The organism is Bacillus sp. NMTD17, from assembly GCF_002998735.1.
In the GTDB taxonomy this organism is placed as follows: Bacteria; Bacillota; Bacilli; order Bacillales; family Bacillaceae; genus Bacillus.
On sequence record NZ_PVRH01000001.1, the window covers coordinates 861,351 to 919,021 of the forward strand.

General features: G+C 41.3%; 60 protein-coding genes (2 of these 60 cut by a window edge). 33 read left to right on the forward strand and 27 right to left on the reverse strand.

Going from position 1 to position 57,671, the window contains the following annotated elements:
* Window positions 1-91 carry the final stretch of a sporulation protein gene (locus tag C6347_RS04390; protein WP_106036547.1) on the forward strand. Its footprint begins 686 nt before the window's first position, so the window shows 91 of its 777 coding nt (coding positions 687-777); its start codon lies off the left edge, out of view; the stop codon is at window positions 89-91.
* Window positions 92-157: 66 nt separating this feature from the next.
* On the opposite strand, the gene C6347_RS04395 is transcribed toward C6347_RS04390, so the two are convergent.
* The 3 genes from C6347_RS04395 to C6347_RS04405 form a co-directional block, all read right to left on the reverse strand.
* Window positions 158-754, reverse strand: coding sequence for a biotin transporter BioY (locus C6347_RS04395; RefSeq protein ID WP_106048242.1), 597 nt, complete (start codon window positions 752-754; stop codon window positions 158-160).
* Between the two features lie 115 nt (window positions 755-869).
* Window positions 870-2,006, reverse strand: a complete 1,137-nt coding sequence (ald, locus tag C6347_RS04400; RefSeq protein ID WP_060597226.1) for an alanine dehydrogenase — start codon at window positions 2,004-2,006, stop codon at window positions 870-872.
* A gap of 110 nt (window positions 2,007-2,116) precedes the next feature.
* Complete coding sequence (locus C6347_RS04405) at window positions 2,117-3,346, reverse strand: sporulation transcriptional activator AdeR (RefSeq protein WP_034659848.1); 1,230 nt, start codon at window positions 3,344-3,346, stop codon at window positions 2,117-2,119.
* Between the two features lie 405 nt (window positions 3,347-3,751).
* Between C6347_RS04405 and C6347_RS04410 the strand changes: the two genes are divergently transcribed.
* From C6347_RS04410 to C6347_RS04445, 8 genes are all read left to right on the forward strand, one after another.
* Window positions 3,752-4,045, forward strand: coding sequence for a WXG100 family type VII secretion target (locus C6347_RS04410; RefSeq protein ID WP_003213769.1), 294 nt, complete (start codon window positions 3,752-3,754; stop codon window positions 4,043-4,045).
* Between the two features lie 95 nt (window positions 4,046-4,140).
* Window positions 4,141-4,380: an ESX secretion system protein YukD gene (yukD, locus tag C6347_RS04415; protein WP_003213579.1), complete on the forward strand. Its 240-nt coding sequence runs from the start codon at window positions 4,141-4,143 to the stop codon at window positions 4,378-4,380.
* A 14-nt stretch (window positions 4,381-4,394) separates the two neighbouring features.
* Window positions 4,395-5,708, forward strand: coding sequence for a type VII secretion protein EssB (gene essB, locus C6347_RS04420; RefSeq protein ID WP_066030460.1), 1,314 nt, complete (start codon window positions 4,395-4,397; stop codon window positions 5,706-5,708).
* 51 nt (window positions 5,709-5,759) lie between these two features.
* Window positions 5,760-10,235: a type VII secretion protein EssC gene (gene essC / locus C6347_RS04425; RefSeq protein WP_066030461.1), complete on the forward strand. Its 4,476-nt coding sequence runs from the start codon at window positions 5,760-5,762 to the stop codon at window positions 10,233-10,235.
* Window positions 10,232-13,129 carry a type VII secretion protein EsaA gene (gene esaA / locus C6347_RS04430; RefSeq protein ID WP_066030462.1) on the forward strand — a complete coding sequence of 966 codons (2,898 nt, stop codon included), beginning with the start codon at window positions 10,232-10,234 and terminating at the stop codon, window positions 13,127-13,129. Before essC ends, esaA begins: the two co-directional genes overlap by 4 nt.
* Window positions 13,119-13,604, forward strand: coding sequence for a type VII secretion protein EssA (gene essA / locus C6347_RS04435; RefSeq protein ID WP_034659843.1), 486 nt, complete (start codon window positions 13,119-13,121; stop codon window positions 13,602-13,604). Before esaA ends, essA begins: the two co-directional genes overlap by 11 nt.
* Window positions 13,605-13,702: 98 nt before the next feature.
* Window positions 13,703-14,446 carry a (S)-benzoin forming benzil reductase gene (locus C6347_RS04440; protein WP_258182054.1) on the forward strand — a complete coding sequence of 248 codons (744 nt, stop codon included), beginning with the start codon at window positions 13,703-13,705 and terminating at the stop codon, window positions 14,444-14,446.
* A gap of 299 nt (window positions 14,447-14,745) precedes the next feature.
* Window positions 14,746-15,279 (forward strand): HD domain-containing protein, encoded by a 534-nt coding sequence (locus tag C6347_RS04445; RefSeq protein ID WP_060597222.1) that lies wholly within the window; start codon window positions 14,746-14,748, stop codon window positions 15,277-15,279.
* Here the strand turns inward: C6347_RS04445 and C6347_RS04450 are convergent.
* Window positions 15,276-16,760 (reverse strand): esterase/lipase family protein, encoded by a 1,485-nt coding sequence (locus tag C6347_RS04450; protein WP_066030464.1) that lies wholly within the window; start codon window positions 16,758-16,760, stop codon window positions 15,276-15,278. The genes C6347_RS04445 and C6347_RS04450 overlap by 4 nt on opposite strands.
* 182 nt (window positions 16,761-16,942) lie before the next feature.
* On the opposite strand from C6347_RS04450, the gene C6347_RS04455 reads away from it, so the two are divergent.
* From C6347_RS04455 to C6347_RS04495, 9 genes are all read left to right on the forward strand, one after another.
* The gene (locus C6347_RS04455; RefSeq protein WP_003213721.1) at window positions 16,943-17,179 is read left to right on the forward strand and encodes a YuzF family protein; all 237 of its coding nucleotides are present in this window, start codon (window positions 16,943-16,945) and stop codon (window positions 17,177-17,179) included.
* 185 nt (window positions 17,180-17,364) lie between these two features.
* Window positions 17,365-18,468, forward strand: a complete 1,104-nt coding sequence (locus C6347_RS04460) for an AI-2E family transporter (RefSeq protein WP_034659839.1) — start codon at window positions 17,365-17,367, stop codon at window positions 18,466-18,468.
* Between the two features lie 66 nt (window positions 18,469-18,534).
* Complete coding sequence (locus tag C6347_RS04465; RefSeq protein WP_034659837.1) at window positions 18,535-18,756, forward strand: spore germination protein; 222 nt, start codon at window positions 18,535-18,537, stop codon at window positions 18,754-18,756.
* A gap of 99 nt (window positions 18,757-18,855) precedes the next feature.
* The gene (locus tag C6347_RS04470; RefSeq protein ID WP_066030465.1) at window positions 18,856-19,077 is read left to right on the forward strand and encodes a spore germination protein; all 222 of its coding nucleotides are present in this window, start codon (window positions 18,856-18,858) and stop codon (window positions 19,075-19,077) included.
* 96 nt (window positions 19,078-19,173) lie between these two features.
* A complete protein-coding gene (locus tag C6347_RS04475; protein WP_106071482.1) occupies window positions 19,174-19,422 on the forward strand; it encodes a YueH family protein in 249 nt (82 codons plus the stop codon).
* Between the two features lie 27 nt (window positions 19,423-19,449).
* On the forward strand, window positions 19,450-19,857 hold the full coding sequence (locus C6347_RS04480) for a YueI family protein (RefSeq protein WP_060597219.1): 408 nt from the start codon (window positions 19,450-19,452) through the stop codon (window positions 19,855-19,857).
* A gap of 60 nt (window positions 19,858-19,917) precedes the next feature.
* Window positions 19,918-20,469 carry a cysteine hydrolase family protein gene (locus C6347_RS04485; RefSeq protein WP_060597218.1) on the forward strand — a complete coding sequence of 184 codons (552 nt, stop codon included), beginning with the start codon at window positions 19,918-19,920 and terminating at the stop codon, window positions 20,467-20,469.
* A 17-nt stretch (window positions 20,470-20,486) separates the two neighbouring features.
* Window positions 20,487-21,956 (forward strand): nicotinate phosphoribosyltransferase, encoded by a 1,470-nt coding sequence (locus C6347_RS04490; protein ID WP_034659831.1) that lies wholly within the window; start codon window positions 20,487-20,489, stop codon window positions 21,954-21,956.
* A gap of 138 nt (window positions 21,957-22,094) precedes the next feature.
* Window positions 22,095-23,321, forward strand: coding sequence for an EAL and HDOD domain-containing protein (locus tag C6347_RS04495; RefSeq protein WP_060597217.1), 1,227 nt, complete (start codon window positions 22,095-22,097; stop codon window positions 23,319-23,321).
* 33 nt (window positions 23,322-23,354) lie between these two features.
* Here C6347_RS04495 and C6347_RS04500 read toward each other — a convergent pair whose 3' ends face one another.
* On the reverse strand, window positions 23,355-23,708 hold the full coding sequence (locus tag C6347_RS04500; RefSeq protein ID WP_060597216.1) for a YuzC family spore coat inner layer protein: 354 nt from the start codon (window positions 23,706-23,708) through the stop codon (window positions 23,355-23,357).
* Between the two features lie 505 nt (window positions 23,709-24,213).
* On the opposite strand from C6347_RS04500, the gene degQ reads away from it, so the two are divergent.
* From degQ to C6347_RS04530, 6 genes are all read left to right on the forward strand, one after another.
* On the forward strand, window positions 24,214-24,354 hold the full coding sequence (degQ, locus tag C6347_RS04505; protein ID WP_003213123.1) for a degradation enzyme regulation protein DegQ: 141 nt from the start codon (window positions 24,214-24,216) through the stop codon (window positions 24,352-24,354).
* 151 nt (window positions 24,355-24,505) lie between these two features.
* Window positions 24,506-25,429: a polyprenyl synthetase family protein gene (locus tag C6347_RS04510; protein ID WP_106071456.1), complete on the forward strand. Its 924-nt coding sequence runs from the start codon at window positions 24,506-24,508 to the stop codon at window positions 25,427-25,429.
* Window positions 25,407-25,580 carry a competence pheromone ComX gene (comX, locus tag C6347_RS04515; RefSeq protein WP_106071457.1) on the forward strand — a complete coding sequence of 58 codons (174 nt, stop codon included), beginning with the start codon at window positions 25,407-25,409 and terminating at the stop codon, window positions 25,578-25,580. Before C6347_RS04510 ends, comX begins: the two co-directional genes overlap by 23 nt.
* Window positions 25,581-25,593: 13 nt before the next feature.
* Entirely contained in the window at window positions 25,594-27,900 is a 2,307-nt protein-coding gene (locus C6347_RS04520; protein ID WP_106071458.1) for an ATP-binding protein, read from the forward strand.
* A gap of 80 nt (window positions 27,901-27,980) precedes the next feature.
* On the forward strand, window positions 27,981-28,622 hold the full coding sequence (gene comA / locus C6347_RS04525) for a two-component system response regulator ComA (RefSeq protein WP_058013793.1): 642 nt from the start codon (window positions 27,981-27,983) through the stop codon (window positions 28,620-28,622).
* A 23-nt stretch (window positions 28,623-28,645) separates the two neighbouring features.
* Entirely contained in the window at window positions 28,646-29,035 is a 390-nt protein-coding gene (locus C6347_RS04530) for a hotdog fold thioesterase (RefSeq protein WP_106071459.1), read from the forward strand.
* Window positions 29,036-29,142: 107 nt separating this feature from the next.
* On the opposite strand, the gene mnhG is transcribed toward C6347_RS04530, so the two are convergent.
* The 7 genes from mnhG to C6347_RS04565 are packed head-to-tail and all read right to left on the reverse strand — an operon-like array spanning window position 29,143 to window position 34,913.
* On the reverse strand, window positions 29,143-29,517 hold the full coding sequence (mnhG, locus tag C6347_RS04535; protein WP_003213369.1) for a monovalent cation/H(+) antiporter subunit G: 375 nt from the start codon (window positions 29,515-29,517) through the stop codon (window positions 29,143-29,145).
* The gene (locus tag C6347_RS04540; protein ID WP_012011105.1) at window positions 29,501-29,782 is read right to left on the reverse strand and encodes a Na(+)/H(+) antiporter subunit F1; all 282 of its coding nucleotides are present in this window, start codon (window positions 29,780-29,782) and stop codon (window positions 29,501-29,503) included. The genes mnhG and C6347_RS04540 overlap by 17 nt, the downstream gene beginning before the upstream one ends.
* Window positions 29,782-30,261 carry a Na+/H+ antiporter subunit E gene (locus C6347_RS04545; protein ID WP_066030467.1) on the reverse strand — a complete coding sequence of 160 codons (480 nt, stop codon included), beginning with the start codon at window positions 30,259-30,261 and terminating at the stop codon, window positions 29,782-29,784. Before C6347_RS04545 ends, C6347_RS04540 begins: the two co-directional genes overlap by 1 nt.
* A gap of 6 nt (window positions 30,262-30,267) precedes the next feature.
* Window positions 30,268-31,746 carry a Na+/H+ antiporter subunit D gene (locus C6347_RS04550; protein ID WP_066030468.1) on the reverse strand — a complete coding sequence of 493 codons (1,479 nt, stop codon included), beginning with the start codon at window positions 31,744-31,746 and terminating at the stop codon, window positions 30,268-30,270.
* Window positions 31,739-32,080 carry a Na(+)/H(+) antiporter subunit C gene (locus C6347_RS04555; protein WP_106071460.1) on the reverse strand — a complete coding sequence of 114 codons (342 nt, stop codon included), beginning with the start codon at window positions 32,078-32,080 and terminating at the stop codon, window positions 31,739-31,741. The genes C6347_RS04550 and C6347_RS04555 overlap by 8 nt, the downstream gene beginning before the upstream one ends.
* The gene (locus C6347_RS04560; protein WP_106043633.1) at window positions 32,080-32,511 is read right to left on the reverse strand and encodes a Na(+)/H(+) antiporter subunit B; all 432 of its coding nucleotides are present in this window, start codon (window positions 32,509-32,511) and stop codon (window positions 32,080-32,082) included. The genes C6347_RS04555 and C6347_RS04560 overlap by 1 nt, the downstream gene beginning before the upstream one ends.
* On the reverse strand, window positions 32,508-34,913 hold the full coding sequence (locus C6347_RS04565; protein ID WP_106071461.1) for a Na+/H+ antiporter subunit A: 2,406 nt from the start codon (window positions 34,911-34,913) through the stop codon (window positions 32,508-32,510). The genes C6347_RS04560 and C6347_RS04565 overlap by 4 nt, the downstream gene beginning before the upstream one ends.
* Before the next feature lie 219 nt (window positions 34,914-35,132).
* Between C6347_RS04565 and C6347_RS04570 the strand changes: the two genes are divergently transcribed.
* On the forward strand, window positions 35,133-35,342 hold the full coding sequence (locus tag C6347_RS04570; protein WP_012011099.1) for a hypothetical protein: 210 nt from the start codon (window positions 35,133-35,135) through the stop codon (window positions 35,340-35,342).
* Between the two features lie 72 nt (window positions 35,343-35,414).
* Here the strand turns inward: C6347_RS04570 and C6347_RS04575 are convergent, their stop codons facing one another.
* The 7 genes from C6347_RS04575 to malK all read right to left on the reverse strand — a co-directional run bounded on the left by C6347_RS04575 (window position 35,415) and on the right by malK (window position 44,400).
* Window positions 35,415-36,752, reverse strand: coding sequence for a 2-hydroxycarboxylate transporter family protein (locus C6347_RS04575; protein WP_003213451.1), 1,338 nt, complete (start codon window positions 36,750-36,752; stop codon window positions 35,415-35,417).
* 175 nt (window positions 36,753-36,927) lie between these two features.
* A complete protein-coding gene (locus tag C6347_RS04580; protein WP_106061604.1) occupies window positions 36,928-37,887 on the reverse strand; it encodes an ABC transporter permease in 960 nt (319 codons plus the stop codon).
* Window positions 37,888-38,934: an ABC transporter permease gene (locus C6347_RS04585; protein ID WP_003212654.1), complete on the reverse strand. Its 1,047-nt coding sequence runs from the start codon at window positions 38,932-38,934 to the stop codon at window positions 37,888-37,890.
* Window positions 38,927-40,462, reverse strand: coding sequence for an ABC transporter ATP-binding protein (locus C6347_RS04590; protein ID WP_060597206.1), 1,536 nt, complete (start codon window positions 40,460-40,462; stop codon window positions 38,927-38,929). The genes C6347_RS04585 and C6347_RS04590 overlap by 8 nt, the downstream gene beginning before the upstream one ends.
* A gap of 159 nt (window positions 40,463-40,621) precedes the next feature.
* A complete protein-coding gene (locus C6347_RS04595; protein ID WP_034659810.1) occupies window positions 40,622-41,704 on the reverse strand; it encodes a BMP family lipoprotein in 1,083 nt (360 codons plus the stop codon).
* Window positions 41,705-42,098: 394 nt separating this feature from the next.
* Window positions 42,099-42,806, reverse strand: a complete 708-nt coding sequence (locus C6347_RS04600) for a response regulator (RefSeq protein WP_034659808.1) — start codon at window positions 42,804-42,806, stop codon at window positions 42,099-42,101.
* On the reverse strand, window positions 42,799-44,400 hold the full coding sequence (malK, locus tag C6347_RS04605; RefSeq protein WP_106071462.1) for a malate sensor histidine kinase MalK: 1,602 nt from the start codon (window positions 44,398-44,400) through the stop codon (window positions 42,799-42,801). The genes C6347_RS04600 and malK overlap by 8 nt, the downstream gene beginning before the upstream one ends.
* A gap of 185 nt (window positions 44,401-44,585) precedes the next feature.
* Here malK and C6347_RS04610 point away from each other — a divergent pair, with 185 nt between their 5' ends.
* Window positions 44,586-45,143, forward strand: coding sequence for a YufK family protein (locus C6347_RS04610; protein WP_034659805.1), 558 nt, complete (start codon window positions 44,586-44,588; stop codon window positions 45,141-45,143).
* A 243-nt stretch (window positions 45,144-45,386) separates the two neighbouring features.
* On the opposite strand, the gene C6347_RS04620 is transcribed toward C6347_RS04610, so the two are convergent.
* The 3 genes from C6347_RS04620 to C6347_RS04630 form a co-directional block, all read right to left on the reverse strand.
* Window positions 45,387-45,797 carry a thiol-disulfide oxidoreductase DCC family protein gene (locus C6347_RS04620; RefSeq protein ID WP_034659802.1) on the reverse strand — a complete coding sequence of 137 codons (411 nt, stop codon included), beginning with the start codon at window positions 45,795-45,797 and terminating at the stop codon, window positions 45,387-45,389.
* 18 nt (window positions 45,798-45,815) lie between these two features.
* On the reverse strand, window positions 45,816-47,717 hold the full coding sequence (locus C6347_RS04625) for a transglycosylase domain-containing protein (RefSeq protein ID WP_066030475.1): 1,902 nt from the start codon (window positions 47,715-47,717) through the stop codon (window positions 45,816-45,818).
* A gap of 108 nt (window positions 47,718-47,825) precedes the next feature.
* Window positions 47,826-49,004: an MFS transporter gene (locus C6347_RS04630; RefSeq protein ID WP_249117089.1), complete on the reverse strand. Its 1,179-nt coding sequence runs from the start codon at window positions 49,002-49,004 to the stop codon at window positions 47,826-47,828.
* A 217-nt stretch (window positions 49,005-49,221) separates the two neighbouring features.
* Between C6347_RS04630 and kapD the strand changes: the two genes are divergently transcribed.
* Window positions 49,222-49,839 carry a 3'-5' exonuclease KapD gene (gene kapD / locus C6347_RS04635; protein WP_034659799.1) on the forward strand — a complete coding sequence of 206 codons (618 nt, stop codon included), beginning with the start codon at window positions 49,222-49,224 and terminating at the stop codon, window positions 49,837-49,839.
* On the opposite strand, the gene kapB is transcribed toward kapD, so the two are convergent.
* On the reverse strand, window positions 49,836-50,228 hold the full coding sequence (gene kapB / locus C6347_RS04640) for a kinase-associated lipoprotein KapB (RefSeq protein ID WP_106071463.1): 393 nt from the start codon (window positions 50,226-50,228) through the stop codon (window positions 49,836-49,838). The two genes, kapD and kapB, sit on opposite strands and share 4 nt — an antisense overlap.
* Window positions 50,229-50,318: 90 nt before the next feature.
* On the opposite strand from kapB, the gene C6347_RS04645 reads away from it, so the two are divergent.
* Window positions 50,319-50,498 carry a hypothetical protein gene (locus C6347_RS04645; RefSeq protein ID WP_034659795.1) on the forward strand — a complete coding sequence of 60 codons (180 nt, stop codon included), beginning with the start codon at window positions 50,319-50,321 and terminating at the stop codon, window positions 50,496-50,498.
* Here C6347_RS04645 and C6347_RS04650 read toward each other — a convergent pair whose 3' ends face one another.
* Window positions 50,499-51,791 carry an ATP-binding protein gene (locus tag C6347_RS04650; protein ID WP_034659793.1) on the reverse strand — a complete coding sequence of 431 codons (1,293 nt, stop codon included), beginning with the start codon at window positions 51,789-51,791 and terminating at the stop codon, window positions 50,499-50,501.
* A gap of 133 nt (window positions 51,792-51,924) precedes the next feature.
* A complete protein-coding gene (locus C6347_RS04655; protein ID WP_034659792.1) occupies window positions 51,925-53,100 on the reverse strand; it encodes a MalY/PatB family protein in 1,176 nt (391 codons plus the stop codon).
* Window positions 53,101-53,183: 83 nt separating this feature from the next.
* On the opposite strand from C6347_RS04655, the gene C6347_RS04660 reads away from it, so the two are divergent.
* The gene (locus C6347_RS04660) at window positions 53,184-53,444 is read left to right on the forward strand and encodes a YugE family protein (RefSeq protein WP_003213422.1); all 261 of its coding nucleotides are present in this window, start codon (window positions 53,184-53,186) and stop codon (window positions 53,442-53,444) included.
* Here C6347_RS04660 and C6347_RS04665 read toward each other — a convergent pair.
* Window positions 53,441-54,265, reverse strand: coding sequence for an alpha/beta fold hydrolase (locus tag C6347_RS04665; RefSeq protein ID WP_034659788.1), 825 nt, complete (start codon window positions 54,263-54,265; stop codon window positions 53,441-53,443). The genes C6347_RS04660 and C6347_RS04665 overlap by 4 nt on opposite strands.
* Window positions 54,266-54,440: 175 nt before the next feature.
* On the opposite strand from C6347_RS04665, the gene C6347_RS04670 reads away from it, so the two are divergent.
* From C6347_RS04670 to yugI, 3 genes are all read left to right on the forward strand, one after another.
* Entirely contained in the window at window positions 54,441-54,941 is a 501-nt protein-coding gene (locus C6347_RS04670; protein ID WP_003213765.1) for an Lrp/AsnC family transcriptional regulator, read from the forward strand.
* On the forward strand, window positions 54,942-56,135 hold the full coding sequence (locus C6347_RS04675; protein WP_034659785.1) for an aminotransferase: 1,194 nt from the start codon (window positions 54,942-54,944) through the stop codon (window positions 56,133-56,135).
* A 198-nt stretch (window positions 56,136-56,333) separates the two neighbouring features.
* Window positions 56,334-56,726, forward strand: a complete 393-nt coding sequence (gene yugI / locus C6347_RS04680; RefSeq protein WP_034659784.1) for a S1 domain-containing post-transcriptional regulator GSP13 — start codon at window positions 56,334-56,336, stop codon at window positions 56,724-56,726.
* Between the two features lie 67 nt (window positions 56,727-56,793).
* Here the strand turns inward: yugI and C6347_RS04685 are convergent, their stop codons facing one another.
* On the reverse strand, window positions 56,794-57,030 hold the full coding sequence (locus C6347_RS04685) for a DUF378 domain-containing protein (protein ID WP_003212952.1): 237 nt from the start codon (window positions 57,028-57,030) through the stop codon (window positions 56,794-56,796).
* 144 nt (window positions 57,031-57,174) lie between these two features.
* Here C6347_RS04685 and C6347_RS04690 point away from each other — a divergent pair, with 144 nt between their 5' ends.
* A protein-coding gene (locus tag C6347_RS04690) for an iron-containing alcohol dehydrogenase (RefSeq protein ID WP_034659783.1) crosses the window boundary here: on the forward strand, window positions 57,175-57,671 show its 5' end (the start). It continues 667 nt past the right edge of the window; only the first 497 of its 1,164 coding nucleotides appear in the window; its start codon is at window positions 57,175-57,177; its stop codon lies beyond the right edge, outside the window.

Genomic DNA, 57,671 nt, shown 5'->3' on the forward strand with positions numbered 1-57,671 from the left:
GGTACGCTACCGCTTCAGTCCAGCAGATCTTGAAGATGTAGAAGTGCTTGAGGGAATGCTAGAAGGAATCATCGATCAATACGCTGAATAAATGATGGAAAAAGAGCCTGAATGGAGACAGGCTCTTTTCTATGCGACTTGTAGATGATGTCTGCCCTTATGATGCGGCTTGTTGTTTTCGAAAGGACGTAGCTTTTGAAACAGAGCGATAAATTTTAGGTGCCAGCATCGCAAGTAATATCGTCAATGCGTAATCTTTCACCATAAACCAGATCATAAAAAACCACGTGGTTTGATAAGAAATTGGGGCATTTAGCCACACATTTAATGCGAGGTACGTATAAGTCGTTCCGATCACATACATGACGGTCGTACCTGCAATAGCTGCAAGCAAAAAGCGGCCAAAGCCAGGGTTTTTTCTTTTTTCTAAAATGAATCCAGCTAGCCAGGCAGCAGGAATATACGATAAGATAAAACCACCGCTTTTGCCTAAAATCACCCCAAAGCCTGCTGAAAACTGTGCGAATACAGGTGCGCCAGCAATTCCAACCAAGGCATACACAATCATCGCTAATGCGCCAAGCCGTCTGCCAAGCAAAAGACCAGCAAGTACACAAAAAAACGGCTGCATCGTAATTGGAATTCCGCCGACCTGTAAAAACGGTACAATGGATGTGATATTCGCACCAATCGCCATGAGTGCAGCAAACATTCCGACTAACACAAAATCAGCGGTTCTTGTTTTCTGTTGCATGATGTTTCCCCCTGTCTTATCTGTACAAATAGATTAAGGGGATGAGTGTTATTTGTCAACCTGTTTTTGTTATGGGTTAACAATAAAACCCGCCCATCAAATGGGCGGGTCTGTATTAAGCTTCTGTCATAGAAGACGCATCGATCGCTTGATGAACAGGCACATAATCATAGCCGAGATCACGAGCGACGGCTTCATATGTGATATGTCCGTTCATGACATTGACACCTTCTGCGATGGCTTTGTTTTCTTGAATGGCTTTTGCAGCGCCTTTATTAGCAATTTGCAGCGCATATGGAACGGTGACATTCGTTAAAGCAACAGTCGATGTCCGTGGAACGGCTCCAGGCATATTGGCGACAGCATAATGTAAAATACCGTGTTTTTCATAAGTAGGCTGATCATGTGTTGTGATATGATCGATTGTTTCAACAATTCCGCCTTGGTCAATGGCTACGTCTACGATGACGGAACCGGGCTTCATTTGCTTCACCATTTCTTCCGTCACAAGCGTTGGTGCTTTGGCACCTGGGATCAGCACCGCACAAATGAGAAGGTCTGCCTCACTGACTGAATCGGCGATGTTGACAGGGTTAGACATTAACGTTTTCATTTGATGACCAAATTGATCGTCCAGCTGACGTAAGCGTTCTGCGTTTACGTCAATAAGAGTGACATCTGCGCCAAGCCCAATCGCCATTTTCGCTGCGTTTGTTCCAACAACACCGCCGCCTATAATTGTGACTTTCCCTCTTGATACCCCTGGTACGCCTGCGAGCAAGATGCCTTTACCGCCTTTTGGCTTTTCTAAAAATTGTGCACCGATTTGAGCGGCCATTCTGCCTGCCACTTCAGACATTGGTGTTAAGAGAGGGAGTGATGTTCCGTCCGTTACTGTTTCATAAGCAATAGCTGTGACGCCTTTTTGTTTTAAAGCTTCAGCCAAGGAGGGCTCTGCGGCAAGATGCAGGTACGTAAATAAGATGAGTCCTTCTCTGAAATATGAATATTCCTCAGGTAATGGTTCTTTTACCTTCATGATCATATCAGAAGATGCCCACACATCTTTCGCTTGATCAAGAATTTCTGCACCAACAGATACATAATCGTCATCAGTGAATCCGCTTCCAAAACCAGCGTTTGTTTCAATTAAAATCTGATGTCCAGCTGAAAGTAATTGAGAAGCTGCTCCTGGTGTTAATGCCACTCGGTTTTCATTGTTCTTAATCTCTTTCGGAATGCCGATGATCATGTTTATTCCTCCCATGCTTATCTATTCATATTGTATGTCTAGTGTATCCTGAATGTTTAAAAAATGCTTCGGTTGAAATAAAAAATAAAAAAACGCCTCTTTGTGAAATTTCACAAATGGACGTTTTTAAGCTTCATATCAAGGTATATGGTCATTTTCTCATTCATGTTTTTTAAATCTATTTCTGCAATGTCTGTAATACGTTTTAATCTGTAATTCAAGGTATTGATGTGGATGTTTAATTGCTTTGCGGCAATATTGGCATTGCTGTCACAGTCAATAAATCGTTCAAGGGTTTCGACTAGGTTGGAATGATGCCTCAGGTCGTAATCTTCCAGCTTTGATAAAGAGTAACTGGAGTAAGATGAGCCCCTTCGTTTTTCAGCGAGGACATCTAAATATTGATAAATACCAAGTTCAGAAAAACTGTGTAAACGTTCGGTTTCAACAGGAAAGCGCTCTTTTGTTTTTAATACAGCCAGTGCTTCTTTATAGGAAGGCTGAATATAAGAGATGTTATCGTAAATTCCACCAATCGCTGCTTGAACGTGATGGATATGATAACGGTCAGACAGCTGCTGCAGCATGCCGCTTGTGAATTGTTTAATATCGTGCAGCGGGTGTTCCGTTTTGGGTGAGACAAGAATAATGAATTCGTGAAAATCAACAGTTGTTAATAGCACTTGGACTTGCTGCGTTGTTTCAAGCAGGTAAGATAGCTTTTTTTCAGTGTCTTCTGTGAGTTCGTCACGAAGGCGGAAAATGATGATGGCATACGTGTCTGGACATCTGATGCCAAGTCTTAAAAATAGGTCTAGCATCTCATCCTTTTCATGAATATGACCTGTGAGCATCTTCCAGAAAAGCTCCTGATTGCGTTCTTCTGTTTTCGTTTTGCGAATTTGTAAGTTAAGTAATTTGTTTTTAACAGCATGTGCTGCCATCTTCAGAAGGTCCATTTCTTCTTCTGAAAAAGGCTGTGTGGACTCAATCGCCCAGATAAAACCGAGTACTTCTTTGTCCTTCCAGATTGAAATGGCAACCCTGCTAGATAAACCCACCTCTGCAATTTGAGGGACACGAAGCGGTTCGTCTGTTTTAAGGAGTGTAGGAATGATGCCGTCCTTCCAAAGCCGATTAATGACTTTTTCCGGTACCCGGCGGGAGATAATGGTTGAAGTTCTGGCGGGATCAGTAAAATCATTATGTGTGCTATAAGCCAACAATCGATGATGCGTATCTTCTATAGTAATAGGGCAATTGAGCACATCACTAATTTGGTCTGCCACATCCTCTAAACGATCAAGGCTGTACTTAAATGGATCTGTCTTTTTTGTCATAAAAACCCCTGCTTTTTCGAATATTTCACGTACTTACATTATGAAGAGAAAGAGGTACGTAAATCAATAACAAAATGCCATAAATTTAAAAAAGAGATCGCTCTGAGAAGCGAGCGCATCGATGCTAAAAGTAGGCGAAAAAGAAATAGTACAATAATAACGTAGTAATAAATCAATAGGCGGAAAGATTCAGTGAAGTGTGTCTACACTTATTAAGAATATATGACCAAAAAAATGTTAAATACTAGATAAAAAGCGAAAAAACAGTAATTCCATAGACTCATTTTGTAAAATAAAAACAGATTTGTTTGACTGTGTATCATTTCTGTTTTTATAATAATAACGTCAAAAAATAAGTGGATTAGCCCATTATATGGCGGCTATGCACGGGAGGTAATGAGGAATATGTCAGGAATTATTCGCGTAACCCCAGAAGAACTAAGAGCGACCGCTAAGCAATATGGTGTTGAAAGTCAAGAAGTGTTAAACCAAGTTGATCGTCTAAATAGAATGATCTCTGATTTAAAAGGAATGTGGGAAGGTGCTTCTAGTGAAGCATTTGCTGATCAATACGAGCAGTTAAAGCCTTCATTCATCAAAATGTCTGATCTATTAACAGATGTCAGCAATCAGCTTGATCAAACGGCAAATACACTTGAAAGCACTGACCAAGACATCGCAAGCCAAATCCGCGGCTAATCAAAGGGATTTCCTTTCTAAGTGTGAAAAGCAGAAAAAGCGCCGAGTGTGTCAATGGATGCCGGCGCTCTTTCTATTTTGTGAGGTGGAAATTTGTGTATATCGATATTACCATCGACTTAAAAAATTATGATGGCAGTGTGTTTGATTTGAGACTATCAAATTATTTACATATTAAACAAGTCATCCATATCGCCTGGCAGGCAAAACAAATCTCACTTCCTAAGCGAGAAGGCGGCTGGGTGCGAGTAGTCAATAAGAAAGCTGTGTTTTCAGGCGAATATAAGCTGTCAGACTGTGGAATCACCACAGGAGACAGGCTGGAAATACTATGAAAGGACTTTTGTAAATGGCAGATAAAAAGAGTTCCTATTTAGAAGAACAATTAGAAGCAGTGATGAAAAAAGAGGGTGGCACCTACAGCTTCATTTTTCAAAGAGAGACAATTAAACTCTTAGACGGTTTAGAAGCGGCACCGATCAAAGACATCAATCCTTCATTCAAAAAAGAGATTCAATTAACTGAAGATGAGGTCATCATTTCTATTCAACCGCCTCCTGCCTATCAGGAATTTCGTTTCATCCATGCAAAGGATGAAAAAAGCAAATGGATTTTTTCATACCAGCTTGTCGATGCAGTGTGCAAACACGACGTGAAGCGGCTGCATCCTATTGTTTCTCCTGAAAACATTGTTTTTCATCAAGGCTTAGCTCCTGCATTTTTGCATTACGGCGTCAAAGAAAGCATCCCGCCATATGAAACGGATGAACATCGTTTATTAAAAGAAGTCAAAGCCGTCATTCTTCGAGTGGTGGACCATGAATATCAGTTTCAGGAATATGTGGCATACAGTGAGACGCTGAAACTATCTGAACTGGCAAAAGAAATCGTTGAAACGCAGTCGCTGGAAGAATTGTCTGCCCTCACTCAGCAAAAAATCGAAGCGATTGAAACGAAAGAGAAAACGCTATTAACCATTCCGAAAAAGAAATGGAAGATCGAACGATATATCGGACTAGGTCTGCTTGTCCTATTAATCCCGGCATTGGTGTACACCATTTACACCTTCTTTTTTGCGATGCCGAAACAAGAAGCGTATGTCGAGGCAAACAAATATTATCTCAACAAACAGTACAGCCAAGTGGTGGATACGTTAGAAAAATATTCAGCCAATCAAATGCCGGTCTCTCTTCAATATGAACTGGCCATTTCGTATGTACAAACGAATCAAGGCAACCTGTTACTCGATCAGCATAAAAAAGAAATCACAGATACATACACATTACAGACTGATCCGCAATATTTCCTTTTCTGGATTCATATTGGACAAGGCAATAGCAAGGAAGCACTTGATATTGCACGTGTACTTGGAGATGACCGGTACATATTCACGGCACTCGTCGCCTACCGCAATGACATTCAAAACGATGACAGTCTTACTGCAGAAGAAAAACAAAAACAGCTAGACCCGATTATTAAGGAAATGGCGAAATATGAAGAAAAAGAAACAACGGAGACAAGCACCAACGACTCCTCGGGCGCAAGCCAAACAGATGAAACAGCTGAACAAAAAGAGCAGTCAAAAGCCGATCAAGAGAAAAAAGAGAAAGAATCTGAAGCGAAAAAGAAAACCTCTCAGACGAAAAAAGATGAGAAAAAATAATTCTTTCGATACAACTGACAGTTGCTGCTGTCCCATGAGGAGGTGGAGCGTTTGAGTCTTCTTTGGGTTTTTTATGAGGAGGATTATCAAACCGTCCGTTTAGACGAGCAGTTCAATCGAGAAGCTGTGATTGGACCTGAAATAGAGCATACGGTGACAATCCCTACACTTTCGTTTGATGAAGGGGTCATCCGTTTATCTCCCGATGAACCGAATGATGGCTTTTCCATTTATCAGGGTGAAGGGAAGAAAGGCACATTACTTCTACATGAACCATATAAACTTGGATCACTTACACTTATGTTAATGGAAGCACATCATGACCAACACATTTATTACCTAGGAAATAGAGTCGAGCTGTCTTTTTCACGTGAGGAAAAAGATGGTATTGATGTGTGGAAAGAACAAGCGCATTCCATGTTTCAAGATGCGAGCCAGTTTACTTTGGAGAAAATCGAAGGAACTTGGTATGTCATGCCTCAGGACGAGACGATTTATGTGAACGGGAAAAAAATCCATGGTCCAGAGAAGGTTTATACTGGAGATGAACTGTTCTGGAACTTTCTAACGGTGACATTGAAAGATGATGATTTATTGCAGGTGACTGCATATGAACCATTTCAAACACGTTTGGAAAAAACAAAAGCACCAAGCACAGAAACAAAACAAAAATATCCTTTATATAGACGAACACCTCGTTTAATTTATGACCTGCCAGATGACCGGGTATCCTTTAGCTTTCCTTCGCAGGAGAGTGAAAATAACAGCAGAGGGCTTTGGCTTGTTGTCCTTCCGCCGCTTGTGATGCTCCTTGTGATGGGAATTGTCGCTCTTGTCCAGCCGCGCGGGATCTTTATTGTCGTGTCGATGGCGATGTTTATCATGACCTTAATCACATCGTCCGTTCAATACTTTAAAGAGAAATCACAACGCAAAAGACGGGAAGAGAAACGGCAGCGAGTCTATTCTCTATACTTAGAAAATAAACGAAAAGAGCTGCAAGAGCTCTACGACCGCCAGCAATATATTTTGACGTATCATTATCCGTCATTTGAACAAATGAAGTACTTAACGTCAGAAATTAGCGGCCGGATTTGGGAAAAAACACTTGTGAGTGACGATTTCTTGCAGCTGCGTCTTGGGACGGGTGCAGTCCCATCAAGCTATGAATTATCGATGAGCGGTGGCGATATGGCCAATCGTGACATGGATGACTTAATGGAACAAACGCAGCACATGCAACAGGTCTATCGTGAAGTGAAGGATGTACCCATTACATTTGGTCTTGCAGATGGCCCAACAGGCTTGATTGGAAAGCCAGCCATTGTGAAAAAGGAGCTTCATCAACTTGTCGGACAGCTTGCTTTCTCGCACAGCTATCACGATTTGAGATTTGTCTTTATTTTTCATGAGCAGGAGTATGAGAATTGGGAATGGATGAAATGGCTTCCGCATTTCCAGCTGCCTCATACATACGGCAAAGGGTTTATTTACAACGAACAAACACGCGATCAGCTGTTGTCCTCGATTTATGAAATTTTACGTGAGCGTGATTTAGAAGAAGAAAAAGAGAAAAAAATCTTTACGCCTCACTTTGTGTTTATCGTGACAAATCACGAGCTTATTGCTGAACATGTGATTTTAGAATATTTAGAAGGCAGCCGGACTGACCTTGGCATCTCAATTATCTTTGCTGCTGAAACAAAGGAAAGCTTAGCTGAAAATATCTCGACGCTTGTCCGTTATATTAACGAAGAAGAAGGAGATATTCTCATTCAGCACAAGAAAGCCGTCCGAATTCCATTTCAGCTTGATACACATGAGCGCGGGGACAATGAGCTGTTTGCCAGAACACTGAGAACATTAGATCATCAAGTTGGAATGACCAACTCGATTCCTGAAACGGTCTCCTTCCTTGATCTTTTTCATGCCAAACAGGTAGACGACATTGGCATTCGTGAAAAATGGCTCACATCGGAAACGGCCAAATCACTATCTGTGCCAATCGGTTATAAAGGGAAAAATGACATTGTGGATCTGAATCTGCATGAAAAAGCACACGGTCCGCACGGCCTGTTGGCGGGAACAACAGGATCAGGGAAAAGTGAATTTTTACAGACGTACATTTTATCGCTCGCTGTACACTTTCATCCACATGAAGTCGCTTTCCTATTGATTGACTATAAAGGAGGCGGAATGGCGCAGCCGTTCCGAAATATTCCTCATTTACTTGGCACCATCACCAATATTGAAGGCAGCAAAAACTTTAGTGAAAGAGCGCTTGCCTCAATTAAAAGTGAATTGAAGAAAAGACAACGGTTGTTTGATCAATATCATGTGAATCACATCAATGATTATACGAAGCTCTATAAGGAGAAAAAGGCTGAACAGGCAATGCCTCATTTATTCTTAATCTCTGATGAGTTTGCTGAATTAAAAAGTGAAGAGCCGGACTTTATCAGGGAGCTTGTCAGTGCTGCACGTATCGGCCGAAGCCTCGGGGTCCATCTCATTTTGGCTACACAAAAGCCAGGCGGAGTCATCGATGATCAAATTTGGAGTAACTCCCGCTTTAAGGTGGCACTAAAAGTACAAGATGCGTCAGACAGTAAGGAAATTTTGAAAAATAGTGATGCGGCGTCCATTACCGTTACAGGCCGCGGCTACTTACAAGTGGGGAACAATGAAATTTATGAATTGTTCCAATCAGCTTGGAGCGGTGCGCCTTATATGGAAGATGGCTACGGATCAGAAGATGACATTGCCATTGTGACAGATACTGGACTCATTCCGTTATCAGGGGTAAGCACAGAGCCGGCAGTGAAGAAAGAGACAGTATCGGAGATTTCTGCTGTTGTGGATGAAATTGAACGTATGCAGCAGGAGCTTGGGATTGAGAAGCTCCCAAGTCCATGGCTTCCACCGCTTGAAGAACGGATTCCAAAATCACGTTATGCGTCGAGTGAAGAGCATGTCTTCCATTTTGCGCTTGTCGATGAGCCAGATCAGCAAAGCCAGCATCCACTTTCTTATCAAATGATGGAAGATGGGAACATTGGAATCTTCGGTTCCTCCGGCTACGGCAAATCACTTGCTGCGACAACACTGCTCATGAGTTTTGCGGAGAGATATTCACCTGAAGAATGGCATGCGTATATTTATGACTTCGGAAACGGGACATTGCTTCCGTTAGCCAAGCTGCCGCACACGGCGGATTATTTCTTAATGGATCAAATGAGAAAGATTCAAAAGTCGATGACGCGTCTGCGGGAAGAGGTTGAATACCGCAAACGGTTGTTCAGGCAGCAAGAAATGAGTCATATCAAAATGTACAACGCCTTAAATGAGAAAAAGCTCCCGTTCATTTTCATCGTGATCGACAACTTTGACATTGTCAAAGACGAAATGCATGAACTTGAATCTGAATTTATCCAGCTGAGCCGTGATGGACAATCATTAGGAATTTACTTCTTGATTACAGCGACTCGGGTAAACGCAGTCCGCCAATCTCTTATGAACAACTTGAAAACAAAGGTTGTCCATTATTTAATGGATCAAGGAGAGGCGTATTCGATTATTGGCAGACCGAAATTCAGCTTAGAACCGATTCCAGGACGAGTCATTATCAACAAAGAAGAGCTTTACTTTGCGCAAATGTTCCTGCCAGTTGAAGGAGAGAACGATCTCGAACTGTTTGAGCATTTGAAAGAAGAGATACAGTTTCTTCATGATCGCTTTGAAACAGCTGAAAAACCAAAGCCTGTGCCAATGCTTCCTGATAAACTGACCATTTGGGAGCTAGAGAGTCGTTTAGAAGAACAAAAACAGCCGTATGACATTCCAGTCGGACTAGATGAGGAATCTGTTGCACCTGTTTACTTTGACTTGAAAAAGAATAAACACTGCCTCATCATCGGTCAAACGCAGCGAGGGAAAACAAATGTGACAAAACTGATGCTTGATCAGCTTTTAGCAGCAAAACCTGAGAAACTGGCCGTGTTTGATTCGATTGATCGGGGTCTTTCCCATTATGCAAAGGAAGAGAATATCGATTACCTTGAAACAAAGGATGATATTACCGAATGGGCAGAGGAAATAGACCGTTTATTCAAGGTGCGGGAAGAGATGTACGTCGAAGCTGTACGCAGGGGAGAGACCGATCAGTTGTCGTTCCCTCAAATTGTGCTTGTGATTGATGGCATTACGCGTTTTCAGCAGACGATCGATCCGCGTCTTCAAGATCAATTGGCTGATTTCATGAAGTCATATGCACACCTAGGCTTTAGCCTGATCGCATCAGGGAATCATACCGAATTCAGTAAAGGCTATGATGCACTCACAAACGAAATCAAACAAGTTCGTCATGCCATGTTACTCATGAAAAAATCAGAGCAAAACATCATACCGCTTCCATATGCAAGACAAGAACCAGATATTCAGCCAGGGTTCGGGTATTTGGTTGAAAACGGGAAAGAGAAGAAAATCCAGGTTCCTTTATGTGCGGTAGAAAGGAAGAGTGTTCAATGACAGAGCAGCAAAAAAGCTCCATCAAAATCGTATCGACCATGATATTGATTCTTGTTCTGCCGATTTTATTTTTCCACCTCATTGGAGATGACCCGGCAAAACAGAAAAAGAATGCCACACGTAATATTGCTGTGGTCAATGAAGATATGGGAGCGAGCGAAAGTGAAAACACCGCTCGTTTCGGACAGGATGTCGTGGCAGCATTATCAGAGCGTCCAGATTATACATGGACCGTAGTGAATCGCAGTGCGGCGGAAAATGGACTGAAAAACAGAAAGTATGACGCTGTCCTCTATATTCCGTCTGATTTCTCTAAAAATGTGCTCAGCTATGATAAAGACCACCCTGAAAAGGCATCCATTCAATTTTCCATTCAAGATCAGCTCAATTCAGTCAATAAAGAGAAAGTGCAAAGAGAGCTGGAAAATGCGCAAAAGAAAATGAATGAACAGATGTCAACGTTATACTGGAGTTTTGTATCACAGGAAATCGGCAATGTTAGAGAAGAGTTTGAGCATATTGTCGGCAAAGAAGTCGAATTCCAAAACACGATGTATAACTTCTATAAGCCGAACTCAAACAAATTATCAGATGCCGTTCAGCAGCAGAAGAAACAAATAGAAGAATTAAAAAATGCGATGACCGATTCACAGAAACAGTATAAAGACGGTTTGAGTACAACAGAAGAAGCAAAGAACCAGTTAAAGGACTTTGTGAAAGCAGTCGATCAATACCAGCAGTATCAAGACAAACAAAAGGACCTCTTGATCAAAGCGCAATCGACAAGTCAAAAACAAATCCAGCAAGGGCTCAAACAGCTTGCTGATATTCAAAACCAAAATGCCCGCAGCTTTAGTGATCAAATGGGCGGACTAAAAACAGACATCAACGGGGTACAAAGTCAGCTGAACACAACTGACAGCGCCATTCAATCTGTTCAAAAGTCAAGAGAGGACGCCATTCCTAAGCAAGCAACGGGATTAACGGATCTTGTGATGGCGTCTCAAGAAGAACTGATTAAAAAGTATGAAGATCGTTACTTAAAAGACTATCGAAATAAGATATCAGCCTTGCAAACGAAGCTATTGGCTAAACGGCAAGAGTTGATGGATGAGCCTGAGCGTCCAGTTGACTCTGATGATGACGGGCCATCAGATCAAGATAATGAAAAACCAGAAGAGATTGGGATTAACCTAGATGAAGAAACAAATGAGCTCTCGCAAATTTCAACAGAAATGAACAACCTTGCAGATGAATTAGGAGAACAGGAGACGCCGCCTTCTACTGAAGATGGCAAAGAAGGTGAAGGCGATGAAAATCCTGCTCAGCCAGATACCGGCAGCACGAATTCATCTCAGGATGACCTTAAAGCACTCTCTACTCGTTTAGAAGAAGTGAAAAAGAAAATTCAAGAAAAAGCTACCGCTCATAATGACGAATTGAAAGATAAAGTGAGTCAAATGAGTAAAGAGCTTGAGAGCCTTACGAAAAAAGTAGAAAAGTTTGAAAAGATGTTCCTATGGTTACAAGATCGATATAATGTGATTCCAAATGAAATCAAAAATCAGGAATCCTCTATTTTAAGCAAAGTAAAAGAGCTGAAGCGCAGAAACTCACCGATTGGTGAAGCCTTTAATGATAACCTTTTTGAGAAAAAATTTGAAACAAATTCAACAAGAACTAAAAAATTAATGGACTATTCCAATCAACTCTCCCAGCTAGAGCTGATGATTGCAAATGTCTATCAACCATCTAATAACTCTTCTCTACTAGACACAAAAGAAGAGAAAATCCAGTCCATCCTCTCCATCAAAAAAGAGGAAACAGAAAACTGGGATACGCTCAAAAACCAGATGCTGACGTCAAACGATGATGTGTCTACTTTTATTGATGAGATGCAGAAGTTTTCAGATGGCTATGCAGAATACATTTCGACTCAGCAGGCAAGCATGGAACAGGAATTAAATACAATCTCTGAAAGTGCGGACAATGTTGCGGAGCAAATGGCTGATCAAGGAGATGCAGTGTATACGGCAGACCTTGCAGGCAGTTCAATTGTTGTCAGTGCACAGGATTCAATTGGTCAGGAAGTGCTTCGTCTTTCTGAAAATATGAGTTCGTTAACCGACCGCCAAAAAGGGGTGGCGGATTATACGAATAACATTGAAGAGAGTGTGACAACAGTTCAAGAAAAAGCGGATACGCTGAATGAAAACTGGAGCAAGAATGTCAACTCTACGAAGCTTGTTCAGCAAGATTTGAAAGGTATTTTAGGAAACACATTGAGTGATCAAGGCAACAGCAACTATGTGTATAACCACTTAGCCAATCCGCTGAAAATCAGCGGTGATGTGCCAGAAGAAAAAACGCAGACGGTACCGCCAGTGGTCATTTTGGTCATTGTGATGATCAGTAGTTTGTTAATTGGCTTTTTCAGCTCGTATTATGCGGCAGCTCCGATGCTGGTTAAAGGTGCACTGTTTGGCATCTTAAATCTATTAGTCGGACTCATGATCAGCTTGTTTGGACTGAACATTTACAAGCTTGCAGATGATCAAGCGATTCAGTGGTCCATTTTCACGATTTTACTATTAGTGGCTTGTTCCGCCTTTATTCGCACGGCGTTCCTTTTCGGCTCTATTGCCGGATGGATGGCAGCAACGGCGCTTATTTTCTTCTTTGTCGCACCATTAATTGATTTGGTGATGCCGAATTTCTATTTCACAAATCCAGTGACAGACGTGTACCTATCCATCCAATATGGAAATGGAGATCACTTTGGAATGGGTGTTATAGGATTAGTGATTTTAACTGTCCTCTTCATGGCCATCCCGCTTGTGACAAAGCTATGGAAAGATAAAACGGAGGAACGTGATGTGACTCATGAGGCTTAATCTGTTCGTGAAAGGGGTGGCACTTGGTGTCATGTCCCTTTTTCTCCTCATTCCTGCTGCTTTCGCTGCTGGTGAAGATACGGATACAAATGTCAAGCCGAATGAATATCAGGAAAAAGAACTCAATATTAACTCAAGTATATTGAGGGATCAAACGAAATACGAACAAAGCAAAAAGACATCAACAGTCAAAACAGACATTCATTTTGCTGAACCGCCTAAAACTCCGGGAGGGTCTCTTTCTCCGCAGCTTTTCAGTGATCTAAAAGAGAACCCGCCCAAAACATCAGCTCACATGATGGAAGAGATGAATATCTCTTTTCGTGATGCCGCTGTATCAGCACCTTCTGGCGATGATCACAAGAAGCAGACATCAGCACTGCTTCCCATCATCTTTGGTTTCTTAATCGTCTTTGGCATTGTCGTGATGTTCATTCTGATTCCTAAGGTGAATGTGAAGGCTGAAAAGAAATAGCCTGTCTCTTTGAAAAGAGGCAGGCTTTTCTTATGCAGATTGCTTGATGTCATACCGTTCCACTACGTAAAATAGTGTTATCAAGGGAGGAGATTGTCATTCGAATTTCAATCGTTACAGGCGGATCAAAAGGATTTGGTCTAGCACTTGTGAACCGGCTGCTTTCACGCGGGGACCATGTGTATACGGCAGCAAGAAGTGCATCGCCGATTTACCATCCGGAGCTCACACATACACAGGTCGACCTGACAGATGAGAAAGCAGCAGCCAAATGGCTTCAAGATAGTCTCACGCCGCAAACACTGGCAGCTGCTGATGACATCTTATTCGTCAATAATGCAGGCATGGTGACACCTATCAAACGTGTGGGGCAAGGCGGACAGGATACGCTTCATCAGCATTATACGTTGAATCTTGTCATCCCTGTTTTGCTGAGCCATGTTTTTACCAAGCAGACTCAATCATATAGCGGAAAGAAAACGATCGTTCACCTTTCTTCTGGAGCGGCGAAAAACCCTTATAAAGGCTGGAGTGCGTATTGCAGCTCAAAGGCAGGACTTGATATGTTTATGAGGACTTTGCATGAGGAACAGCAGGACGAGGCGTATCCAATCAACACGTTTTCATTTTCCCCCGGCACCATTGATACAGATATGCAGAGGGAGATTCGGAAGTCATCAAAACAGGACTTCGAACAAATTGACCGTTTTCAGCAATTATATGAAACAGGCACGCTGAAGAGTCCAGATGAAGTCGCAGATATTTTGCTCGATCTTTTAGCGGATGATCCAGCTGGCGGATGCGTATACGATGCACGTGAGTATGTGAAAAAGCAGTCATAACGACTGTAGCAGCGTGAAGACAAATCCTCGCATTCGGTGTCTGTCCTGCGTGCCGGTGCTCACGAATCTCAAATTCGCTCCGCGCCAGTACTCGGCCTTCCTAGACTTCAAGGGTTTTCATATCACGCTGTACAAGACGAAAAAAGCAGTCATAACGACTGCTTTTTTCGTCTTGTACAAGCAAAACCAGCTGATTTGACATAAGCTAATCTTGAGACTCATAGAAAATATAACAGAACATTTGAGTTTCTTTTCAGAATATGTTAGGATGCTAAAAATATAGATAAGGAGGGGTTTCCATGAGAAAGGTTACATTAATGGATGTTTACACCCATCCAGTTGCTCAAAAGTATTTAAATCGTTCAGGAAAAGCCCATGCGATTGCTTGTGCTTATCACGCATTCAAGCTGGCGATGCAGGCGGGAATTAACCCAGATCTGGCTGTGAAAGCAGCACTCTTGCATGATATCGGCCACTATGAATGGTATACAGCCGGCGGAGAATGGGATTACGAGACATATAGAAGAAATGACATTCATGCCATTAAAGGTGCAGAGCGGGCACACAAACTGCTCATACGGCTCGGGGAGGAACCAAAAGCAGCCAAAGATATTGCACTTGCGATTCTGCTTCATACGGATTCATATTTGCCAGAGGGCGACCTCCATAAGGACACACTCCAGCAAATTGTGAAGAAAGCAGATGAAATGGATGAAGAGCCTGGCGGACACCACCATTACAGACAAATAGACGAATCATTGGCAATGAAAAAGATTGCCGATTTGGATCAGAAAGTGCAGCAGGCACTCCAGCCCATGAAACGCTCTGTTTAGTATGGAATATCTCCATGAATCGTTCCGTGCTGATCGACATACAACGTGCGAATAACGGTACGGTTAAACGCAGATGTTCCTGACGTAGTGAGTCCGGTGTAATGCACCGTGACGGAATAAGCACCTTCTTTTTTCAATTGAATGGCTGATGAGGTACTTGTTTTCAGTGGATGATCCTTTTGTGCATCTTTAAAGTAATTGGTTTCCACTGATTTGCTTAACCGTTTAATCAGACCGCTTGAATGGGTCGATGCATCCCCTGACTTCGATGCAGCTGCTTTAATTTCTTCATTTAATGGTGAATCAAAGGATACAAGCAGCAGATAAGGAGCCTTTTTGCCTGAATTCGATCGAATCGTCCATTTTCCAGGAACGGGCTTATTGATTTGCACATGGTGTGAATATGCGCCTTCATATGGGAAAGATGCTTCCGATGTCTTAAGGTTTGTTAAGACGTCTCCATTTGGGGCGATGATTTCTGGCCGCGTCTCCTGCCTTTCATTTAACCACTGAATCGATAAGCCATTCGTTCCTTCCTCTACATAGAACGCTTCTGTTTTATCCTTTTCACTTTCTCCACCTTTCACATAAACATCTGTATTCAGCTCAGCAGAAACGGGCTCTTGTTCCTCTTTATTTTCATTTTCAGCGCTTGCGACATTTGCCAGAAGCTGATGCTGGAACACAGGAAACATACTTGTGCCGTTTTTGATTGAATGATGATCCCATTTTCCTGTTAAAATATTGTTTGCATACGATAGTCTTGTGCTGTTTACCGTGACGGCGCCATCATTTGCACCAAAGCTCTTTAAATACATGCCGCCTAAATACAGCACACCGCCAAATGTTCCCCATTCCGAGCCAGAGTAGGTGACATATTTATTGGGAAACGCCTCCAGCTGGTCGGTTTCACTTCGAAAAGCCGCCATCAGACCGGTTTGCAAAGAATAAAGCGCGTCGCTTTTTTGTCCAAGAATTTGCGCGAGCCAGCTTCCGCCCTTGCTATACGCTAGATCCGCAAGCGGTGTCCCGTTATGAGGAGAGCCGAGAGTAATGACCTTTTCCACATAGGGATGTGCTTTGAAATACACCAGTGCGGACTGTGTATCGACCCCGCCTTTACTATGACCAATCACAATGAGTTTTCTACCAAACGCATCATAGATTTCTTTGAGCTTTTCTGCTAATAGTTTGCCGTTCTTTTTCATGTCCTGATCTGGATGCAAATCTATGAATGCGCTTTCGTATCCGTTCAGAACAGCCTGCTTTGCCATATCGTTTCGATCGGACCAAGTGGAGGAGGAGCTGTTAATGCCATGAACAAAAACAAGTGGTGGTTTTGACTCGTCTTTTTGAACGGGCTCTTCTCCTTTAAACCACTTCCCCGGCGTCCCAGGTGGATCTCCAATTGTGCCTGCATACGCATAACTTGCAGAGGATAGAAAGAGCATGACAGCAACAATACAGATGAGTTTTTTCAAGACAATTCACCTCTTCGAATGATTTAAATTGTTGGCAGCACCAATCTATTATACTTCTTAAAAATGTAAAAACGTACTATTTGTAAAAATATGGTATTAATGTTGTGGGTTTGCCCTGAGTGACATTCACATGGGTTCATGCATACGCTGTGGGTAAATACACAAGTAAAGGGGCAGGTAGGATGGCACAACAAGGAAGTCCACAGCTTGTTTCATTAGTTGATCCATATGTTTATCAAACATTGCAGAAAGTGGTCGGTATGAGATTAATTGTGCAAACAGTGAAAGATACGGTGCGTGGGAAATTGAAGGAAGTTATGCCGGATCATATTGTGATTGAAGCGGGGGCGAAATCAGTTTTTTATGTGCGGATCCAGCAAATCGTGTCGGTGATGCCTGATCACAGTGAAAGAGTGTAACAAGCAGACGCATAGATGTCTGCTTTTTTTTCATGCTTATTGAATGTATATCTGGAAAAAGTGCATGATATACCAATTGTTCTTTTTTTTTCAAAAAATGAGGTTCTAAAACAAGAAGCAGTTGACAGAAGGTGGGTTGAATAGTAGTTTTTTAATAAGATCAATACGTAACAGGAGGAGCATCTTTGTTAAAATCTAAAGTTCATTTTTGGACATTCCAAATATTACTTGTTTTACTCATTGTCTATGTATCAACTAAGGTTTCGTTTTTATTTCAACCGATTATTTTATTTGCATCAACACTGTTTGTCCCCATCTTGCTGGCGGGTATTCTCTTTTTCATCTTTAATCCAATTGTTCGATTTTTGTCCAAGAAAATTCCTAGGACACTCGCTATCCTGATCATTTATCTCTTGTTCATTGGACTCATCACGTTCATCGTCAATGCTGCTGGACCGGTGATTGTCTCGCAGGTCGGTGGACTTGTCAAAAGCTTCCCTGGTTATGTGACGGACATGCAGAAGTTTATCAATGACTTTTCGCATTCTAAAACATTTACTTGGATGATGAACCAAGATTATGTGTCTGTCTCAAAATTTGAACAGACGATCGTTTCGACATTAAAAGATTTGCCGGAAAATATCGCTTCAAGTATGTCTGCTGTGTTTGGCGTGATTGCCAATATCGCCTTAGCCGTTATCACAGTTCCGTTCATTTTGTTTTATATGCTGAAAGACGGGCATAAGTTTCCGGACAAGCTCGTTCAATTTTTGCCAATGCCTTACCGTAAGGAAGGGTTGAAAATTTTTAAAGAATTAAACGACACACTTGCGGCTTACATACAGGGGCAGATTGTTGTCTGTTTATTTGTTGGAGTGGCTTGTTTTATCGGATACTTATTAATTGGTGTGAAATATGCGCTTATTCTCGGTATTATCATTGCGGTCACAAATGTGATCCCGTACCTTGGACCATATCTTGGCGCGGCACCAGCTGTGCTGATTGCCTTTCTTGATTCGCCTGGAAAAGCAGTGGTGACAGTGATTGTGATTCTTGTCGTTCAGCAAATTGACGGAAATGTCATTTCTCCATTGATCATTGGGAAACGCCTTAACACACACCCTTTGACCATTATCCTGCTGTTAATTGGTGCAGGAAGCTTTGGGGGAATCCTTGGCATGATCTTTGCAGTCCCTGTCTATGCACTGCTCAAAGCGATCACCTTGAATATTGTCAGATTGGTTCAGCTGCGTCAGCGGTCTCGTAAAGAACAGCATTTAAACGTATAGGGCAGATGCACAACTTTTCCCTTTTTGCATAAGATGATTGACATAAGCAGATAGGGGGAGATTCTGATGCCTGCAATCGTTGGACCTATTCATATCGAGTCATTAGGAGGAAACGGTGCAGCTACTTTCGGTGATGTACTGGCCATTGCCCCTTTGGCTGTAAACCACTCCACTGGCGGGGCGGGAGCCTTTAATTCAGGTGATTATATGTCTCTTACAAGTGATCCTAATGCGACGATGCTTTGGGACTTCACATTGTTTGACCAGCCTCAATCATTTAATGCATAGAAAGACAGCTGGTGATCAAATATCAGCTGTCTTTTTTTATTTGTGATACACGTATTGTTGAGCTGGGCAAATGATGTGGATAGAAAAGGTGGTAGCGCAATGCTAGCGATTGTTGAACCTATTCATATAGATCGTGTGTACGGAAATGGGGCGGCACATTTCGGCGGTGTTTTTCCCATTTCGCCAAAAAGTGTTGATTACTCCGCCGGTGGTTCAGGTACCTATAATGCAGGGGACCTCGTCCAATTTTTTAACAGTCCAAACGTCACATTTGTTTGGGATTTAAATCTTATTAGTCAGCAAAAGAGCTTCAATGCGTAGCCAGCTTTGAAAGGGATTTCCTTTTCAGAAGCTGTCTTTTTTTATGGTACAATGGATATGGATGTAAGAAGAAAAAAGAGGTGTGAACAGAGTCAAATGAAAATTAGAAAAGCACACATCACAAGCCGGCAACCAAAGACCTACAATGTATATTTACATGAAAATAAAAAAGAATATAAAACGCTTGTTGCCGTACCTGACATTGAATGGAGTATATCCATTGCGTACCAGGACGAAAAAGAGCAGCTGGTCCATACGCTCGAGCAATCCTTAATGGAAAGAGCAGAAACAGACGAAGTCCGTGAGCTTGCACTAAAGATTGTGCACTGGGTCACAGAAATGTAAATTTTAAAACCAGGAGTGAAAACAGCGATGAAAGAAGAATCCGTAGACTTTTATTTGCAGCAAGGAATATTTGGACATGCTGAAACAAAGCCCGATGAACGAAGAATGTTTCTCGGTTCATTAAGGGAACGAGCACTTCTCGCCCTGACAAAGGGACAGGTATTACGAAATAAACCGTATCAAGAGGTCGAACAAGTATTAAAGTCCAACCGTCAGGCCACTGTTCTTTTAAATGGTGAGTTGTCCTATGCTTCATATTCTCAATATGTGAAAATGGCTAATGCCGCTGGTTGTTCCTTTAAAGTGGTGAATCATTATGAGGCGCATTCTCCTTTTGGTCTTGTGATAGAGCTGCCGAATGCGGTTAATCAAGAGCACATCTATATAGAAGATGAGCTGCTTCAAAAGGCTTTTTCTCACGAATCTGTTGAATAGGTTTCCCTAGTGAAATGAATAGGCTATAATGAGTCAAAAGAGCATATGGGAGAGATGCGGATGGGCAAAGCATTGATTTGTATTGATTATACCGTTGATTTTGTTGCAGACGATGGAAAATTGACATGCGGAAAGCCTGGACAGGCGATTGAGCCTAAGATCACAGAGATCACTTCTTCGTTTATTGATGAAGGACACTTTGTCGTCTTTGCAGTCGATCATCATGAAGAGCAAGACCCTTTTCATCCAGAGACAAAGTTATTTCCGCCCCATAATATTCGCGGGACAAAGGGAATTGAACTTTATGGCAAACTAAGTTCACTATTTCACACGTCAAAACATTTAAAGCATGTCTACTATATGGAAAAAACAAGATACTCTGCTTTTGCAGGCACTCAATTAGAAATGAAACTGCGCGAACGCGGCATCACTGAACTTCATTTAGCCGGCGTATGTACCGATATTTGTGTACTTCATACAGCTGTTGATGCGTACAATAAAGGCTTCGAACTTGTGATTCACCAGAATGCTGTAGCGAGTTTTAATGAAGCGGGGCACGAGTGGGCACTTTCTCACTTTGAGCAGTCGCTTGGTGCGAAAGTGGTTAAGTAAGGGAAGGAGAATGGAAGTTGGAGCATCGGTTTATTGACGACAGTTTATCACTACATACAGATCTTTATCAAATTAACATGGCAGAAACGTATTGGAGAGACGGCATTCATGAGAAGAAGGCAGTTTTTGAACTCTTCTTCAGAAAGCTTCCATTTGACAATGGCTTCGCTGTATTTGCTGGTTTAGAGAAAGCGATTGAATATTTATCGGACTTCTCCTTCACCGAAAGTGATCTAGCGTATTTAAAAGATGAACTCGGTTATAAAAGCGATTTCATTGATTATTTAAGCGGGTTGTCCTTTACAGGAACACTTCATTCAATGCGTGAAGGCGAAATTGTCTTTGCAAATGAACCGATCATGCGCATCGAGGCAACGCTTGTAGAAGCGCAGCTAATCGAAACAGCCTTGCTGAATATCGTGAATTTCCAAACACTGATCGCAACAAAGGCGGCTCGGATTAAAGGAATCATTGAAGATGAGACAGCACTAGAATTCGGAACAAGACGTGCGCATGAAATGGATGCAGCGATGTGGGGAGCAAGAGCGGCACTCATCGGCGGCTTCCAGGCGACAAGTAATGTTCGTGCTGGGAAGCGCTTCAACATTCCAGTGTCAGGAACTCATGCCCATGCGCTTGTACAAGCATACCGCGATGAATATACGGCATTTAAAAAATACGCTGAAACCCATACAGACTGTGTCTTTTTAGTCGATACGTATGATACCGTGAGATCCGGTATTCCGAATGCCATTAAGGTAGCGAAAGAATTCGGAGACAAAATCAACTTTATTGGTGTCAGACTTGATAGCGGTGACCTTGCATACTTGTCTAAAAAAGCTAGAACGATGCTGGATGATGCAGGATTCCATGATGCAAAAGTCATTGCATCGAGCGATCTTGATGAACATACCATCATGAATTTAAAAGCACAGGGTGCCAAAATTGATGTGTGGGGTGTTGGGACAAAGCTGATCACAGCATTTGATCAGCCAGCCCTCGGTGCAGTGTATAAGCTTGTGTCCATTGAAGAAAACGGCAAAATGAATGATACCATCAAAATTTCATCCAACCCAGAAAAAGTGACAACACCAGGACGTAAACGTGTGTACCGCATCATCAATCAATTGAATCATCATTCTGAGGGTGACTACATTGCCCTTGAAGAGGAAGATGTTCATAGTGAGGATAAACTGAAAATGTTCCACCCTGTGCATACATTTATCAGCAAATTTGTCACAAACTTTGTGGCTAAGGATCTTCATGTCCCTATTTTCGAACAAGGAAAACTTGTATATGACAATCCGGATATTCAAACGATTCAAGCCTATGTGCAGGATAGCCTCGGACTTTTCTGGGAGGAATATAAACGAATCAGCAAACCAGAAGAATACCCAGTCGATTTGAGTCAAAAATGCTGGGATAACAAGATGCAGTTTATCCATGACGTGAAAAATAAAATTAAAAAAGAGCTTTATGAAAGCTAATTGGAAGAAAAGGAGATCATCAAGCCGGGTGATCTCTTTTTTTATTTTTTGACCGATTCAAAGTGAACCATAAGCACAATCATTTGGTATACTGAAAGCACATCTTGTTTGTCATTGCATAAAGGAGGATTGGAGCAGTTGAGGGTGTTTGTTGCGAGACAGCCTATTTTTAACAGAAAAGAACAAGTCGTATCATATGAGCTGCTTTATAGAGATAGTGAAACCAATACATATAGCGCTGAAGACGGTGACCAAGCGACAACGGACCTCATTATAAATAGCTTTTTAAATATAGGTATCGAAACATTGACAGAAGGCAAACGATGCTACATTAATTTCACCGAAAGCTTACTTTCGTCTGATCTGCTCACCTATTTTGATCCGCATCAGCTTGTGATCGAGATATTAGAAAATGTACCGATTACCCCGGCACTTATTATGAGATGTAAGCAGTTAAAAAAATGGGGATATACGATTGCACTTGATGATTTTTTTCTAAACGGAACACATTTTAGTGACAAGTTGCTTGACGAACTCCTCTATTGCATTGATATTTTAAAAATTGACTTTCTGAAGACCAATTCGGAAGAACGAAGAAATATTCTACATACGTATAAAAAATATCGACTTCGCTTCCTTGCAGAAAAGGTGGAAACGCGAAGAGAGTATGAAGAAGCGCTAGAAGCCGGCTTCCATTTGTTTCAAGGGTATTTCTTTAGCGAGCCTCGTGTCATATCAGGACGAGCATTATCGACCAGCTTCCATGCGTACCACCAGCTCTTAAATGAGCTGAGCAAGGAACAGCCGAATATCCAGGTCGTGACCCATTTTATTGAAAGTGACCTTTCGCTGTCATATCAATTATTAAAAATGCTGAATTCAGGCGGCATGAGACGTCTTTATCAAATCAAAAGTATCCGGCAGGCGATTATCCTGCTTGGGTTTAATGAAATTCGGCGCTGGATCTTTATTCTTTCATTTAAAGAACTGAATGTCCAAGCCAACTCAAGCCAAAAAGAAATTATCAAAATGTCATTCATTCGGGCGAAAACGTGTGAACTGATTGCGAGTCGTACTGAACGAGAGCACCCAGCCTCTTATATGCTGACAGGTATGTTTTCTCTCATTGATACGCTTGTCAGGGCAGATATTACAGAACTTGTGAAAGAGCTGCCGCTTTCTGATGAAGTTGGTGAGGCATTGCTTGGCTATGAAAATGATTATTCATTTGTGCTAGATGTAGCCAAACGGATTGAACGAAATGAATGGGATGATGAGATGTTAAATGGGGAACTCCCGAAGCAAGAAGCCTACGGCTGTTATATAGAAGCCATTGAATGGTGTCATAAAATGTTTGAATCTTAAGAAAAGCCGCTCACGTCAGAGCGGCTTTTTTTGTTATGCCCACTGTAAAAGAAGAAAAAGTCTGCTAGAGGCGAGAGACAAGTAGATACGAATGCCTTCTGGACTAAAGCGGATGTCAATGCCACTTTTCACACCGATTTGCTTCAGCATCCGGATGACACTTGTCGAATCAGAGCGCTCAGCAGCCTCCATGATGCGCTGTGCAAATGAAAGCGAGCTGGAAATCTGTTGTGTAATGAGTGAAGCATCAGCAACAAGTCGGGCTGATTCTTTTGCGGCTCGTTGAAACGAGTGGGCATCTACTGGAGGAAAAGTCATAGGTGTGCGCGGGTATGCATGGCTCATTGCGGGGACCTGCAAAGCAGGATAAGGAACATAGTAAAACATATGGTCACCTCTTCTCTCATTGACGTGAAATTGGACGGATATCTGTTCTAAATGTATGTAGAAAATCAGAATAAAGAATCAAAATGATCTTTCTATCTTTATAAATCCAACATAAAAATAGGTACTTTTGCGGTCAATTTCGGTGAATGTCGCCAAAAAATTGCGGTGTCCACAATAGGGTCTGTCGTCTGACCTATAACACGCAAAACCGAGGATATGGAAGGGATCATACGTTCTTATGTGAGAAAAGTGTGACGAATGATGCCTATTCTTGTCGCAAAAATGACGCAGTTCCTTTGAAATTGAGATAAAAGTATGATTTGAAAAGTCAGAAAATGATGAAAAAAGACCTATTGAATTTTGCGGTATCACGCACACATTTTGTGCATACTTTTCGGTGAAAAAATACTCAATTACATTTACACTGTTAGTAACAGATCAAATACTTATGACCCAATCACCATACACAAATACATTGATCTTCCAAAAAAGGAGAGTGGAATCGATGGAAAAGTATGAAATCGAAGAACTTAAACAATTATTATGGAAACTTGAAAACGAAATTAGAGAAACAACGGCTTCTCTTCATAACATTAACAAAAGCATTGATCAATACGACAAATATGAATATGTGAAAATTTCTTAAAGACTTGATAATCATCAAGTCTTTTTTTTATCCAAATACATACAAAAAAAGGATATATTATTATATAATTGTTAAATAGTGATGTCAGTGGACATTTGCTCATGTCTTTTTAGTAAAATAAAAGGCGGAAGGGTGAGGTACAAGACCGAGTATGCTAAACTATCTAGAGAATACAAAAATCAAGCAGAATATGTCTGATTTTATTCAACATGCAGTCAGGCAGAAGGATTTACAACAACTGCTTCTAGAATTTACGGATATAAAGAATGAATTTCCCTTTGGGCAATTGGCTTACAAGCATTATGAGGCATTTGGCGGACAAGACAAGCAAGCGATTACACAATTGGCAGCAGGGATTGAACTTCTCACTTTATCAGCCGATATATTAGATGATATTGAAGATCAGGATAAAGATTCGTATCCTTGGATGAAGTGTCAGAGCGGAATTGCAATTAATGCGGCAAATGTTCTTTTTACATTGAGTTTTGAAGCCTTTTCAAAACTTGAGCATGCAACGGAACTTTTACACAGTGTATATTCTTATGCCATTCAATCAATGCAAGGACAACATGTTGATATGACACTGGAGCCGGAGAATGAGCAGGATTGTTTAAATATCATGAAGTCAAAAGCAGGATCACTATTTGTGTTACCCTGTGTGTTAGGGGTTATTTTGGCAACAGGTTCTTTTGAAAAGAATGTAGAAGAATATGCGTATTATCTTGGAATGGCGGAACAGCTTGAAAATGACTATTTAGGTCTTTTTAATAAAGAGAATATTGATTTTAAAAGAATGCAAACATTACCGCTTGTCTATTTAAAAAATGAATTTAACCCATCCAGTTCAGGCTTGCTCAGTTATTATCAATCAGAGAATAAGAGCATCGGTTCTGAAGAATTCAAGGATAAATTAAAAGAATCTGGTGTTCAACAATATGTATTTATTATGAGAAACCTCCTCAGAAATAAGTTTAAAGAATCATTCAAGAAGCTACATTTAGAGGCTTCTAAAAAGGAAAAGCTGTTACTATTTTTAATTGGAGATGGAGAAGATGAACATTCAGAAACTGGTTAGTTATCTAGTGGGAAACCCCTCGGCGTTAAAGCAAGTTACTAATGGAAATGCATCGTTACTTCACGTTGATCAAGTGACTGCGAGTATTATTGTTGAGGGATTCCAAAAAGAAGACGCCATTAGATCAATCATATGGAAAACTGCTGGATGAGTAGATAAATATTATGAGAAAGTTTTACTCTAAGTTAACAGTTATATTAGTTATTCTTAGCTTCATCTATGTGATTTACATCTCTTATATCAACGTGTTTAATATTTTTGTGGGAGCAGCTGTTAAAGTAAATAGTCACGGTCAACTTGAAGTAGTGGATGTCGATAATTTTACAGACAGCTATCTTGCTGGTGTTAGAAAAGGCGATATCATACTTGAAGTGAACGGTAATGAAAAACCAGTTGAAGAAGTTAGAAGAGGTTTTTTAGCTAATGTTAAAAGTTTAGTCGTTGATAGACACGGTGATAAAATTTCTTTAGAAAATGTAAGGTTATTAAGTCAAGAGAATCTTTTTATTTATCTAATCCCAGTCATTCTTTACTCAATCAGTCTATTTTGTATATTTATGATTTTAAAATTTAATAAAGCTAACAAAAAAACGTCCGCATATATTTTAGCTTTATTTCTTTTGGCAGTTTCTATAGGCTATGTAAGCTCTGGTGGTTCTGGAAAAGGAGAGGCTATTAGTCGCGTTCTCGTAATCGCTACAATGAATAGTGTACCTCCACTATATATGCACTTTATGTATCAATATTTAAAAGAATTAGGAACAAAGATTATTCGTCGGCGAGTTCTTTTTAGTTTGTATCTAGTTCCAGTTACTAACATCTTATTAGATTTATTCTATAAAAATAAAGAAGAGCCAATTAATCTATTAGCATATGTCAATTTACTTTCATTTTTTATTCTGTGTTTCATTTCAATTATTATCACTATAATAGCGGCTAAGAAATTAAAAGACAATGCAGTCAGCAATGTTCTTCGAGCATTTGCACTCATTTTAATCTCATCGTTCAGTCCATTTATGCTGTTTTTTATCATTCCTTATTTTTTTGGTATATATTTTATTTCACCCTATGTTGTTGCATCATTCGTTCTATTAATTCCTTTTTTCTTAGTCTATCAATTTATGTCAAATAAGTTGTATAATGTTGATTTTTTCATGGGAAGGATTAAATACTATGGTCTTTTAGCGATAACACCAACGATACTAGTCGTTATTATTTTTGATTTTATACAAAAGCCAACTGCAAATTTTTATACAGTGAAATTTACGATTATCACGTATATTCTTATGCTAACTGTCTTCTATTTCAAAGAAATCATTGATTTCCGCTTCCGGTTGAAGCGTTTTTCAGAGAAGCATAATTACCAGGACAGCGTGTTTAAATTTACGCAGCTTATTCGTGAGGCGTCATCACTTCATCAAGTGCTGTATCATTTGAAATACACCATTTTAGAAGTGCTTGTTGTTAATAAAGCCTTTGTGCTTGAAGTGAAGCCAGATGGGCAGATTGAAGAGATTGATGAATCTTCAGGTGATAGCAATCTATGGAAAGAGTATGTGGATCAATTTCAGGATATTTTAGGGGAAGTCGGGAAAATCATTGAGCTTGATAAAGGGTTTATGATGAAAATTGGCGAGCGGGGCGGTCACTCGTTTATGATTTGCTGTTTATCCAATTTACAGACACCGAAATTGACGCGTGATGAGATTTCTTGGCTGAAAACATTGGCTTTTTACACAAGTGTCAGTTTAGAAAATGTCGTCAAGATCGAAGAATTGATGGAGCATCTTGAAGATTTGAAGCAGCGTGAAGCGAACCCTGCTTGGCTGAAAAAAGTCATGTTTGCGATGGAAGAAAAGCAGCGCTCCGATTTAGCGAGGGATCTTCATGATTCCGTGCTGCAGGATTTGATATCGCTGAAAAGACAGTCAGAGATGTTTTTAACGAATTTCCAAAACGATCAATGCCCAACGTCTATTGAACAATCGCTTATCTCATGGAATGAACAAATGTCTAAGGTGATTCAAACCACGAGAGAAACATGTCATGAACTTCGGCCGCAGCTGCTGTACGATTTAGGTTTAGTCAAGGCGATGTCGAAGCTGACTTCTCAAATCCAGGAGGAAGCACCGTTTCATATCCGGCTGAATACGACTCGCTTTGATAAGGAGCTGGACATTGATATTGACTCCCAGCTCAATATTTACCGGATTGTTCAGGAGCTGTTATCCAATGCCTTGAAACATTCTCAAGCCAGCCAAGTGCTTGTGATGCTGATTTGTATTAAAGATCAGGTTGTTCTTCACTACGAGGATGATGGAGTCGGTTTTGATGCAAGCCATCTTGATCAGCACACCATGAGCATGGGCCTCTCGGGAATCAGAGAACGAGTCAAGGCGTTAAATGGGAAGTTTCACATTCACACAGCCCCAGAAAAAGGGCTGAAGGTGAAAATTGAAATGGAATTGTAACGATTTATTAAGGAATAAGACTTGGCATCTGCCAAGTCTTTTATATAAAATGGAAGTGAGTGATTTAAAGGGAGGAAGACATGAAGAAGATATTGGTCATTGATGATCATCCGGCTGTCATGGAAGGGACAAAAAGCATATTAGAATCAGATCAGCAGCTATCAGTCGATTGTTTAAGTCCTGATGCAGAAGCCGCCTTTTTAAAGACGCATGACTTTTCCATCTATGATGTGATTTTGATGGATTTAAATCTCGGGGATATCAATGGAATGGACATTGCGAAACAAATTCTAGAAACCAACCAACAAGTGAAAATTATCATTTATACAGGGTATGAAGTAGATGATTATTTTGAAGAGGCCATTCGGGCTGGATTGCACGGTGCAATTAGTAAAACAGAGACAAAAGACAAAATTATTGAATACATACACCGCACATTGCAAGGAGAAGTTGTCATTCAGCTATCCTATTTAAAGAAATTAATTTCACAGCAGCAAGAAAAGCCAGAACAGGCGCAGCAGACCGATCACGAGCTGTTAACAGAGCGAGAGTGTTTGATCCTCAGAGAAGTGGAAAAAGGATACACGAACCAAGAGATTGCCGATGTGCTTCATTTGAGCAAACGCTCGATTGAATACAGCTTGACGTCCATCTTTAATAAGCTGAATGTTGGCTCTCGAACCGAAGCGGTGTTAATTGCAAAATCTGAAAGTGTGCTGTAAACGTGTGAAGGGAGAGAACCCTGATGGAAGTGAGTGGATCAAATACACTGCTTGAGGCACTGGGGATTGAGATTGTAGAGTGTAATGAGTCACGATGCGTAGCGACAATGCCAGTCGATCACAGAACAAAACAGCCATTTGGACTGCTGCACGGAGGAGCATCTGCTGCTCTAGCAGAAACAGTGGCAAGCATGGGGGCTGCGGCTCATTTAGACTTAACTCAGCAAGTTTGCTCAGGGATTGAAATCAATGCCAATCATTTAAAATCTGTACGTGATGGAGTAGTGACAGCGACGGCTGTTCCTGTACATGTAGGGCGCCGTACAATGGTATTTCAAATTGATATTAAAGATGATCGAGATCGGCACATCTGTACGTCAAGATGCACACTTGCTATCATTGATCGCATATAAAAAAGCTCCCGGTGCAGCGGAAGCTTTTTTTAGGTTGGATTGATCCATAAAATGGTTTTTTTATAGAAATAAAAGAAGGACCTCACATGTGAGGCCCTTCTTTCGGTTTATAAGTACGAGTCTTCTTTTCGTTTAATCACGAAGTTACGAAAACCACCATAATCATCTTGTACACTTCGTTTGTCCATCTTGACTCCAGTATTGTAGGCGGCTCTTCCGATCAAGTGTGCGCCGACCGGAGCTGTTAAAAAGATAAAGACAATCCCAAGTAGAATCTTCGCAGAAATAATGCCTGCAAGAAACCATTCGTGAAAGAATACCCCAACTAATATGAGGACAACACCAAGTGTCGATGCTTTTGATGCAGCATGCATACGTGTATAAACATCCGGCAGGCGAAGGACGCCAATGGCTGAAATAAGACAAAGGATGGCGCCAAGCAGAATGAAGAAAATGACAATAGCTTTAGCGATGACGATCATTTTCAATCACTTCCCCTTTCTCAAGGAATTTGGAAAAAGCGACAGTGCCGATAAAGGCAAGGATACCGAGCAGTAAAATAATTTCAAAGAACGTTGTCGTTTTCAGCAAAATGGAAACGATGGCTGTCATCCCAATTAAATTGATTCCTATCGCATCAAGCGCACTTACACGATCAGGAATAGAGGGACCTTTGATAACTCGTATAACAAAAAGAAGGGTGGACAGTGCAAGAATGCCAAGTGAAATTTGTAATATGATCTCCATTACTTACCACTCACCTCCTGAATCGCTTTTTCAAATGAAACCCGGATATCGTGAATGGCTTTTTCCGCATCTTCAATATCCATCGCATGAATGTATAAAATCGAACGATCATCAGAAATATCAATGACTAGTGTACCTGGTGTCAAAGTAATCATGTTAGAAAGTATGGTAATTTCCCAATCCATTTTCAAGTCCGTACGAAAGGCGAAAATACCGGGCTTAATTGTGAGCTTTGGAGATAATACGGTCTTTAGTACACTTAAATTGGCAAGAAGCAGCTCCCGAATAAAAATCAAAACGAGCTTGAAAATGGCATAAAGTGCAAAGCCATAAAAACGTTGCGGGAAGAAACGGCGCAGCATAAAAATGGCGACCATCCCAAGTATAAACCCTGATACAAAGCCTGAGGCCGTGTATGTATCATTCATAAACATCCATGTAAAGGCGAGGAGAGCGTTTAATAATATTTGAAAGGCCATGTTCATCTACTCCTTCAGCACAGCTTGAATATATTTTTCTGGTGTTGAGAGCATTTCCGCTGCTTGATTGATGTAAGGAGCAATGAACTCTGTTCCTAATCCAATCGCAAGCGATAAGACGACAAGCAGTACGCCAGGGTACACCATTCCTTTAATTGACGGTTTTCTTCTTGGCAGATCCTGTTCCTCGCCCCAAAATGCGAGCATAAAAATCCTCATGACACTATAAAGGACAAGAAGGCTGGATAGTAAGACAAGGATAGAAAAAGTCATAAGCCCAGCTGAAAAGCCGCCTTCCACAATTTTCAGTTTTCCTACAAACCCGCTAAGCGGCGGAATTCCTGCAAGGGATAATGCTGATATGAAAAACATCCAGCCAAGAAGTGGCTGTGATTGAATCAGCCCGCCCATCTTTTTCAGATTGTTTGTGCCAGCGTACACAAAGAGTGCACCTGCCAGCATAAATAAAGCCCCTTTGATGACCATATCGTGAATGAGATAATAAATGGCCCCTTGGAGTGATGCAGGAGTATTGGCTGCAATTCCAAATAAAATGACCCCGACCGCTGTCACAATGTTATAAATCACGATCTTTTGCACATCGGAATAGGCAATTGAGCCAATCACACCAAATATCACCGTCAGTGCGGCCAGCCACGCCATAAATGTATGAGTGAACCCTGTATCGTGTATAAAAATTAACGTAAAGACTCTGGCAATCGCATACAAGCCAACCTTTGTCAGCAAAGCGCCAAATAGAGCGGAAATCGCTGCAGGCGGTGCATGATACGACCCTGGAAGCCAGAAATAAAGCGGGAAGATCCCAGCTTTTAAGCCAAATACAATCATGAACAGAATGGAAATGACAGTGATTAATCCTGTTTGCCCTGATTCAGCGATCTTCACACTTAAATCAGCCATATTCAATGTACCAGTGACGGCATATAAACAAGCGACACCGACGATAAATAAAGCCGATGAGATGATGTTAAACACAATGTATTTGAGTGATTCACGAAGCTGCGGTTTTGATCCACCCAGCACAATGAGCATGTATGACGCCATCAGCAGCAATTCAAAGAATACAAACAGGTTGAAGATATCTCCTGTTAAAAAGGCACCGCTCACGCCAGCTAACAAGAACTGTACGCCAGAATAATAGAACAGCCGCTCTCTTTCCTTTCCAATTGTTTGAAAGGAAAAAAGCACTGTGACAAGCCCAACAATGGAAGCGGTCAGTACGAGCAGTGCAGCAAACTGATCGGCCACAAGCGCAATGCCAAATGGTGCTTTCCAGCCGCCCAAATAAAGTGTTTGAATCCCATTTGTGAAAATCGTTTGGACCAAAAATAGATTGCACGCGATCGCTGTAAGAGACGCAAAAACGCTAAAACCTCTAGACAGCATGATATTTTTATTCATAAAAATCAGCAATGTAGCGGATAGAACTGGTATCAAAATAGGTAATATAACGAGATTATTCATGCTGATCATTTCCTCTCATTTGATCCATGTCATCTGTTCGCAGCTCTTGGAAGGCTCGGAAGGCCATGACGAGTAGAAATGATGTCACACCAAACGAAATGACAATAGCCGTTAAAATTAATGCTTGTGGCAATGGATCTACATAGGATGTAAGCCCCTCAGTTAAAATGGGAGGAGCTCCTTTTTTTAAGCCGCCCATTGTTAATAGAAGTAAATGGACGCCGTGGCTCAAAACAGCAGTACCGACGATGACCCGCAAAAGGCTTTTTGAAAGCAGTAAATAGGTCGCCGTCATAAAGATAATTCCGACGAGAATAGACATTAGAAATTCCATTATTCCTTCTCTCCAATCGTTTGAATAATGGTCATGGTGACACCGACAACAACCAAATACACACCGATATCAAACAGGACGGCTGTTGCCAGCTCTGTTTTCCCTAAAATCGGTAATTGAAAATAACCAAAGGTATGGGATAGGAAAGGTGCGCCGAACAGGAAAGATCCCATACCAGTCAATAGCGCAATGAGCAGCCCCACACCTGCAACATAGATAAAGTTGAACGGCAGAATGCGTCTTACTGTCTTCAGATCGTAGGCTAAGAGCAGAAGGACGACAGCGCTGGCACTCATTAATCCGCCAATAAATCCTCCGCCTGGATTGTTATGTCCCGCAAGAAATAGGTGAAGGGAGAAGAGCAGGATGATAAATGCAGTGATTTTGGTTGTGACTTGTAAAAGCATATCATTCGTATCAATTTTTCTCATCGGCGCACTCCTCTCTTCCGTTTTCCTTGTGTCTTTAATAATCCATAGATACCAAGTGCCGCAATCGCCAGCACGGTAATTTCAAACAGTGTATCAAAGCCCCTGAAATCAACAAGGATGACATTGACAATGTTGTCTCCGCCTGCAAGCTTGTAGCTGTTTTCAATAAAGTAAGACGCAATCGTATCAAGTGACTGATTGCTTGTTGAAGCGAAAGCAAGGCATGTCACAATGACACCAACACCTACTGAAATAATGAGATTGGTCATTTTAAATTTCCTTGTTTTTTGCTTCATGCTCAGCTTTGGCAAGTGATAGAAGCAAAGTAAAAACAGTGCCACAGAAATTGTTTCAATAATTAACTGGGTGAGGGCAAGGTCAGGTGCCCTGAAAATAACAAAAAATAGTGACAGCGTATACCCCATGACACCTAGCCCGATAATGGCTGTTAAGCGAGAACGAGCAAACACAGTCGTGAGGGTTGCTGCTATCATCACTAATGACAGAATGACCTCGTACGTGCCGATTGGAGCAGCATGCTCCATATTAAATGAGAAGGCATTCTGATAAAACATGACACTCCCAAGCACGATAATCATGAACCCAAACACATAGACAAGGTAATCACGAAGGAAACCGGTCATATAACTGTTTGTCAGGCGATATGAACCTTTTTCTAAACCGATTAGAGAACGATCGTATAAAGTGTTAAATGACCATTTCTCCTTAAATATGTTGTACATTGGACGCCATTTCGACAACGTCAAATATCCGATAATCCCTAAAGCTGCAACACCTATTGTCATATAAAGCTCTGGCTGAAAGCCGTGCCATGCTTCAATTTTGACAACAAACCGTTTTCCTGGATCAATCGCATCGGGAATAATGGCTGCAATCGCAGGTTCAATGACAGAATAAGCTAGAATATTTGGGAAGAAGAAAAAGGTGACCACAAGTGCAGCAAGGATAATTGGCGGGATGAGCATACCAATCGGTGCTTCATGCGGCTTTTTTTCTAATTGATCTAACTGAAGATTGCCTCTAAATGTTTTAAAGAGAAGCATCATACTGTAAATGAACGTAAAGACACTAGCGAGCCAAGCAATCGCTGGGAAAATAGCGCCCCATGTCGAAATATCTGTAAAGTTAATCTCAGAAATACGCAGCATACTTGTGAAAAACAGCTCTTTACTTAAGAAACCGTTAAATGGCGGAAGACCAGCCATTGAGAATGTACCGATTAACGTAATCGTAAAGGTAATCGGCATGATGGTCATTAAACCGCCTAATTTCCGAATGTCACGAGTGCCTGTTTCGTGATCGATAATACCTGCTGCCATAAAGAGACTGCCTTTAAAAGTAGCATGGTTAATGAGGTGAAAAATAGCAGCAAGAACGGCTGCGCCAAAAAAGGCAGGATTGTTTTCATGAATCGCAGCTGCTCCTACACCCAGCATAAGCATAATCATCCCGAGCTGACTAACGGTAGAAAAGGCAAGAATGGCTTTTAAATCGTTTTGACGAACGGCGTGGAATGATCCCCAAAATAATGTCACAAGTCCAACGATGGATATGGTCCAAAACCACACCTCTGAAATAGCAAAGATTGGACTGAAGCGGGCAACAAGATAAATACCAGCTTTCACCATCGTAGCAGAATGCAGATAACTGCTCACAGGGGTAGGTGCTTCCATTGCATCAGGCAGCCAGATATAAAATGGGAACTGCGCTGATTTCGTAAAGGCACCAAGTAAGATCAGAATCATGGCAGGGATAAAGTAAGGTGATGCCATAATGAGCTGAAGCTGATTGACTGCTTCACGAATACTGAATGAATCAGTTATCAGGTAGATGAGGATGAAGCCACCAAGCATAGCTAATCCGCCAAAAACAGTAATAAGCAGTGATTTGGTTGCTCCATATCTAGAGCGTTCCCGCTTATACCAATACCCAATTAAGAGGAAGGAAGAAATACTCGTTAGCTCCCAAAACAAGTAAAGAACCACCATGTTGTCAGATAGAACGACACCGAGCATAGCGGTCATAAACATTAACAAATACGTATAAAAAGAGCCGAGCTGTTCTTTTTCCTTCGATAAGTAGAAAATACTGTACAAGACGACAAGTGCGCCAATACCTGTAATCAATAGCGCAAATAACAAACTAAGACCGTCTACATACACAGTGAAATTCATTCCTAGAGAAGGAATCCATTCGACCTGTGAAAATAACGTTCGTCCATTTGATGTCATCTTAATCATCTGGACAAAATAGCTAAATAATAGAATAGGCAAGATAAGAACAAACCACCCTGTATGTATACGCTTTACGTATTTAAAAAGAAAAGGCACAACAAACGCAAGCAAAAAAGGCGATAGGATGGCGAAGTGAATAAGCTGCAAGAAAATAAACCTCCTTCAATCAATATAAATTCACGTTCTAAAGAACTGGTAAATAAAATTATAGCGTAAATACAGACATAGTGCATTGGTTTGAACTGATTTACAGTAAACTGTATTTGTTTTGAGTTCTTTTGACCACAAAAAATATTTTATCAAAAATGAAACTCATTGTATATTGTTTTGTATTTCGTACATGCTTTTCTTAAAGGAGCTGATTACATGAAACTAAAAGCGGGCATCAGCTTAAGCATATTCTGCACGATTTTAGGAGGAGCATTCTTCATAGAACGAAATGATCAAAAAAGGTGGCAGGCGGAAAGTGAATGGCCGTTGTTTTCAGAACATCTTCTCTATATGACCTATCAAGAGGCAAGACAATATCCATTCCAGCCAAGAGAATATATACGCGTGGTCTCTGCCGAAGAATAAAACCCTTATAGGAGAAAAGAAATATAAAAAAAGCATGTGCCCGTAATAGAGCCCATGCTTTTTATTGTTTGATTAAGTAAACATTCTAAGTAAGATTGTTGCGCAGATCACAGTTGCTGCTCCGCCAAGACGTGTAGATACTTGTGCGAAAGGCATCAGACCCATTCTTCCAGAAGCTGAAAGGATCGCAACGTCACCAGTACCGCCAAGTCCGCTGTGACAGCCTGTCACAATCGCAGATTCTACTGGGTACATGTTCATCAATTTCCCAACGAAGTAACCTGAACCAACCATTCCAAGAACGACAGCGATACATACACAAACAAATGGAATAGAAATCACTGTTGCTACATCATCAAGTGGAATGTATAGAATTCCGAGACCGACCATAAGCGGCCATGTAAAGCTTCTTGATACAAACTTGTAGAACTGCTGTGAGCCATCTTGCAGATGCTGAGGCATCACGTTTAAGTATTTGATTAAAGCGGCAAGTACAATCATTAAGATTGGACCTGGAATATGAACAAAGCTTTCTAACAAACCACCAAAAATGAACGTTGTACAAGCAACGAGTACACCAGCACCCATTAACCCGAAATCAACTTTTGGATCCATATCAGGCTGTTCAAAAATTTCATTTGCCTCTTTTGATTTTACAAGACGGCCATTCCCGTTTAGTTCAGGACGTTTTTCACCAAGCTTCTTCATTGCGCCAGCACAGATAATGGCAATGACGTTCCCAATGACGGCAGCAGGAATTAATTGAGAAATTAATGACTCTGCTGATACACCAAGAATTTGTGAATAAGCAATAGATAATGGCAAAATTCCTTCACCAACACCACCGGCAATAATCGGAACAATAATAAAGAAGAACGAATGATGCGGTGTGTAACCAACTAAAAGACCAACAAGAATTCCAGCAGTTACAGCTGCAATTGTACCTGCAACAAGAGGAACAAACATACGAATAAGGCCTTGTACTAAAACAGTTCGCTGCATCCCAAGAATACTACCTACTACAAGAGCAGAAATATAGAAGTAAAGGAAGTTCGACGTTTTCATAAGAGACGTAACCGCTTCCAACGAGTTCGGATTCAGAACATGAAAAAAGACCAGGAACGATGGTACGAATAAAGAAAGAATCGCCGGTCCACCAATATCTTTTAAGATCGGAATACGTTGTCCTATATCTCCAAGGAAAATCCCCAAAATCATAATAACAGCGAAACCACCAAGCATATTTGCTGGAATTTTATTAAAATAAGCGGCAGTTAAAATAATCGCTGCAAGTACTAAATACACAGGTAAGTCAATAACACCAATTTTCCAAGACATGATCTTACGGAAAACGCTTTTATTATTGTCAGAATCGTCTGTAATCGATTTCAATTGTTGTGTATTAGCCACATAAACACCCCCAAATGCTATTTGTCTCAATTGTAGAAGATTCTGTGACACTCATCTATTTATTAAACTAAATTAAGTGTAATAAAAGTAAAATAAACAGGAGTTTTTATGTTTTTATCATACAAAAATCCCCTGAAGGTAGTTTATCCTTCAGGGGATTGATCATACATCGTATTTATCGTTTTCCTTTTAAATAAGGGGTCCCAAGTGCTTTCGGTGCATCTGCCCGGCCGATGAAGCCAGTGAGTGCTAGGATGGTAAGCACATATGGTGCAATGAGCATATACACGTTCGGTATATCTTGGAATAGCGGCAGGAGAGAGCCAATGATGCTTAAACTTTGAGCAAATCCAAAGAATAAAGCAGCGCCCATTGCGCCGAATGGGTGCCATTTACCGAAGACAAGCGCAGCTAGTGCGATGAAGCCTTGTCCAGTAATGGTAGCATGTGAGAAATCAAGTGCGATGGTCGACGCATAAACAGCTCCGCCAAGACCACCAAACAGTCCACTAATAAAGACGCCGATATAGCGCATCCGGTACACTTTGATTCCCATTGTATCAGCAGCCATTGGATGTTCTCCGACTGCACGAAGACGAAGACCAAACGGCATTTTAAATAAAACAAACCAAGCAACAACCGCAAGCGCTAATGCGAGTATGGACGTATAATAAACATCTTTAAAGAATATATCGCCAATCATCGGAATGTCACTTAAAAGGGGAATATCACCTTTATAGAAAGGCTCTGTAATTTTATCTGTTTGTGCTTTCCCGTAAATGAGTTTCACGACAAACAGCGTAGCGCCAAGTGCCAGCATGTTAATGGCAACACCACTGACCGTTTGATCTGCCCGGAATGTAATGGTTGCAACTGCATGAATCAAAGAGAACAATCCGCCAATTGCCATTCCGACGAGGAGCCCAAGCCACGGGGTCAACGCCCCAAACGTATCAGCATAAAATAAGTTAAAGATAATACTAGAAAATGCTCCGACGACCATCAAACCTTCAAGACCGATATTCACAACACCTGATCTTTCTGAAAAGACGCCTCCAAGAGCGGTTAAAATAAGTGGTGCAGCATAGACAAGTGTAGCTGGGACGATGATTTCAAGAATTTGCAGAAATCCCACTTATTTTCCCCCCTTTTTCTTCATTTGGTTCATCACAAGACGGATAATATAGCTTGAGGCGACGAAAAGAATAATGATCGCAATGACAATATCAACGACCTCAGTCGGTACGCCAGATTCAAGCGGCATATTTAAAGCACCGACCTTCAATCCACCAAGCAGCAGCGCAGCAAGAACAACACCAACAGCAGTATTTCCACCTAATAAAGCGACGGCGATTCCATCAAAACCTACACCGGTAAACGAGCCTTTAATTGAGGCATATTCAAATGTGCCAAGACCTTCCATTGCGCCTGCAAGACCTGCAAAAGCACCTGAAATCAGCATCGCATAAATGATATTGCGACGAACGTTCATACCAGCATAATGGGATGCCTGCTGGTTCATTCCAACAGCCCGCAATTCAAAGCCTTTAGAGGTTTTTTGAATAATGACCCACATCACGACCGCAGCTATAATGGCAACAAAAATACCATTGTGCATCCGGGAGAAATCGGTAATTTGTTCAAAAAATCCAGAGCGAAGCGAGGCAGTGGCATCGATTTTTTCTGTTTTATCTTTATTATTTGTTAAGACATTTGAGATCAAATAGTTTGTAACATGAAGGGCAATGTAGTTCATCATGATCGTGACAATCACTTCATGAACATAAAAACGAGCCTTTAAAAACCCAGGAATAAAGCCCCATAATGCACCAGCAGCAGCTGCGGTGATGAGTGCAAGCGGCAGATGGATATACATAGGTGCATGGACAGTTGTACCGATCCATACAGCAGCTACCCAGCCAATCAGCATTTGACCTTCTACACCGATATTAAAGAGACCTGTTCGAAATGCAAAAGCAACAGCAAGTCCTGATAAAATGTAAGGTGTGACTTGTCTGATGGTTTCTCCCATATAATAGGTTTCACCGAAGACGCCATTCCAAAGGGCGCCATAGCCTTCGATGACACTATAACCGCTTGCCAGCATAATAATGGCCCCAACAAAAAGACCAAGTACAATGGCTATAAGCGGAATTAGCAGATTTGTTAAGCGATTAGACATTTGCTTCGTTCCCCACTTCCTGTTGCGTACTTCCAGCCATTAATAGACCAAGCTCTTGCTCTGTTGTTTCTTTTGGATCAACGATGGCAATAATGCTGCCTTCGAAAATAACAGCGATCTTATCACTGACATTGATAATTTCATCAAGCTCAAAGGAGATGAGCAGGACGGCTTTCCCTGAGTCCCTTTGCTCAATCAGACGCTTATGAACAAATTCAATTGCACCAACATCAAGTCCTCGTGTCGGCTGAGCGGCAATTAATAAATCAGGATTGCGGTCAACTTCTCGGCCAATAATGGCTTTTTGCTGGTTCCCGCCTGACAGGGCGCGTGCCTCTGTATATTCACTCGGTGTTCTTACGTCATACTCCGCAATGATTCGTTTTGCTTTTTGGTAAATATTTTTCATATTCATCAAGCCAAATTTTGAGTATGGGCGCTGATAATACGTTTGTAAGGAAATATTTTCTCCAATTGAAAAATCAAGCACAAGTCCGTGTTTATGACGGTCTTGAGGAATATGTCCAATTCCAGATTCGGTCACCTTCCGAGGCGGAAGGTTTTGAATGGCTTTCCCGTTTAGCTTGATCGTGCCAGACTCTGATTTTTTTAGACCAGTAATGGCTTCAATTAATTCAGATTGACCATTGCCATCTACTCCAGCAATTCCGACAATTTCGCCAGCCTTCACTGAGAGGTTGAGATGTTTGACTGCCTCAATTCCTCGCGCGTCTTTTACCGTAAGGTCTTGAATTTGAAGCACTTCCTCAGCAGGGGAGGCGTCTTTTTTGTCTGTTTTAAATGAAACTTCACGACCGACCATGAGGCTCGCAAGTTCATCTTTATTTGTGCTTTCCACATCAAGTGTACGAATGCCTTGGCCTTTTCGGATAATGGTCACACGGTGACAGGCATCCATAATTTCTTTCAGCTTATGGGTAATTAAAATAATGGATTTGCCTTCATTGATTAAGTTTTTCATAATTTGTATGAGTTCTTTGATTTCTTGAGGTGTTAAGACGGCTGTTGGTTCGTCGAAGATCAAAATGTCAGCGCCGCGGTAAAGTGTTTTTAAGATTTCTGCACGCTGCTGCATGCCGACAGAGATGTCAGATACTTTTGCGGCAGGGTCTATTTTTAAACCATAGCGGTCAGAAAGCTCTTGTACTTGCTGTATGGCTTGTTCTTTGTCGATCTTTCCAAACTTCTTAGGCTCTTTTCCTAAGATGATGTTTTCAGCGACGGTGAATGTATCGACAAGCATAAAGTGTTGATGCACCATACCGATGCCTAAATCACTAGCATCATTTGGACTAGAGATGGTCACAGGTTTTCCGTGTACCTTGATTTCACCTTTTTCAGGCTGATACAGTCCGAAAAGCACGTTCATAAGCGTTGATTTTCCAGCGCCGTTTTCACCAAGCAGCGCATGAATTTCGCCCTTTTTTAGCTGCAGCGTAATGTTGTCGTTTGCTACAATGCCAGGGAACTCTTTGCGTATATTCAACATTTCAATGACATAATCCACAGGTTTAACCGCTCCTTTTTTAGGGTGCTGATAAAGATAAAAACTAGCAAAAGAAAAGCTGCAAAGCGAGGCTGCAGCTTTTCTTTTACCACCTTTTACGAATAAAGAGGAGGTAAAGGAGAGGCAAGGGGATAAGGCACGCTTATCCCGATGCTCAAATTAAGCTTTAAAATCTTTTAGTTCATCACGTGTTGCAGGGATTTTGACTTCACCCTTGATGATTTTTTGTTTCCATTCTTCTACTTTCTTCAATACATCTTTATCAAGGTTGTCCTGAGATGGAGAAATGTCAACAGCGCCTTCTTTCAGACCGTAAGTGATCACTTCGCCGCCAGGGAATTTACCTTCTTTTGCTTTCGTTGTTAAGTCTTGTACCGCTGTGTCTACTTTCTTAATCATAGAAGTAAGAGTGACACTTTGTTTTGTTCCAGGTACTTTTCCTTCGTCATACTGGTCTTTATCTACACCAATAACCCAAACTTTACGGTTAGGATCAGCTTTTTTCAGGTTTTTCGCTTCTGTGAAGACACCAGTTCCAGTACCGCCAGCTGCGTGATAAATGATGTCGACGCCAGATTTGTACATGCTTTCAGCTGTTGCTTTACCGATGTCTGCTTTATCGAATGCACCAGCATATTTCACTTCCACTTTTGCTTTCGGGTTAGCTGCTTCAACGCCTGCACGGAATCCAACTTCGAATTTTCTGATTAATTCAGAGTCAACGCCGCCAACAAAACCGATTTTGTTCGATTTTGTAGAAAGAGCAGCCGCAACACCTACAAGGAATGATCCTTCATTTTCGTTAAACATAATGCTGGCTACGTTGTCTTTTTTCACAACTGCATCAACAATACCAAAGTGATTATTTTTACGTTGATCTGCGATTTCACTAATAGAATCTTGCATTAAGAAACCAATTCCGTAAATCAGGTCGAATTTCTCACGAGCAAGTGTGTTTAAGTTCGTTGTATAGTCAGCGTCTGATTTAGATTGTAAGTAATCAAAGCCGTTTTTACCTTTTTTTAAATTGTTGTCTTTCCCAAAAGCTTGTAAACCTTCCCAAGCTGATTGGTTAAACGATTTGTCATCGACACCACCGACATCAGTTACCATTGCAACAGTGAATTGATCTTTATCTTTTTTGCTTTCACCGCTGTTTGAGCCAGAGTTGCCGCATGCTCCAAGGATGGTTCCTGCTGCTACGACTAAGGACAATGCTAGTCCAATTTTGCGCTTCTTCAAAACATAACCCCCTATAAAATTTAAAAGTTTCAGAAAAGTCTCGCGAAAAAAGACCGTTCTACCTCTTCTTACCCTTCTGAATAGGGTATTTTATCCTGCTTTCTCCTGAAACTTGTGGAGGGCAGGAGAGAAGATGTAAGACATCAGACTTATATCTCGTTGAACTAATCAATCATAATTTATCATTTCCAATCGAATAAATAAATAGAAATTTGTTTTATTTTAAAAAAAATGTTAAAAGGCTAAATTCGATGTCTTTTTATCTGCTGAAATATGATATAATGCCGCTTTTGTGATGTGCTCTACTACAGTGGAACCGCTGATATCAAGGGGTTTGTGACATCGTGTGCCATAAAAAAACATCTGGCCTCTGTAAAAGGTCAGATGTATCAAATTATAGATATTGCTGAATCAAATTCATATTTGTTGTACTGAGTTTATATTGGAAAACAGGACGTCCAATTGTCCCGTATGCCATTTCGACATCAACTACTTCGATGTCCTCAAGGAATTTCAAGTATTTTCTAATGGAGACTTGAGAGATTTCTGTATGATTTGCTAGGTCTTCGGTCGTGAAAGCTTGATGACCGAATGATTGAATACTTGTCCAGATGAGTTTGAGTGTGCTTTTGGTCAGGCCTTTTGGCAGAAGGACTTTTTCTGTCTCTGCTTTTTTATGAAAGAGCTTCGCATCTAAATCATTTTGCGAGATGCTGTTCATCGTTTGGTACAAGGCGTGTTTACGTTTATACTCTGAGAGCGCTGATTGGAAACGTTCAAACTCAAATGGCTTGATTAAATAATCAACGGCCCCGTTTCGCATCGTTTGCTGGATCACGTCGACTTCATTGGCAGCTGAAATGACAATGACATCAACAGAATGATTTTGTTTGCGTATTTCTGATAATAGGACCAGTCCATTTTGTCCAGGCATATAAATATCGAGCAGTACAAGGTGAATGGCTTCTGTTTTTAAGATGTCCAGTGCCTGCTGAAAAGAGGTGGCAATCCCTTTTAATTCAAAACCGTCGATTTGGGTCAGGTAGCGTTTGTTCAGCTCCCCAACCATTGGGTCGTCTTCTACTATTAACACATTAATCATGTGGATCCTCCTTTTGTTTATACGGAATGCGGAGACTAAAGGTCGTTCCTTCTCCTTTTTCACTCGTGACAATCAGGTGTCCGTTCAATTTTTTGATGCTTTGGTCAACAAAGTAGAGACCAAATCCTCTGTCTTCTCCTTTAGTTGAAAAGCCTTGATCAAACATGATGTCTTGTTCGTCTTTTGTGAGACCAACACCTGTGTCCGTAATCTCAATATGAAGCTGCTCCTGGACGTATCGGAATGAGATTGAGATGTTTTTCGTCTCAGTATGAGAAACAGCATCGAGTGCGTTATTTAACAGGTTGCCAATCACGGTAATGAGATCATGCGTCACTGCTGGGTCCTCTGAATTTGGGACTTGTGTGCTGCATATGACTTCTAAGGTCGCGCCTTGTTCCCTGATGTAGCTTTGTTTTCCTAGTAAAAATCCTGCTAAAACAGAGTTTTTCACATGGTTGATGATTTCATTTGTTTCCGTTTGCTGATATATCGCAATATCTTTGATATAGGTGCCAAGGTCATCGTAGTTTTTGAGCTGAACCAGTCCTAAAATAACATGAAGCTTGTTCATAAATTCATGTGACTGGGCACGGAGGGCATTTGCATACATTTTGACTCCGCTCAGCTGCTCAGCCAAGTGTTTGACTTCTGTTTTGTCACGGAAGGTGGCGATTGCCCCAACAATCTCGCCTTTTACCGTAATCGGGACCTCGTTAAAGACGAGCTCCAGTCCGTTCATTCTCACGTCGCGGTCAAGCAGTGGCTTGCGTGTTTCAATGACTTGCTTTAAGCCGCTTGAAGGGAGGAGCACCTGAACATCTTGTTCTCTAGGATCAACCATAATGCCCATATTATGAAAGAGCCGTTTGGCTTCAGCGTTGGCCAGCTTGATTTTACCGTGCTGATCGACCGCAAGAATCCCTTCTTTTGTTGATTCTAGCATGGCGCTTCGTTCTTTTAATAATGTAGCGATCTCATCTGGCTCTAGTCCAAACATAATTTTCTTCACTTTTCGTGCCACAATGAGTGCTCCGATGATACCAGAAAGAAGGCTGAGCGATATGACGAAGTAGAGCGGAAGTAAGCTTTGATGAATAATCAAGTCAATTTCCTTTAACGTAATCCCTACTGCCACAGCCCCGAGCTGCTTTCCATCTTGATCATAAACAGGAACAAAAGCACGCATGGATCTGCCAAGTGTTCCAGAAGCCGTACTAATATGTTCTTTACCCTGTAATGCTGGTTTTTCATCACCGCCAGCAAACCGCTTCCCGATCTTCTGCGGATTTGGATGGGTTTTTCGAATACCGTTCATATCCATCACGACAACGAATTCGGTTTTGGTGATTCGCTGAACACTTGTTGTATATTGACGAAGTACTGAATATGATCGATTTTCTTCTAATGATTTCGCTGTGATCGGAGCCTCTGCGACCATTTTGGCAGTGGAGAGGGCGATGTCACGTTCCTGTTGATGAATGTTCTTAGCTGTTTCCGACCAGATCGTAAAGAATGTGATACAAAGGGAGATCAGGACAACGATACAAACAAAAATCGTCAGCCGTGTTTGCAGTCTTAATGTTTTTTTCACGAGTATACCCCTAACGCACGATTTTTTCGTAATAGTAATACTTTAACGGGAAAATGTAAGTTTGTGAAGGAATGTACGTGCAAAATCACAAATTTGATTTTGCTGCCAGTTTACTTTGAAAGCATCTTGTCAATCCGTTTTAAGTGAGCCATAATAAATGTGAGCTTATGAGAAAGGATCTATTTATGAAAAATACATATTTGACTGGATATTTTCCGCTGATTTCGATTTTACTATTCAGCTCTGCTTTTTCGATTTTCACAGTAGGGATCACGACTGATTTCTTGACTCAAGCAGGTATTTTAAAAGGAATGCTGGAATTTTTCTCGGAACAGGGCATCAGGCTTGCTCTTTTTGCTGCTTTTGCACTTGTTTATTTTATGATTTTATCTGCCTTGAAACTGATTGCAGATACGGTGTTAGAGCTGGCACTACTCTTTTTCGCGAAAGATCCTGAAGGGGAGAACTTAAAGAAAATTCGGATTGCATCCGTTGTTTATTTATTTGCCAGCTTGCTTGCATTTCTGTTGACGCAGCAGCTGATTCTGCTTGTCGGACTGTTTGTTTTAGCAAGTCTTGTCTATTTTATCTGGGTTGTGGTTCGCATTTATCAATCGCTTTCCATGCTGAATTTAATTGGATTTATGATGTTTATTCTTCTGTTTTGGGCAACGTTTTTAATCGGCATTTTGTACTTATTTATTAAGCTTTATAACAGTGTTATGGCGAGTCTGCCTTCTTAAACAGACAAAGAAAGCATCCTCCACCATCGGAGGATGCTCAGCGTGTAGACAAACCCTCGCATTCGGTGTCAGGGCTGCGTTCCGGTGCTCACGAATGTTCAATTCGCTCCGCTCCGGTACTCGTCCTTCCTAGACTGCAAAGGTTTTCAGGTCACGCTGAAAAGAAGACAAAGGGCTAAAATAAAAATCATTTTAGCCCTTTGTCAACAATGTGAGCATCCTCCAACATCGGAGGATGCTTTTTTATGAAAGAAACCGTTTTTGAATATCGGGTGTAGGCATCATACAAGATGTTTTTTGACCGAACCATTTGTAGCGATTTTTCGCCATCCGCTCATAAAACCAATCACGGATAGGGCGGGGAATGGCAATGAGTAAATAACTCCATTTGTAGATCCCTTTTAAATGCCGCGTGGCTTTTAAGATGCCTGTCGACTTCGTATAAAGGGTGCCTTTTTCAATATAAATGAATGAATTGAACTCATCTAAAGGCAAACCGTTTTCTTTTAAAATGCGCTGCCCTGTATCTGATTGTAATGAAGCAAACATCATTCGCTCATCTGGATCACGCTTAATCACAAACTGAACAGCGCCGCTGCACACGTTGCAGACACCGTCAAATAAAATTAAATGGGGTGGATGTGTTGAATGCATTGCAATCAAACCTCCTGTTTATCTGGCGTATTGCATCGTATTTTTCCAAATACGTAAGTGCGGGCTGGAGCTGTAAATTGATTCAACCGTTCCTCTATCTCTTCCAACCCATACACCCATTGTATATTGATCTGTCAGTCCAACAAACCAAATGTCTTTGTAGTCATTGGATGTCCCTGTTTTACCACCAATGTAAGGGGAACTGAAATTCGCTTTTTTCCCTGTTCCGCTTTTTACAACGGAGGCAAGCAGTTTACGCATGGTGTCATTTGTCCGCTGAGAATACACTTGCTTCGGTGACTCTTTCCACTTGTAAAGGGTCTTACCGTTTAAGTCTGTTACCTTTGTGATCGAATGACTTTGCGTGTAAGCTCCTTGATTACCAAAGACGGTATACGCATCTGTTATTTCTAGCGGTGAGAAGCCCTTCGTAAATCCGCCAAGTGCAGAAGGAAGGCGATAATCATCCGCTACGATATGCTCGAATGAGAATTTCTCTAAATAGCTGAAGCCTTTTTTGACACCGACTGTATCCAGCATTCGGATCGCAGGGGTATTGTAAGAGTTCTTAAAGGCTGTTTCAAGTGTGACAGTTCCATACGTTTTATGATTATAGTTCTGCGGACAGTATCCGCTGCTGCAAAACTTGCCGGCACTGATTTTGCTTGAAGCTGTTGCACCGGTTTGGTCGATGTAAGGACCATAGTCTAAAAGCGGCTTAATTGCAGAACCAGGCTGTCTTTGCGCTTGATAGGCGTAGTTGAAATCAAACTTCTTATAGTTTTTTCCGCCAGCAAGTGCGACAACTTGATGCGTTTCATGATTAATGACCGCTGATCCGCCTTCTACACCTTGGTAAGGGAGTTGCGCATTGAGCTGATAGACGGCTCGTTGCTGTAAGGAAGGATCAAGTGCCGTATAAATTTTGACACCATCCTGAAGCAGGGCACTAACTTTTTCAGATAATTCTTTTTGAATGGCTTTTTTTGCTCCATCTGTTTTGGCTTTCTTCAATCGTTTTGTAAAGCCTTCCTGATCTGACACAAGATCGGTAAATTCCTCATTGGTATATGTCACATAGTCAGGATAAAGGTTTTTCTTTTCACTTAAGGACAGGCTGATTTTTTCTTTGACGGCTTTTTTGTATTGCTTTTTGGTGATGACGCCGTCTTTCTTTAAAATACCAAGCAGTCGTTCTTGGCGTTTCTTCGTGTGCTTGAATTGTTTCAATGGGTCATACAGTGTTGGGTTGTTTGGAATCGCAGAGATAAATGCCATCTGTGCAAGCGTTAAAGAACTAAGCGGCTTATCAAAATAGTAATTAGCCGCAGAACCGACACCGTAAACACCATTACTGAAATAAATCGTATTTAAATAGCTTTCGAGAATTTCATCTTTCGAGAATTTCCGCTCTAATTCATAGGAATAGAGAAGCTCTGTAAACTTTCGGGTGAACGAACGTTCATGGCTTAAATATAAGTTGCGGGATAACTGCTGTGTGATCGTACTCGCTCCTTGGCTGATGCCATGGTTTTTGACATTTGAGGCAAGGGCACGAACAACCCCCATAAAGTCAATGCCTTTATGGTCATAAAAGTTCCGGTCCTCTGAGCGGAGGAACAGCTCCTTCACAGAATCAGGAATTTTATCATACGTCACGAACACTCGGTTTTCATCGTTTGATACGATCTCAGAGATGAGAGAACCATCCCGATCATACATATAACTGTTTTGGGAAAAATCTATCTTTTCCAGCTTGATTTTTTGATCAAGCACTTCGTTAACAGGCTTGACACTTGCAGCTTCTTCCTTTGATAGATAAAAAGTCAGAACAAATAATGGAATGAGGGCAGCAAGTAATAACCAACCAATGATTGCACGAAACATGAGGTCACTCACTTTCTTCAATTTTCTAGCCATATCGTACCATTCTTTTGCGAATACGAGAAGGTTATTTTTAGAAAAGAATGGGCTTGAAGACTAGTGAATAAGGCTTCTACACATGAAAAAAGAGTACCTGATGCTGGATCAGACACTCCTTTCTTTTGTCTTCCCATGCGAGCGGACCGCCCATAAAAATAACGCGCCAAACAGAAAAATTCCGGCGGTGACATAAAAGACAGCTGGAATCCCGTAATGACTCGCCACAATGCCGCCAATCACCGGACCGACGACATTCCCAAGAAAGCGGAAGCTGACATTGTATCCAAGCACTTCCCCTTGCATAGAGGCAGGTGCTTTGATCCGAATATACGCTGTCGTACACGGAATAATCCCGCCAAGTGCCATCCCGTATAGAAAACGGAAAAGTACTAACATCACATAGGAATCCGCCATCGCTTGCGGGATGAATAAAATAGAGGAGAGGATGAGAAGGGCAAGCAGCACCTTGTCGTGACCAATTCGATCTCCGAGATCTCCCCATTTTCGTGTAAAGAGCAAATTGCCAAGTCCAGTTGCAGAGAACGCAAGACCCGCATAAAATGCGAGATTAACAGGACCGTGTAAATCATGAATGTATAAAGCCAAAAGTGGCTGAATGCTAAAGTTCCCTACTTGTGTAATAAACGTTAAAAGCATCGTGACCACAAGCAAAGGCTGTTTGAAAATATGAACGAGTACATCCTTCCGTGAGTAAGAAACGCGCTTTGCTTCTTTTGAACGGATGGGCTGTTCTTTCACTCCGAAAATAATCACAATAGCTGACACATAAATGACAGTCGCTGTGAGGAAAAACGTATAAATAAATCCGACGCTGTCTGCCATGAATCCGCCCATTAATGGACCAAACAACCCCCCGGCAACATTACTCATCTGCATCGTTCCAAGGGTTTTACCTGCAGTTGCCTTTTCCGTCTGTGCAGAGATCAGTGCCATTGAAGTCGAGATAAAGCCTGTGACAAGCCCCATGAAGAGCCGCAGTGCGAATAGCTGATAAACGGTTTGCACAAGCCCCATTAATAGAATACTTGTTGCAATCCCAATTCCGTTAATGAGCAAAATCTTTTTATAGCCATGACGGTCACCAATCCGTCCCCAAATCGGAGAAATCAGAAAGGCCGTTAAAAACGTGACCCCAAAGACATAGCCGCTCCACCTTTGGACAAATTCATTTGAATAGCTGCTATCAAGAGATTCTATGTAAAGTGATAAAAAAGGGACGATCATTGTAATGCTGGCAGATACAAAAAAGTTCACAAACCACATGATGTACAAGTTTTTCTTCCTGTTTGTGATAGAGACCACCTTCTTTATTTATTTCGTGTTCCTTAATAATTATAAAGGAAAATAAACGATCTTTCATCTGATGATAGGTTGGGCATAGTGAATCTGCATTATTTTCAAGAAAATGAAGTGATTTCAAGGTCCGTCTTAATATAATGATATCAGGATGAAAAACTGACGAGAAAGTGAGGTGAGACTGGTGGAACAGAAGGCGGTGCTTGTGGTCGATTTTGAATTTACGATGCCTGATGGAAAGTATCATCCACAAAATTTTTTTCCTGAAATTATTGAAGCTGGGGTAGTGAAAGCGGCAAGTGAAACGATTATAGACACGTTCTCTAGCTACGTCAAACCGAAAAAGTTTCCGAAGCTGACGAAACGCTGTAAATCGTTCCTCGGCATTACGCAGCAGGATGTAGAGAGCGGAATTTCCTTTGAGGCGTTTATCGAGAAGCTCGTGTCGCTTGATGAGGGAGAGGATTGTGAGATTATTACATGGGGCAATATGGACATGAAGGTGCTGAAGCAAAACTGTATGCTCAATCACATCGCCTTTCCTTTTAAGGGAAAGCTGAGGGACCTCGCCTTTGAGTATAAAACCTTTTTTGGTGATCGTACACTGACAGGGCTTCGCAAAGCGGCAAAGGAATACGGCAGTGAAGAAGCTGGTAAGCATCATAAAGCACTTGATGATGCCATGACGACTTATCAGCTGTTAACCCTTTTTGAAAAAGACAGAGCCTATGTGGAAAATCCGCAAACAACCAAAATTGGTGAGCTGATCGATTTCTCACACTTTTTTGATTCGGCTGATTAGCGGGCGTCTTCTGGAAAATAATCTTTTTCGAGAGAAGATAGGCATGCTCTTGATTTTTCAGCCCATTTGGAATCATCCGCATGGAGCGTTTGTTTTAATTTATCTACAGCTTCTTTTAGTGATACTTGATAATCTGGTATACCGCCATCATAAGGCTTCACCATATGATAAGGGATATTCGTCTGTTCACGATAGGCCAAAGCCCGTCTCTCTTGGAAAAAAGGCACGTCTGCTTCTTTTGGGTGATGCAGGTCGCCTTGAGTGGGATGTGTCAGAACGGCTTTTACTTGAACGAGATAGGTCGATGGTTTCACTGCTGTCACTTCCCCAACGTAAACACCTGTTTTGTAAAATCCTTTCACAACTTGTCCAATTTGAATGTCTGTCATGTGAAATTCCTCCATTTCCTTCTCGCAGGAAGGTATTTCATTTCTTTTAGCCAATATAGTGAAGTAAACGAGCAAAAGGGGGAATGGCGAATGCTGTCGTTCATCGCACTCTTTCTACTGTATTTTCCTGAAGATAAAAGGGAGTACATCCCAGCGGCAATCACCACGGTGATTTTCTTTATTGCTGCATTTATTTGCTTTCGTCTGATCGTTCGTGCGTCTAAGAAGCAGGAGCGGATAGATGAAAAAAGGACAAAAAAAATGGATTGATCATTTTCTTCTTGTATCTTCAGGAAACTTCACGGTGACGGTTGTACCAGACTGCAGCGAGCTTTTGAAACGAATGGTTCCATGGTGATTTTCAATGATAGAAAATGTCACTGTCAGCCCAAGTCCAGTCCCTTTATTTTTCAGGGTGTAATATGGTTCGCCAAGCTTTTTCATTTGGCTTTCTGTCATTCCTACACCGTTATCCACGAAATAAAGGCATATTTTATGATTTTCTTTTGAAGCAAAAAGTTCAATTTCCCCTTCGTGTTCTGGGGCTGCTTCAATCGCATTTTTGATTAAATTAATCATGACTTGCTTGATCTTCGTTTCATCCCCTTGAATGTATAAGTCTGGTTCAATGGATTGATGAATCGTGACCGATTTGAAATTCGCATAGGATGTCATCAGTGATGCACATTCCTCTAGTAATTTAGATAGATTGAGAGATTCAATTTGATAATAATTTTGTTTCGCAATGTCAAGATAACTCGTGATAATATCCTGCGCCCGGTCTAACTCTGACAGAACGAGATTTTTATAATCTTTATTGGTTGACGGCTCTTTTGTATTGTCACTAGAAAAGAGCAATTGGATAAAGCCTCTCACCACTGTCAGCGGATTGCGTACTTCATGGGCAACGCTTGCAGCGAGTTCACTTACAATGGTCAGCTTTTCTGACTGGACGAGCTGTGTTCTCATTTGCGCATTTTCTTTGACGAATTCAATGGAATAGATACTTAGCACAAGAAAGAATATGTAGTAAAGGGTTGAGAAAAATAACTCAAGTAACTTTTGCTGCATAATAAAGGCTGGGCTGTATTCCATTAAGCTGACCGCAAACAGTCCAATGTAAATAAAGAATCCTTTGGATAAACCGATAAGCACTCCATACATCAGCTTTTTCAGCTTCGAATATTGACGCCATTTCCGGTAGAACAGAAATGGGATGAAAAAGTAAATCGGAACAACAATGATTCCAACCCATAAGAAGGAGCCATACATCACGAATTTGACCATGGAACTTATCAAGATGGCGACGATCCCAGCAGTGTACCCTCCGTATAAAATGGCAAGTACAAGAGGGATGGATTGAAGCCCAGTCTGCAAATCTAAAATCGAACCAACTGGATATATAATACATAGTGCTGAAGAGATGGATGCGAATACTGTGATGAGCAGTTTATTCGTTTTTGGGAAATGAGCAGGGGTCCGGCTTAGCCATAGCGCATGATATAAAAAGATTGGAAATAGAATAAAAGATACATGGAGCAGAAAATCCTTGAACATTTCCATTTAAATGCTCTCCTCGTAAATAATTGTAATTCCTCTCATTATATCATCTCATGTACAAAGTAGATATGATAAAAGGAGGGTTTTTTTCTTTAAAAAGAACACCCGTTAGGATGTTCTTTCGATCGTATAGGGCTTATTCAGATGATCGCGTGAACGCTTGATGAAGGCGTTTCAATCCTTCTTTGACTGTTGAAGCAGGACAGCCGAGATTCATCCGAATAAAGCCGTCTCCTTCGTGTCCATACACGTGACCAAGCTCTAGGATCACTTTGCCCTTTTTCAGCAGATTCCGTTTCAATTCCGCTTGACTGAATTGATAATCCCGAATGTCCAGCCACAATAAATAAGAAGCATCTGGTTTCATATAACGCATATTTGGAAGGTGTTCGTCAATATAGTCCATCGCCATTTTCATATTGCTTTCGAGATAAAGAACAAGTGCATCGAGCCACTCATCCCCGTGGCGGTATGCTGCTTCCATCGCAGGAATCGCAAATGCATTCAGTTTGGCTAGTCCGTTTCTTTGCAATTCATTGGTGAAAAGGGTTCTTTTTTCTTCATCGGAAATGATAATGGCAGATGCTTGGAGGCCAGCTAAATTAAATGTTTTACTTGGTGCAATACACGTCACTGTGATATGTGCTATGTCGTCAGAAAGACTAGCAAATGGCACATGCGGCTTTCCGTATAGCATCAAATCAGAATGAATCTCATCTGAAACGACTGTGACACCATGCTTGACACATAAGTCTCCTACTCGCTTTAATTCTTCTTTTGTCCACGCTCTTCCGGACGGATTATGCGGATGACATAGGAACATGAGCTTCGCTTCTGGTCTGCTCAGTTTTTTCTCTAAATCATCAAAATCCATAAGATAGCGGTTGTTTTCTATTTTTAAAGGGTTGGTTGAGACTGTACGTCCATTTCGCTCAATCATTTGATAAAAAGGCGTATACACTGGTGACTGTATGACCACTTCGTCATTCGGTGCTGTAAAGGCTTGGACAGCAAAACTAAGTGCCGTGACGATCCCTGGTGTGAAGGTGACGGCTTCTGTCTGAATCGACCACCCGTGTCTTCTTTTGAGCCATTCGGCTACTGCCTGCTGCGTATCCTGGTCTTGAAAGGCATAGCCAAATACGCCATGATCCAATCGCTCTTTCAATGCATCAAGGACGACCTGCGGCGCTTTAAAATCCATATCTGCCACCCACATCGGCAGCGCATCTGTTGTCAGGAACAAAGACTCTGCTTGGTCCCATTTCACTGATTTTGAACCTTTACGTATGATCTGTTCGTCGAAATTCATGAAACCCACCTCTAGCCGTTTTTCAACCATTGTTGGTTGTGCTAAAATAAACATCACAAAATTTATTATAAGCGGTGATACCGATGAAAGATAGTCAAGCTGTAGAAGAGATGATTCAACTTATTAAGGCATGGGACCCTTTTCAATATGGAGAGGACTTTTATGAAACGGAGCCTGCTGACGTCATCAGTGCATTATACGACGCAGAAGACTCTTTATCTTTAGCAAAAGACATTCAAGCCATTTATCATCACTCATTTGAGCAGCTCCTGCCTTTCGAAAGCTGTCAACATATAGCGAATCAGCTTTTCGTCATACGAGACAGCAGCTCCTGCACACGCTAAGACAGGCTGAAATGTCCGATTTGATCAGACACAAAGACCGGATTTTCCTCAGGAACGAGGTGCCCGGTTTTTTTTAATGCATGCAAGGTCGAGTTTGGCAGATCCTTGTGCAGTCTTTCTCCTATTTGAATGGGAACGATCCGATCTTCCTCACCCCAAATGAGCAGCACTGGTGTCTCCATTTTCTTTAGGACATCCGAGGTCAAATCGCCTTCCCGGTGCCGAATCAAGCGGAAAATTCCTCGGAAAATTTGATCATCAGAAAAAGGCTTTAAATATCCGTCCACCATCTCTTGATCAATGATGGAATGATCATGTACAACAGCGGTTAAATTTTTCATTATGCCTTGCTTCAAGAGCTTTCTTTTAAGATAGAGATAAAAATAAGGAATATATGTGCTGTAAACAAGCGATCTCTTTGATTTATTTAAATACCCTGAGCTGCACAAAAGTACCGCCTTTTCAAATAGGTCTGGCCGTTCAGATGCAGCGTATAAAGCAATTTGGCCGCCCATCGAATGACCCACTAGGATCGCATGCTGAATCTGCAAGTAACCAGCTAGCTCAATAATGATCTTTCCCATGTTGCGATAGCTGTAAATAAACGTATTCGACTTCTCGGACTGTCCAAACGGCGGCAGATCGATTGCAATTAAATTGAAGTCTTGTTTCAGAAGCGGGATGAGCTTTCGATAGCTGAAGGTAGAAGAGAAGAGTCCGTGAATTAAGATCAATGTTTTCTTCCCCTTATTTGGATAGTGCTCATAATAGATATCTAAACCGAATTTACTTTTCATATAAGCTGGCTGAACAAAGTCCACACTCATCACTCCGATACTTGATACTCTCTCTGTTAGGTGACTGTATTGTACCCTAAAAAGTGGATTTTAAGCTATGGTTAGCATCTTTTCCCTGCTTAGCATAATGGGAAAAACGTGCTATAATGTTCAGAAGATTTTTTAAAACTAGCTTTTACAATCTGAGGTGTGAAATCAAATGAAACTAACAGAAAAAGAAACTGAAATATTAGAGATTTTAGATGAAAACAGCCGCGCCGATTTAAATACAATTGCAAAAATGGCAGGCGTGACAACAGAAGAAGCAGAAGCCATTATTCAAAAACTAGAAGATCAAAAAGTCATTATTGATTATTCAACCATGATTGACTGGCGTAAAGTGGATGGTCATGAAGGCGTCACAGCAATGATTGATGTAAAAGTGACACCAAAAAGAGGCGTCGGATTTGATGAAATTGCTGAACGTATTTATCGCTTTCAGGAAGTGGAGTCTGTCTATCTCATGTCAGGTGTTTATGATCTATCTGTTGTGATCCGCGGAAGATCTATGTCTGATATTGCCCGCTTCGTATCTGAAAAATTATCGACACTTGATTCCGTGGTTTCAACAACTACCCACTTTATTTTGAAGAGATATAAACATGATGGGAAAGTGTTTGAAACAGGAGACGATGACAAAAGAATCGTGGTGTCTCCTTAAATGAAAAAGTCTTATTTATCTGAAACGGTACAAAGCATTCAGCCGTCAGGTATTCGGAAATTCTTTGATTTGGCAGCCACAATGGAAGGGGTCATTTCCCTTGGTGTCGGCGAGCCAGATTTCGTGACAGCTTGGAATGTCAGAGAAGCAAGTATTATGTCATTAGAACAAGGGCTTACCTCTTATACGGCGAACGCAGGGTTGTTATCTTTGCGAAAAGAACTGAGTCACTATTTATATAAGCGGTTTCACATTGACTACAGTCCTGAAGAAGAACTTATTATCACAGTTGGCGGAAGCCAGGCACTTGATTTGGCCTTTCGTGCGATTTTAAACAGTGGGGATGAAGTGATCATTCCAGAGCCTTGTTTCGTAGCATATGGGGCCCTTACGACACTTGCAGGCGGAGTACCTGTTTATTTAAGTACCTCGGCTGAAAAAGATTTCAAAGCAGACTCGGCGGATCTACGCACGAAGCTGACGCCTAAGACAAAAGCGATCCTGCTTTGCTCACCATCAAATCCAACTGGCTCTGTCTATTCAAAGGAAGAGCTTGAAGATATTGCTCAATTTGCAAAAGAGCATGACCTTCTCATTATCACGGATGAGATTTACGCAGAGCTGACGTATGATGAAGCTTTTACAAGCGTAGCGGCAATTCAAGATATGAAGGAAAGAACGATCCTGATTTCAGGCTTTTCAAAAGGGTTTGCCATGACAGGCTGGCGCTTAGGATATGTGGCAGCACCACCTGTACTGCGCGATGCTATGCTGAAAATACACCAATATTCTATGATGTGTGCGCCCGCTATGGCACAATATGCAGCAGAAGAAGCTTTGAAAAATGGGCTTGAAGATGTAGAGAAAATGAAGAAAAGCTACAGAAGGCGCCGTAATTTGTTTGTCGGCTCTTTGAATGAACTGGGGCTGACATGCCACCAGCCAAACGGCGCATTTTACGCTTTCCCGTCCATTAAAACGACGGGCATGACGTCAGAACAATTTGCCGAGGAGCTGCTCCTGAGTGAAAAAGTAGCTGTTGTCCCTGGTAATGTCTTCGGGCCGAGTGGTGAAGGTCATATTCGCTGTTCATATGCTTCGTCTCTTGACCATCTTCAGGAATCACTTTCAAGAATCCAGCGCTTTTTGCAGGAACGACAAGTGAAAGAAGAAGCACCTGTCATCATAAAATAAAAAAAGGCATCAATCCATTAGGACTCATGCCTCTCAAATTAGGGGGGAATACTAGAAAGCATTCTTGTTTTCAGGTATTCCCCCTTTTGAACTGATCTAAACCCAATTAAAAAATATTTTGCGTAACTGACCGTTCTATGATATAGTTTTTAATTGCGTATAAACGAATATTAAAACATTTATTTAGGAGTTGTTATCATGGCGACAAAGTTTGAAGTAGGCAGTGTTTACACTGGTAAAGTAACAGGATTACAAGCGTATGGTGCGTTTGTTGCATTAGATGAAGAAACTCAAGGACTTGTGCATATTTCTGAAGTAACACATGGCTTTGTAAAAGACATCAACGAGCACCTTTCAATTGGTGACGAAGTACAAGTAAAAGTTCTTTCTGTTGATGAAAAAGCAGGTAAAATCAGCCTTTCTATCCGTGCTACACAAGATGCACCTGAAAGAAAAGAAAGCAAACCAAAGAAACAAAGACCACAGCAAGTGAAAGAAGAAGCTGCTGCACCACAAGGTTTCAATACACTTAAAGATAAACTTGAAGAGTGGATTGAGCAATCTAACCGTAAAGATCTTATCAAGAAATAAAAAAAGCACCGCTTCAAACGGTGCCTTAGGCTGCCTCGTATAGGCGGCCTTTTTTATGTCTTTTTGTTTAGCGAACCTCTGGATTCGGCTCGTCACGGCGAACAGCTTCTTCGCTTGGCTTGAACAATAGACCAAGGTTAACAAGACCTGCAATTCCAACAAGACCATAAATAATACGTGATAATGCAGAGCCTTGTCCGCCAAAGATCGCTGCTACTAAGTCAAATTGAAAAAAGCCGATTAGTCCCCAGTTAATAGCACCGATAATCGTGAGCACGAGGGCAATACGCTGAATAGCACTCATCGTGATTCCTCCTTTCGCTACAGCATCAATACATTTATATTTTGCAGATTTTTAGCCAAACTATGCGTAAGAAAATGGATTAAAGCAAATTACTTTACTTTTGGAATGATTGAGGCGCATAATGTAGCGCGAGGAGGAGATCAAATGGATCGATTTACTTATTGGAACCCAACGAAATTAATGTTTGGAAAGGGAGAAGTATCAGCCCTTTCAGATGAACTCAAACACTACGGAAAAAACGTATTACTTGTATATGGTGGAGGCAGTATTAAACGAAACGGCCTTTATGACCAAGTTGTCAGCATCCTAAAAGAATCAGGAGCTGCAATCACTGAACTTGCTGGTGTTGAGCCAAACCCGCGCTTAACAACAGTAAGAAAAGGGGTTGAGCTTTGCAAAGAGAACAACGTTGATTTTATTTTGGCAGTCGGCGGCGGCAGTGTCATTGATGCAACGAAAGCGATCGCAGCTGGAGCGAAGTACGATGGAGATGCTTGGGATATCGTGACGCGTAAGCATGTCCCAATGGAAGCTATTCCGTTCGGTACTGTGTTAACACTTGCTGCAACAGGTTCTGAAATGAACTCTGGATCAGTGATCACAAACTGGGAAACAAATGAGAAATATGGCTGGGGAAGTCC

Coding starts and splice junctions, on each gene's coding strand:
- C6347_RS04480 (WP_060597219.1), top strand. CDS start 19,450: ATGAAAGAAGAATCCGTAGACTTTTATTTGCAGCAAGGAATATTTGGA.
- ald (WP_060597226.1), bottom strand. CDS start 2,006: ATGATCATCGGCATTCCGAAAGAGATTAAGAACAATGAAAACCGAGTG.
- kapB (WP_106071463.1), bottom strand. CDS start 50,228: ATGACAGACATTCAAATTGGACAAGTTGTGAAAGGATTTTACAAAACA.
- essB (WP_066030460.1), top strand. CDS start 4,395: ATGGCAGATAAAAAGAGTTCCTATTTAGAAGAACAATTAGAAGCAGTG.
- C6347_RS04405 (WP_034659848.1), bottom strand. CDS start 3,346: ATGACAAAAAAGACAGATCCATTTAAGTACAGCCTTGATCGTTTAGAG.
- mnhG (WP_003213369.1), bottom strand. CDS start 29,517: ATGATCGTCATCGCTAAAGCTATTGTCATTTTCTTCATTCTGCTTGGC.
- C6347_RS04485 (WP_060597218.1), top strand. CDS start 19,918: ATGGGCAAAGCATTGATTTGTATTGATTATACCGTTGATTTTGTTGCA.
- C6347_RS04625 (WP_066030475.1), bottom strand. CDS start 47,717: ATGGCTAGAAAATTGAAGAAAGTGAGTGACCTCATGTTTCGTGCAATC.
- C6347_RS04645 (WP_034659795.1), top strand. CDS start 50,319: ATGCTGTCGTTCATCGCACTCTTTCTACTGTATTTTCCTGAAGATAAA.
- C6347_RS04455 (WP_003213721.1), top strand. CDS start 16,943: ATGGCACAACAAGGAAGTCCACAGCTTGTTTCATTAGTTGATCCATAT.
- C6347_RS04560 (WP_106043633.1), bottom strand. CDS start 32,511: ATGAGAAAAATTGATACGAATGATATGCTTTTACAAGTCACAACCAAA.
- C6347_RS04685 (WP_003212952.1), bottom strand. CDS start 57,030: ATGAGTGCTATTCAGCGTATTGCCCTCGTGCTCACGATTATCGGTGCT.
- C6347_RS04530 (WP_106071459.1), top strand. CDS start 28,646: ATGGAAGTGAGTGGATCAAATACACTGCTTGAGGCACTGGGGATTGAG.
- C6347_RS04630 (WP_249117089.1), bottom strand. CDS start 49,004: ATGTGGTTTGTGAACTTTTTTGTATCTGCCAGCATTACAATGATCGTC.
- C6347_RS04570 (WP_012011099.1), top strand. CDS start 35,133: ATGAAACTAAAAGCGGGCATCAGCTTAAGCATATTCTGCACGATTTTA.
- yugI (WP_034659784.1), top strand. CDS start 56,334: ATGGCGACAAAGTTTGAAGTAGGCAGTGTTTACACTGGTAAAGTAACA.
- C6347_RS04470 (WP_066030465.1), top strand. CDS start 18,856: ATGCTAGCGATTGTTGAACCTATTCATATAGATCGTGTGTACGGAAAT.
- C6347_RS04520 (WP_106071458.1), top strand. CDS start 25,594: ATGAGAAAGTTTTACTCTAAGTTAACAGTTATATTAGTTATTCTTAGC.
- comA (WP_058013793.1), top strand. CDS start 27,981: ATGAAGAAGATATTGGTCATTGATGATCATCCGGCTGTCATGGAAGGG.
- C6347_RS04620 (WP_034659802.1), bottom strand. CDS start 45,797: ATGCATTCAACACATCCACCCCATTTAATTTTATTTGACGGTGTCTGC.
- C6347_RS04655 (WP_034659792.1), bottom strand. CDS start 53,100: ATGAATTTCGACGAACAGATCATACGTAAAGGTTCAAAATCAGTGAAA.
- C6347_RS04500 (WP_060597216.1), bottom strand. CDS start 23,708: ATGTTTTACTATGTTCCTTATCCTGCTTTGCAGGTCCCCGCAATGAGC.
- comX (WP_106071457.1), top strand. CDS start 25,407: ATGAACATTCAGAAACTGGTTAGTTATCTAGTGGGAAACCCCTCGGCG.
- C6347_RS04510 (WP_106071456.1), top strand. CDS start 24,506: ATGCTAAACTATCTAGAGAATACAAAAATCAAGCAGAATATGTCTGAT.
- C6347_RS04465 (WP_034659837.1), top strand. CDS start 18,535: ATGCCTGCAATCGTTGGACCTATTCATATCGAGTCATTAGGAGGAAAC.
- C6347_RS04545 (WP_066030467.1), bottom strand. CDS start 30,261: ATGGCCTTTCAAATATTATTAAACGCTCTCCTCGCCTTTACATGGATG.
- C6347_RS04555 (WP_106071460.1), bottom strand. CDS start 32,080: ATGGAATTTCTAATGTCTATTCTCGTCGGAATTATCTTTATGACGGCG.
- C6347_RS04585 (WP_003212654.1), bottom strand. CDS start 38,934: ATGTCTAATCGCTTAACAAATCTGCTAATTCCGCTTATAGCCATTGTA.
- C6347_RS04660 (WP_003213422.1), top strand. CDS start 53,184: ATGAAAGATAGTCAAGCTGTAGAAGAGATGATTCAACTTATTAAGGCA.
- C6347_RS04600 (WP_034659808.1), bottom strand. CDS start 42,806: ATGATTAATGTGTTAATAGTAGAAGACGACCCAATGGTTGGGGAGCTG.
- C6347_RS04650 (WP_034659793.1), bottom strand. CDS start 51,791: ATGGAAATGTTCAAGGATTTTCTGCTCCATGTATCTTTTATTCTATTT.
- C6347_RS04550 (WP_066030468.1), bottom strand. CDS start 31,746: ATGAATAATCTCGTTATATTACCTATTTTGATACCAGTTCTATCCGCT.
- degQ (WP_003213123.1), top strand. CDS start 24,214: ATGGAAAAGTATGAAATCGAAGAACTTAAACAATTATTATGGAAACTT.
- essA (WP_034659843.1), top strand. CDS start 13,119: ATGAGGCTTAATCTGTTCGTGAAAGGGGTGGCACTTGGTGTCATGTCC.
- C6347_RS04675 (WP_034659785.1), top strand. CDS start 54,942: ATGAAAAAGTCTTATTTATCTGAAACGGTACAAAGCATTCAGCCGTCA.
- esaA (WP_066030462.1), top strand. CDS start 10,232: ATGACAGAGCAGCAAAAAAGCTCCATCAAAATCGTATCGACCATGATA.
- C6347_RS04445 (WP_060597222.1), top strand. CDS start 14,746: ATGAGAAAGGTTACATTAATGGATGTTTACACCCATCCAGTTGCTCAA.
- C6347_RS04670 (WP_003213765.1), top strand. CDS start 54,441: ATGAAACTAACAGAAAAAGAAACTGAAATATTAGAGATTTTAGATGAA.
- C6347_RS04475 (WP_106071482.1), top strand. CDS start 19,174: ATGAAAATTAGAAAAGCACACATCACAAGCCGGCAACCAAAGACCTAC.
- C6347_RS04410 (WP_003213769.1), top strand. CDS start 3,752: ATGTCAGGAATTATTCGCGTAACCCCAGAAGAACTAAGAGCGACCGCT.
- C6347_RS04610 (WP_034659805.1), top strand. CDS start 44,586: ATGAAAAATACATATTTGACTGGATATTTTCCGCTGATTTCGATTTTA.
- C6347_RS04540 (WP_012011105.1), bottom strand. CDS start 29,782: ATGGAGATCATATTACAAATTTCACTTGGCATTCTTGCACTGTCCACC.
- C6347_RS04395 (WP_106048242.1), bottom strand. CDS start 754: ATGCAACAGAAAACAAGAACCGCTGATTTTGTGTTAGTCGGAATGTTT.